The organism is Amycolatopsis sp. NPDC001319 (assembly GCF_042896185.1).
GTDB lineage: Bacteria > Actinomycetota > Actinomycetes > Mycobacteriales > Pseudonocardiaceae > Amycolatopsis.
The window spans coordinates 1-54531 of record NZ_JBIAWY010000001.1; the positions used below are offsets into that span (position 1 = coordinate 1).

Annotated in this window: 55 protein-coding genes, 3 tRNA genes and 1 pseudogene (1 of these 59 only partly in view); 29 read left to right on the forward strand and 30 right to left on the reverse strand. The window is 70.0% G+C overall.

From position 1 onward, the window contains the following. Nucleotides 1–175 precede the first annotated feature (175 nt). Together ACFY1H_RS00005 and ACFY1H_RS00010 are read left to right on the forward strand one after the other, a co-directional pair. Nucleotides 176–466, forward strand: a complete 291-nt coding sequence (locus ACFY1H_RS00005; protein WP_366577345.1) for a hypothetical protein — start codon at nucleotides 176–178, stop codon at nucleotides 464–466. A gap of 449 nt (nucleotides 467–915) precedes the next feature. After that, nucleotides 916–1536: a GPR1/FUN34/YaaH family transporter gene (locus ACFY1H_RS00010; protein WP_366577343.1), complete on the forward strand. Its 621-nt coding sequence runs from the start codon at nucleotides 916–918 to the stop codon at nucleotides 1534–1536. Nucleotides 1537–1723: 187 nt separating this feature from the next. Here the strand turns inward: ACFY1H_RS00010 and ACFY1H_RS00015 are convergent. From ACFY1H_RS00015 to ACFY1H_RS00035, 5 genes are all read right to left on the reverse strand, one after another. Further along, nucleotides 1724–1797: transfer RNA gene (locus ACFY1H_RS00015), tRNA-Arg, on the reverse strand. Between the two features lie 42 nt (nucleotides 1798–1839). Next, a tRNA-Ser gene (locus ACFY1H_RS00020) sits at nucleotides 1840–1929 on the reverse strand. Between the two features lie 76 nt (nucleotides 1930–2005). Further along, complete coding sequence (locus tag ACFY1H_RS00025) at nucleotides 2006–3715, reverse strand: phosphatidylglycerol lysyltransferase domain-containing protein (protein ID WP_386943516.1); 1710 nt, start codon at nucleotides 3713–3715, stop codon at nucleotides 2006–2008. A 42-nt stretch (nucleotides 3716–3757) separates the two neighbouring features. Then, complete coding sequence (locus tag ACFY1H_RS00030; protein WP_386943518.1) at nucleotides 3758–5749, reverse strand: acetoacetate--CoA ligase; 1992 nt, start codon at nucleotides 5747–5749, stop codon at nucleotides 3758–3760. Nucleotides 5750–5798: 49 nt separating this feature from the next. Continuing rightward, nucleotides 5799–6431: a dienelactone hydrolase family protein gene (locus ACFY1H_RS00035; RefSeq protein WP_386943520.1), complete on the reverse strand. Its 633-nt coding sequence runs from the start codon at nucleotides 6429–6431 to the stop codon at nucleotides 5799–5801. Nucleotides 6432–6535: 104 nt separating this feature from the next. Between ACFY1H_RS00035 and hisC the strand changes: the two genes are divergently transcribed. From hisC to ACFY1H_RS00050, 3 genes are all read left to right on the forward strand, one after another. Beyond that, a complete protein-coding gene (gene hisC / locus ACFY1H_RS00040; RefSeq protein WP_366577338.1) occupies nucleotides 6536–7591 on the forward strand; it encodes a histidinol-phosphate transaminase in 1056 nt (351 codons plus the stop codon). Nucleotides 7592–7696: 105 nt separating this feature from the next. Beyond that, nucleotides 7697–8581, forward strand: coding sequence for a helix-turn-helix domain-containing protein (locus ACFY1H_RS00045; protein WP_386943522.1), 885 nt, complete (start codon nucleotides 7697–7699; stop codon nucleotides 8579–8581). Next, nucleotides 8568–8747 carry a DUF397 domain-containing protein gene (locus ACFY1H_RS00050; protein WP_386943524.1) on the forward strand — a complete coding sequence of 60 codons (180 nt, stop codon included), beginning with the start codon at nucleotides 8568–8570 and terminating at the stop codon, nucleotides 8745–8747. The genes ACFY1H_RS00045 and ACFY1H_RS00050 overlap by 14 nt, the downstream gene beginning before the upstream one ends. On the opposite strand, the gene ACFY1H_RS00055 is transcribed toward ACFY1H_RS00050, so the two are convergent. Beyond that, on the reverse strand, nucleotides 8733–9494 hold the full coding sequence (locus ACFY1H_RS00055) for a sulfite exporter TauE/SafE family protein (RefSeq protein ID WP_366577333.1): 762 nt from the start codon (nucleotides 9492–9494) through the stop codon (nucleotides 8733–8735). The genes ACFY1H_RS00050 and ACFY1H_RS00055 overlap by 15 nt on opposite strands. Before the next feature lie 160 nt (nucleotides 9495–9654). Here ACFY1H_RS00055 and ACFY1H_RS00060 point away from each other — a divergent pair, with 160 nt between their 5' ends. From ACFY1H_RS00060 to ACFY1H_RS00080, 5 genes are all read left to right on the forward strand, one after another. Next, nucleotides 9655–10269, forward strand: a complete 615-nt coding sequence (locus tag ACFY1H_RS00060) for a DUF3558 domain-containing protein (protein WP_386943526.1) — start codon at nucleotides 9655–9657, stop codon at nucleotides 10267–10269. Between the two features lie 149 nt (nucleotides 10270–10418). Continuing rightward, complete coding sequence (locus tag ACFY1H_RS00065) at nucleotides 10419–10889, forward strand: hypothetical protein (RefSeq protein WP_386943528.1); 471 nt, start codon at nucleotides 10419–10421, stop codon at nucleotides 10887–10889. After that, nucleotides 10886–11509 (forward strand): DUF3558 domain-containing protein, encoded by a 624-nt coding sequence (locus ACFY1H_RS00070; RefSeq protein WP_366577327.1) that lies wholly within the window; start codon nucleotides 10886–10888, stop codon nucleotides 11507–11509. Before ACFY1H_RS00065 ends, ACFY1H_RS00070 begins: the two co-directional genes overlap by 4 nt. Next, nucleotides 11509–12885, forward strand: a complete 1377-nt coding sequence (locus ACFY1H_RS00075) for a hypothetical protein (RefSeq protein WP_386943530.1) — start codon at nucleotides 11509–11511, stop codon at nucleotides 12883–12885. Before ACFY1H_RS00070 ends, ACFY1H_RS00075 begins: the two co-directional genes overlap by 1 nt. A gap of 8 nt (nucleotides 12886–12893) precedes the next feature. Continuing rightward, nucleotides 12894–13658, forward strand: coding sequence for an ESX secretion-associated protein EspG (locus ACFY1H_RS00080; RefSeq protein WP_366577323.1), 765 nt, complete (start codon nucleotides 12894–12896; stop codon nucleotides 13656–13658). 223 nt (nucleotides 13659–13881) lie between these two features. Here the strand turns inward: ACFY1H_RS00080 and ACFY1H_RS00085 are convergent, their stop codons facing one another. After that, complete coding sequence (locus tag ACFY1H_RS00085) at nucleotides 13882–14526, reverse strand: TetR family transcriptional regulator (protein WP_386943532.1); 645 nt, start codon at nucleotides 14524–14526, stop codon at nucleotides 13882–13884. 99 nt (nucleotides 14527–14625) lie between these two features. Between ACFY1H_RS00085 and ACFY1H_RS00090 the strand changes: the two genes are divergently transcribed. After that, nucleotides 14626–15504 (forward strand): SDR family NAD(P)-dependent oxidoreductase, encoded by an 879-nt coding sequence (locus ACFY1H_RS00090; protein ID WP_386943534.1) that lies wholly within the window; start codon nucleotides 14626–14628, stop codon nucleotides 15502–15504. Between the two features lie 212 nt (nucleotides 15505–15716). Here ACFY1H_RS00090 and ACFY1H_RS00095 read toward each other — a convergent pair whose 3' ends face one another. After that, nucleotides 15717–16058: a VOC family protein gene (locus ACFY1H_RS00095; RefSeq protein WP_366577317.1), complete on the reverse strand. Its 342-nt coding sequence runs from the start codon at nucleotides 16056–16058 to the stop codon at nucleotides 15717–15719. Between the two features lie 65 nt (nucleotides 16059–16123). On the opposite strand from ACFY1H_RS00095, the gene ACFY1H_RS00100 reads away from it, so the two are divergent. Then, entirely contained in the window at nucleotides 16124–16822 is a 699-nt protein-coding gene (locus ACFY1H_RS00100) for an FCD domain-containing protein (protein ID WP_366577315.1), read from the forward strand. 592 nt (nucleotides 16823–17414) lie between these two features. Here ACFY1H_RS00100 and ACFY1H_RS00105 read toward each other — a convergent pair. Both ACFY1H_RS00105 and ACFY1H_RS00110 read right to left on the reverse strand, forming a co-directional pair. Continuing rightward, nucleotides 17415–17855 carry an ATP-binding protein gene (locus ACFY1H_RS00105; RefSeq protein WP_386943537.1) on the reverse strand — a complete coding sequence of 147 codons (441 nt, stop codon included), beginning with the start codon at nucleotides 17853–17855 and terminating at the stop codon, nucleotides 17415–17417. A gap of 5 nt (nucleotides 17856–17860) precedes the next feature. Next, nucleotides 17861–18349, reverse strand: a complete 489-nt coding sequence (locus ACFY1H_RS00110) for an FBP domain-containing protein (RefSeq protein ID WP_386943539.1) — start codon at nucleotides 18347–18349, stop codon at nucleotides 17861–17863. An 83-nt stretch (nucleotides 18350–18432) separates the two neighbouring features. Here ACFY1H_RS00110 and ACFY1H_RS00115 point away from each other — a divergent pair, with 83 nt between their 5' ends. Beyond that, complete coding sequence (locus tag ACFY1H_RS00115) at nucleotides 18433–19911, forward strand: adenylate/guanylate cyclase domain-containing protein (RefSeq protein ID WP_386943541.1); 1479 nt, start codon at nucleotides 18433–18435, stop codon at nucleotides 19909–19911. Here ACFY1H_RS00115 and ACFY1H_RS00120 read toward each other — a convergent pair. Continuing rightward, nucleotides 19908–20867: a beta-ketoacyl-ACP synthase III gene (locus tag ACFY1H_RS00120; protein WP_386944805.1), complete on the reverse strand. Its 960-nt coding sequence runs from the start codon at nucleotides 20865–20867 to the stop codon at nucleotides 19908–19910. The two genes, ACFY1H_RS00115 and ACFY1H_RS00120, sit on opposite strands and share 4 nt — an antisense overlap. Before the next feature lie 254 nt (nucleotides 20868–21121). Between ACFY1H_RS00120 and ACFY1H_RS00125 the strand changes: the two genes are divergently transcribed. Next, a complete protein-coding gene (locus ACFY1H_RS00125; protein ID WP_360598817.1) occupies nucleotides 21122–21592 on the forward strand; it encodes an Lrp/AsnC family transcriptional regulator in 471 nt (156 codons plus the stop codon). A gap of 266 nt (nucleotides 21593–21858) precedes the next feature. Next, nucleotides 21859–22263, forward strand: coding sequence for an SsgA family sporulation/cell division regulator (locus ACFY1H_RS00130; RefSeq protein WP_386943543.1), 405 nt, complete (start codon nucleotides 21859–21861; stop codon nucleotides 22261–22263). Nucleotides 22264–22358: 95 nt separating this feature from the next. Here the strand turns inward: ACFY1H_RS00130 and ACFY1H_RS00135 are convergent, their stop codons facing one another. Then, on the reverse strand, nucleotides 22359–23462 hold the full coding sequence (locus ACFY1H_RS00135) for a S1 family peptidase (RefSeq protein WP_386943545.1): 1104 nt from the start codon (nucleotides 23460–23462) through the stop codon (nucleotides 22359–22361). Nucleotides 23463–23908: 446 nt separating this feature from the next. Here ACFY1H_RS00135 and ACFY1H_RS00140 point away from each other — a divergent pair, with 446 nt between their 5' ends. The 4 genes from ACFY1H_RS00140 (at nucleotide 23909) to ACFY1H_RS00155 (ending at nucleotide 28497) form a co-directional block, all read left to right on the forward strand. After that, the gene (locus ACFY1H_RS00140; RefSeq protein WP_386943547.1) at nucleotides 23909–26788 is read left to right on the forward strand and encodes an AAA family ATPase; all 2880 of its coding nucleotides are present in this window, start codon (nucleotides 23909–23911) and stop codon (nucleotides 26786–26788) included. 12 nt (nucleotides 26789–26800) lie between these two features. Further along, nucleotides 26801–27307 (forward strand): O-acetyl-ADP-ribose deacetylase, encoded by a 507-nt coding sequence (locus tag ACFY1H_RS00145; protein ID WP_386943549.1) that lies wholly within the window; start codon nucleotides 26801–26803, stop codon nucleotides 27305–27307. A gap of 181 nt (nucleotides 27308–27488) precedes the next feature. Next, nucleotides 27489–28148: a hypothetical protein gene (locus tag ACFY1H_RS00150; protein WP_386944807.1), complete on the forward strand. Its 660-nt coding sequence runs from the start codon at nucleotides 27489–27491 to the stop codon at nucleotides 28146–28148. 40 nt (nucleotides 28149–28188) lie between these two features. After that, the gene (locus ACFY1H_RS00155; RefSeq protein ID WP_386943551.1) at nucleotides 28189–28497 is read left to right on the forward strand and encodes an antibiotic biosynthesis monooxygenase family protein; all 309 of its coding nucleotides are present in this window, start codon (nucleotides 28189–28191) and stop codon (nucleotides 28495–28497) included. 40 nt (nucleotides 28498–28537) lie between these two features. Here the strand turns inward: ACFY1H_RS00155 and ACFY1H_RS00160 are convergent, their stop codons facing one another. From ACFY1H_RS00160 to ACFY1H_RS00175, 4 genes are all read right to left on the reverse strand, one after another. Further along, nucleotides 28538–29260, reverse strand: a complete 723-nt coding sequence (locus ACFY1H_RS00160) for a G1 family glutamic endopeptidase (protein ID WP_366577300.1) — start codon at nucleotides 29258–29260, stop codon at nucleotides 28538–28540. Between the two features lie 246 nt (nucleotides 29261–29506). After that, nucleotides 29507–30559 (reverse strand): ABC transporter substrate-binding protein, encoded by a 1053-nt coding sequence (locus tag ACFY1H_RS00165; protein WP_386943553.1) that lies wholly within the window; start codon nucleotides 30557–30559, stop codon nucleotides 29507–29509. Continuing rightward, entirely contained in the window at nucleotides 30559–31380 is an 822-nt protein-coding gene (locus tag ACFY1H_RS00170) for an ABC transporter permease (protein ID WP_386944809.1), read from the reverse strand. The genes ACFY1H_RS00165 and ACFY1H_RS00170 overlap by 1 nt, the downstream gene beginning before the upstream one ends. A gap of 52 nt (nucleotides 31381–31432) precedes the next feature. Continuing rightward, complete coding sequence (locus tag ACFY1H_RS00175; RefSeq protein WP_366577294.1) at nucleotides 31433–32239, reverse strand: ABC transporter ATP-binding protein; 807 nt, start codon at nucleotides 32237–32239, stop codon at nucleotides 31433–31435. Nucleotides 32240–32393: 154 nt separating this feature from the next. On the opposite strand from ACFY1H_RS00175, the gene ACFY1H_RS00180 reads away from it, so the two are divergent. Both ACFY1H_RS00180 and ACFY1H_RS00185 read left to right on the forward strand, forming a co-directional pair. Next, nucleotides 32394–34004, forward strand: coding sequence for an ATP-binding protein (locus tag ACFY1H_RS00180; RefSeq protein ID WP_386943555.1), 1611 nt, complete (start codon nucleotides 32394–32396; stop codon nucleotides 34002–34004). Next, entirely contained in the window at nucleotides 34001–34657 is a 657-nt protein-coding gene (locus ACFY1H_RS00185) for a response regulator (protein ID WP_366577292.1), read from the forward strand. The genes ACFY1H_RS00180 and ACFY1H_RS00185 overlap by 4 nt, the downstream gene beginning before the upstream one ends. Before the next feature lie 632 nt (nucleotides 34658–35289). On the opposite strand, the gene ACFY1H_RS00190 is transcribed toward ACFY1H_RS00185, so the two are convergent. Together ACFY1H_RS00190 and ACFY1H_RS00195 are read right to left on the reverse strand one after the other, a co-directional pair. After that, entirely contained in the window at nucleotides 35290–35976 is a 687-nt protein-coding gene (locus ACFY1H_RS00190) for a hypothetical protein (protein WP_386943557.1), read from the reverse strand. Between the two features lie 138 nt (nucleotides 35977–36114). Continuing rightward, nucleotides 36115–36948 (reverse strand): SDR family NAD(P)-dependent oxidoreductase, encoded by an 834-nt coding sequence (locus ACFY1H_RS00195; RefSeq protein WP_366577895.1) that lies wholly within the window; start codon nucleotides 36946–36948, stop codon nucleotides 36115–36117. Nucleotides 36949–37016: 68 nt separating this feature from the next. On the opposite strand from ACFY1H_RS00195, the gene ACFY1H_RS00200 reads away from it, so the two are divergent. Next, nucleotides 37017–37769, forward strand: coding sequence for a serine protease (locus ACFY1H_RS00200; RefSeq protein ID WP_386943559.1), 753 nt, complete (start codon nucleotides 37017–37019; stop codon nucleotides 37767–37769). Nucleotides 37770–37794: 25 nt separating this feature from the next. Further along, nucleotides 37795–38022 carry an RNA-binding S4 domain-containing protein gene (locus ACFY1H_RS00205; protein WP_285971084.1) on the forward strand — a complete coding sequence of 76 codons (228 nt, stop codon included), beginning with the start codon at nucleotides 37795–37797 and terminating at the stop codon, nucleotides 38020–38022. On the opposite strand, the gene ACFY1H_RS00210 is transcribed toward ACFY1H_RS00205, so the two are convergent. Further along, nucleotides 38019–38960 carry an Ldh family oxidoreductase gene (locus ACFY1H_RS00210; protein WP_366577287.1) on the reverse strand — a complete coding sequence of 314 codons (942 nt, stop codon included), beginning with the start codon at nucleotides 38958–38960 and terminating at the stop codon, nucleotides 38019–38021. The genes ACFY1H_RS00205 and ACFY1H_RS00210 overlap by 4 nt on opposite strands. Before the next feature lie 92 nt (nucleotides 38961–39052). On the opposite strand from ACFY1H_RS00210, the gene ACFY1H_RS00215 reads away from it, so the two are divergent. Then, nucleotides 39053–39334 (forward strand): DUF2277 domain-containing protein, encoded by a 282-nt coding sequence (locus ACFY1H_RS00215; protein ID WP_366577285.1) that lies wholly within the window; start codon nucleotides 39053–39055, stop codon nucleotides 39332–39334. Between the two features lie 291 nt (nucleotides 39335–39625). On the opposite strand, the gene ACFY1H_RS00220 is transcribed toward ACFY1H_RS00215, so the two are convergent. Beyond that, nucleotides 39626–39710: transfer RNA gene (locus tag ACFY1H_RS00220), tRNA-Ser, on the reverse strand. Next, complete coding sequence (locus tag ACFY1H_RS00225; RefSeq protein WP_366577283.1) at nucleotides 39674–40204, reverse strand: MarR family transcriptional regulator; 531 nt, start codon at nucleotides 40202–40204, stop codon at nucleotides 39674–39676. The genes ACFY1H_RS00220 and ACFY1H_RS00225 overlap by 37 nt, the downstream gene beginning before the upstream one ends. 575 nt (nucleotides 40205–40779) lie before the next feature. Between ACFY1H_RS00225 and ACFY1H_RS00230 the strand changes: the two genes are divergently transcribed. After that, nucleotides 40780–41712 carry a neutral zinc metallopeptidase gene (locus tag ACFY1H_RS00230; RefSeq protein ID WP_366577281.1) on the forward strand — a complete coding sequence of 311 codons (933 nt, stop codon included), beginning with the start codon at nucleotides 40780–40782 and terminating at the stop codon, nucleotides 41710–41712. A gap of 94 nt (nucleotides 41713–41806) precedes the next feature. Here ACFY1H_RS00230 and ACFY1H_RS00235 read toward each other — a convergent pair whose 3' ends face one another. Next, complete coding sequence (locus ACFY1H_RS00235) at nucleotides 41807–43303, reverse strand: M28 family metallopeptidase (protein ID WP_386943564.1); 1497 nt, start codon at nucleotides 43301–43303, stop codon at nucleotides 41807–41809. 83 nt (nucleotides 43304–43386) lie between these two features. On the opposite strand from ACFY1H_RS00235, the gene ACFY1H_RS00240 reads away from it, so the two are divergent. Then, nucleotides 43387–44364 carry an NAD(P)H-quinone oxidoreductase gene (locus tag ACFY1H_RS00240; protein ID WP_386943566.1) on the forward strand — a complete coding sequence of 326 codons (978 nt, stop codon included), beginning with the start codon at nucleotides 43387–43389 and terminating at the stop codon, nucleotides 44362–44364. Here ACFY1H_RS00240 and ACFY1H_RS00245 read toward each other — a convergent pair. Next, nucleotides 44361–45560, reverse strand: a complete 1200-nt coding sequence (locus ACFY1H_RS00245) for a cysteine desulfurase-like protein (protein ID WP_366577276.1) — start codon at nucleotides 45558–45560, stop codon at nucleotides 44361–44363. The two genes, ACFY1H_RS00240 and ACFY1H_RS00245, sit on opposite strands and share 4 nt — an antisense overlap. Nucleotides 45561–45672: 112 nt before the next feature. On the opposite strand from ACFY1H_RS00245, the gene ACFY1H_RS00250 reads away from it, so the two are divergent. Next, nucleotides 45673–46242 (forward strand): bacterial proteasome activator family protein, encoded by a 570-nt coding sequence (locus tag ACFY1H_RS00250; RefSeq protein WP_366577274.1) that lies wholly within the window; start codon nucleotides 45673–45675, stop codon nucleotides 46240–46242. A 1015-nt stretch (nucleotides 46243–47257) separates the two neighbouring features. Here ACFY1H_RS00250 and ACFY1H_RS00255 read toward each other — a convergent pair. The 3 genes from ACFY1H_RS00255 to ACFY1H_RS00265 form a co-directional block, all read right to left on the reverse strand. Then, the gene (locus ACFY1H_RS00255; protein ID WP_386943568.1) at nucleotides 47258–48400 is read right to left on the reverse strand and encodes an epoxide hydrolase family protein; all 1143 of its coding nucleotides are present in this window, start codon (nucleotides 48398–48400) and stop codon (nucleotides 47258–47260) included. A 138-nt stretch (nucleotides 48401–48538) separates the two neighbouring features. After that, nucleotides 48539–49510, reverse strand: a complete 972-nt coding sequence (locus ACFY1H_RS00260; RefSeq protein WP_386943570.1) for a spore coat protein — start codon at nucleotides 49508–49510, stop codon at nucleotides 48539–48541. Continuing rightward, nucleotides 49507–50253, reverse strand: a complete 747-nt coding sequence (locus ACFY1H_RS00265; protein ID WP_386943571.1) for a cytidylyltransferase domain-containing protein — start codon at nucleotides 50251–50253, stop codon at nucleotides 49507–49509. The genes ACFY1H_RS00260 and ACFY1H_RS00265 overlap by 4 nt, the downstream gene beginning before the upstream one ends. 53 nt (nucleotides 50254–50306) lie before the next feature. On the opposite strand from ACFY1H_RS00265, the gene pseB reads away from it, so the two are divergent. Both pseB and ACFY1H_RS00275 read left to right on the forward strand, forming a co-directional pair. Next, nucleotides 50307–51290 carry a UDP-N-acetylglucosamine 4,6-dehydratase (inverting) gene (gene pseB / locus ACFY1H_RS00270; RefSeq protein WP_364044034.1) on the forward strand — a complete coding sequence of 328 codons (984 nt, stop codon included), beginning with the start codon at nucleotides 50307–50309 and terminating at the stop codon, nucleotides 51288–51290. Next, a complete protein-coding gene (locus tag ACFY1H_RS00275; RefSeq protein ID WP_386943573.1) occupies nucleotides 51283–52419 on the forward strand; it encodes a DegT/DnrJ/EryC1/StrS family aminotransferase in 1137 nt (378 codons plus the stop codon). The genes pseB and ACFY1H_RS00275 overlap by 8 nt, the downstream gene beginning before the upstream one ends. On the opposite strand, the gene ACFY1H_RS00280 is transcribed toward ACFY1H_RS00275, so the two are convergent. The 4 genes and pseudogenes from ACFY1H_RS00280 to ACFY1H_RS00295 form a co-directional block, all read right to left on the reverse strand. Continuing rightward, nucleotides 52323–52814 carry a DUF4345 domain-containing protein gene (locus ACFY1H_RS00280; protein WP_386943575.1) on the reverse strand — a complete coding sequence of 164 codons (492 nt, stop codon included), beginning with the start codon at nucleotides 52812–52814 and terminating at the stop codon, nucleotides 52323–52325. The two genes, ACFY1H_RS00275 and ACFY1H_RS00280, sit on opposite strands and share 97 nt — an antisense overlap. Before the next feature lie 10 nt (nucleotides 52815–52824). Continuing rightward, nucleotides 52825–53874, reverse strand: coding sequence for a pseudaminic acid synthase (gene pseI, locus ACFY1H_RS00285; RefSeq protein WP_366577264.1), 1050 nt, complete (start codon nucleotides 53872–53874; stop codon nucleotides 52825–52827). 102 nt (nucleotides 53875–53976) lie between these two features. Continuing rightward, nucleotides 53977–54369: pseudogene (locus ACFY1H_RS00290) on the reverse strand (GNAT family N-acetyltransferase); the annotation flags it as partial. Continuing rightward, nucleotides 54366–54531, reverse strand: partial view of a hypothetical protein gene (locus tag ACFY1H_RS00295; RefSeq protein ID WP_366577260.1) — the 3' portion only. It continues 281 nt past the right edge of the window; only the last 166 of its 447 coding nucleotides appear in the window; its start codon lies off the right edge, out of view; the stop codon is at nucleotides 54366–54368. The gene ACFY1H_RS00295 and the pseudogene ACFY1H_RS00290, both read right to left, overlap by 4 nt.

The window sequence follows — 54531 nt, forward strand, 5'->3', positions numbered from 1 at the left end:
GGCGGCATCAAGATCGACACCATCGGCGCCGTCCGCGACGCCGGAGCCACCGTCGCGGTGGCCGGGGGTGCGATCTACAACGCCGCCGACCCGGGTGCCGCGGCCAAGGAACTCAAAAAGCGCGCCACCGCCTGACCGAACGCGCCGGGAGACTTGACGAGAGAGAGGAGTCGGCGTGAAGGGCAAAGAGTCCGGTGCTCGATCCGGAGCACCAGCCGCGCGGAACACCTACTGCGCCTTGCTGATGCAGGCCTCGGAGGTGCTGCGCCTGCGCTACGTGCAGTGCACTCAGGACACCACCCTGTCCCCCACCGCGGCGAGCGAACTCGCCGCCGTCTTCGAGGGCCTCGCCAAGGGCCATCCCGACTTCGACCAGATCGACCCCAAAGAAGCGATCGCCCTGGCCCACCGCCTCATCGACGACGACCACCCCGAGCTGTCGGCTCTGTGGCCCAGAACCGTCTGAAGCGGCTTTCCCCTTCCGGGGAGACCACCCGCCACAGACGGCCCCGCCACTGCACCCCACCGCCGACAACCCAGCTCGGCACCGGGGCCGTGGGCGACGCCACCGCGTCTCGCGGGATCGGCCGATCACCGACCGGTGGACCACCCAACCCAACGCCGGCAACCAGCTCGGCACCGGAAACCGGGTGACACCACCGCATCTGGGCACGTCCGGCTGATCACGGACCGCCGCGCCACCTCGACCCGACGCCGGCAACCCAGCTCGGCGGCGGACATGGGTGGCGCCACGCGTCTCCCAGGACCGGCCGACGCACCAGTTCGACCCGGCGCCGACAACCCGGCTCGGCACGGAAAGCGTTGGTGCCACCACGTCACGACCGGCCGATCACAGGACCGCCGCCCGACCCGACCGCACTCGAGGATCATTCGCAGCTCAACGAGGAGTACACGATGTCCACTGCCGTTGCCACCGAAGTCGAAGCCCCGCCGCGGCCCGCGGTGGTGGGTGACCCCGCCATGATCGGCGTGCCCACCTTCATCGTCGGCGCGATCGCGCTCGGCCTGGTGCTGACCGGGTACGTCCCGGCGAGTGCCGTCGGCGCCTCGATCGCGGTCATCCTGCCCGCGACCGGCCTCGGCCAGCTCGTCGCCGCCGTGTGGGCGCTGTCGCTGGGCCAGAACGCCGTCGCCTCCGTGTTCGGCATCTTCGCCGGGTTCTGGATCAGCTACTCGGCACTGGTGCTCGGCCTGGCCCACAACTGGTTCGGCATCACGCCGGACGCCGCGGTCGCCACCCAGGGCGTGTTCCTCATCGCCTGGCTCATCACGATCGTCCTGCTGACCCTGGGCACCCTCCGGCTGCCCGCCGCGTTCACGGTGCTGTTCGTACTGATCGACCTCGCGCTCGCCCTCGTGCTGTACGGCACCGTGGGCAACGCTCCGGGCGCCGCCACCGCGGGCGGCTACGTCACGTTCGCCTTCACCGCCGTCGGCGTCTACCTCTACCTCGGCGCGATGTCCGCCGCCACGGGGGGCAAGGGCCTGCCGCTGGGCCGCCCGGTACTGACCTGACCCGACCCCGGGCGGGCGTGACTCTCACCGCCCACCCGGCGGTGGTCGACGGACCACCGCGAGCAGACCCCGCCCCGACACGGCCCCGGGCGGGGTCTGCTGCGTCCACGCGGTTGGACAACACCCGGACAGCAAGAAACCCCCTGCAATGCAGAGGGTTTCTTGGTACTGCTGTCTCAACCAGACGTGCGCCCGAAGGGATTCGAACCCCTGACCTTCTGATCCGTAGTCAGATGCTCTATCCAGCTGAGCTACGGGCGCTTGTTCAGTTGTTAATCTAGCACCTGCCGAAACAGGCACCAGCGGAGGCTCCGGGATTTGAACCCGGGAGGGGGGGTTACCCCCAACCGCATTAGCAGTGCGGCGCCATAGACCAGACTAGGCGAAGCCTCCTGGGCCTTAACGACCACTGCCCAGATAGCTTACACACCCCCCAAAACCCCGCGAAGGCACCCCCCGAAAGTGAAGATCAGCGTTGCAGCAACCGCCGCAACCAGGGGGAACGGCCGCCGAGGCCCTCGGCTTCGAAGGTGGCCACGCCGACGCGCGGGAGTTCGCGCACGCCGGGGTACACGAGGTACCGCGGGACCCACCGCGGCTGGAACTTGGCGTTGAAGCGGTACAGGCTCTCGATCTGGATCCACCGCGAGAAGAAGTGCAGGACCTTCGCCGAGATACGCGCCACCGGACCCGCGCCGATGCGCTGGCCCTGTTCCATCAGCGACCGGAACGCGGCGAAGTTCAGCGAGACGTGGTCGATGTCGTGCTCGCGCGAATAGACCAGCAGCTCGGAGATCATCAGCTCGTTCACGCCGTTGTCGGCCGACCGGTCCCGCCGCATCACGTCCAGCGACAGCCCCCGCTCGCCCCACGGCACGAACTGCAGCACTCCGCGTACGCGGCCGCCCTGTTCCGCCGTCACGATCACCGAACCGGGGTCGCCCATGCGCCCCAGTGCCATCGAGAAGCCGCGTTCGGTCTCGGTGCCGCGCCACGCCGCGGCCAGCAGCACCAGCTCGTCCAGCTCCCCCGGCCGCAGGTCCTCCGCCCGCCGCACCAGCACCTTGTACCCCGCCCGGCGCGTCCGCGAAGCCGCCTGGCGGACGCCACGCATCATGCGGCCGTCCAGCGTGAAGCCGGCCGTGTCGACGATGGCCTCGTCACCGATCTCCAGCACCTCCAGCCCGAAGCGCGCCCACACCGTCGCCCCGAGCTCCGACGCGCCCATCGCCGCCGGCACCCACGCGTTGCGCTTGCAGATCTCCAGGTACTCCTCGATCGCGCCCGGCCAGGCCTCGTGGTCGCCCAGCGGGTCGGCCGACGTGAGCGCGACGCCGGCGATCACGCGGTACGTCACCGCCGCCTTGCCCGTCTTCGAGAACACCGCGAACTTGTCGCGCCGCAGCGCGAAGTAGCCCAGCGAGTCGCGGTCACCGTGCTCGGTCAGCAGGACCTGCAGGCGCGCCAGCTCCTCGTCCGACAGCCCGGGCGCGGGCTCCGCCGAGCGCAGCAGGAAGTACGCCGACACGAGCACCGCCGCGATGCTGAACAGCAGCCCGATCGCCGCCGACAGGTCCTCCAGCCACGCCCCGTGGAACACGGCGGGACCGCTCACGCCCACCAGCGCCAACCCGGACTGGGAAAGCCGGCCGGGGAAGCTCAGCGGCTCGAGCATCCGCCCGGACGCCACCGACAGCAGCACCACGTTGATCACGAACCCGGCCAGCACCAGCTGCAGGAACACCCGCACCGCGCGCCAGCGGCCCGTCGTCGGATCCGGCTCCGCGACGAAGTAGCGCCGGTTCACGATCAGCCCGATCAGCAGCACCACCGACACGACGCCCGCGCCGAACACGTGCCGCAGCCCCAAGTGTGACAAGGTCAACAACACTGCGAAGCCGACCGCGAGCTGCCACGCCCGCCGCTTCCGCCGCCGCAGCCCCGCCGCGAGCATGATCAGCAACACGCCCGTGACGACGGCCACGGTCGCCGCCGCCACCGTCGCTTCCTGAGGCAGCTCCAGCCACTCGGCCAGGTGACCGCGCAGGTTACGACCGGACGGCACCACCACGGAAAGTAACGTCAACAGCCCGGCGAGCCTGGTCACCCAGGTGATCGCCTTGACGGACGTCACTCCCGCCACCTGCCAGGTGTGCTGCGCGCGTGTCCCCGTCACCACGCGTGCAACACGTACGGCCCAGCCATGCTTCCCCCTGCTTCGTCACCGCCCGGCAAGCTCCCCCGCGAGCTCCGTGAACGGGGCCAACGCGGCCGGGTTGGCCAGCGCATCCCTGCTCACAGCCCTCTCCGGCGCGACTCCGGAGAGTATCTTCTTCACCGGTACCTCACACTTCTTACCGTTCAAGGTACGGGGGATTTCGCCGACCACCACAAACCGGTCGGGAACGTGTCGTGGTGACAGAGCGCTACGAAGCTCCTTCCGCAGCTTCGGCTCGACATCGGCAAGATCCACACCCGGCGCCAGCACGAGGAAACACAGCAGCTGTCCGTCGTCGTTGCCGGCCGCGGAGGTGTCCACGACCAGGGAATCGGCGACTTCGTCGAAGCCCTCCACCACGCGGTAGAACTCGGCCGTGCCCATGCGCACGCCGCCTCGGTTGAGCGTGGAATCGCTGCGGCCGTAGATCACGGCCGAGCCGCGCGGGGTCACGCGGATCCAGTCGCCGTGGCGCCAGACGCCGGGGTACATGTCGAAGTACGCCTCGTGCAGCCGCTTACCGTCGGGGTCGTTCCAGAAGAACACCGGCATCGACGGCATGGGCTCCGTGATCACCAGCTCACCGACCTGGTCGACCAGCGGGTTGCCGGCCTCGTCGTACGACGCGACGGCCGCGCCCAGCGCCCGGCACGACAGCTCGCCCAGCCACACCGGCACGTCGGGCGACGCCGCGACGAACGCCGCGCACAGGTCCGTCCCGCCCGAAACCGAGCAGATCTGCACCGACTTCCCGATCTTGTCGACGATCCACCGGAAGCCCTCGACCGACAGCGGCGCACCCGTGGAACCCAAGGCGCGCAACGCACTCAGGTCGTAGCGCGCCGACGGTTCGAGGCCGGCCTTGAGGCAGCTCTGGATGAACGGCGCCGACGTGCCGAAGTACGTGATGCGGTGCTGCTCGGCCAGGTGCCACAGCACGTTGAGGTCCGGGTGGCCGGGGCTGCCGTCGTAGAGCACGATCGTCGACCCCACGAGCAGGCCCGAGATGAGGAAGTTCCACATCATCCAGCCGGTGGTGGTGAACCAGAAGAACCGTTCGCCCGGCCCGAGATCCGCTTGCAGTGAAAGGGCTTTGAGGTGCTCGACGACGATCCCGCCGTGGCCCTGCACGATCCCCTTCGGCAGGCCCGTGGTGCCCGACGAGTACAGCACCCACAGCGGGTGCCCGAACTCCACCGGCTCGTAGGCCAGCTGCGTGCCGGCGTGCTCGGCGAGCAGCGCGTTCCAGTCCAGGGCGCCGTCAACGGTCCCGCCGCCGACGTATTTCACGAGAACGGTCGCGCTCAGCGACGGGATGTCGGCGCGCAACCGCTCGACCGTGGGGGTGACGTCGAACTCGCGGCCGTTGTAGGCGTAACCGTTCACGGCGATGAGCACCTTCGGCTCGATCTGCGTGAAGCGGTCGGAAATCGCGCGCACGCCGAAGTCGGGTGAGCACGACGACCAGATCGCGCCCAGCGAGGCCGCCGCCAGGAACGCGACGAGCGTCTGCGGGCAGTTCGGCGCCAGCGCCACCACACGGTCGCCCTTCGCGACGCCGAGCGCCTTCAACGCTCCCCGCGCCGCGGCGACTTGCGCGCGAAGGTCGCCGTACGTGAGCTGCTCGGCGAAGCCGTCTTCGCGGTGGAAGATCACGGCGAGCTCGTCGTCGCCCTTCGCCGCGCCCGCGACGCCCGGGCTGAGCGCGTGCTCCGCGTAGTTCAGCGTGCCGCCGTCGAACCACTTGGCGTTCGGCATCGTGCCGGAGAGGACCTCTCGCGGCTCGTCGTGCCAGCGCACGCCGGAGAACTCGGCGACGGCCGCCCAGAAGTCGGGCACGTGTTCCACGGAGTAGCGCCAGAGCGAGTCGTAGTCGCCGACCTCCACCCCGCGTTCTTCCCGCAGCCAGCGGCGGAACGCTTCGATGCGGGTGTCGGACACGCGGCTCGGGTCGGGTCGCCAGAGCACTTCGGGAACATCGGCAGTCTGGGTCACCCGCCGATGTTAACTGCGGCTAACGGTGTTGTCTCGGCTTGTCACCGGCTCAGCGCAGGTGTGCGTCGAACCAGTCCAGCGTGCGCTGCCAGGCTTCCTCGGCCGCGCCCGGGTCGGCGTCGAAGCGGTGGTTGGCGCCCGGGTAGCGCACGACGTTCGTGGCCACCTTCGCCGACGCCGCCGCTTCGCGCAGCTGCTCCACTTCGGCGCCCCCGGCTTCGTCACCGGCGTCGCCGTACATGCCGAGCCACGGGCTCGTCACGTGACCCGCGATGTCGAGCAGCCGCGGCAGCTCCGTCACGCGCTGGCCGCCGACGCTCACCGCCGCCCCGAGCCGGCGGTGCGACGCGACCACGAGCGCCGCCGTGCCACCCAGGTCGAACCCGACGACGCCGCGCAGATCGGCCTCCACCCCGTGCTCGACCAGCCATTCGAGTGTGATGTCTGTCGCGTCGAGCAGGTCCTGCTGAGTGAGCTTTTCGCCGCCGTCGATGTGGGGCGTGACGGTGAGCCAGCCTTCGTTCGCCAGGCTCGCGACGAGCAGTACCACGCCGTCGGTGACCCCGTCGCCTTCGTGCAGGACAACGAGGCCGCCGCGGATGGCACCGTCGGGCTCGGCGAAGGTGAGGCGCAGTGTGCGACCGTCGGTACGCTGGTAATCCACGGTGCTCGTCGACGTCATCACCTCATGCAATCACCTCCGGGTGAACATTGGGAACCTTTGTGGATCCGCCGTCGCGAGATACGGTGGCCAGGCCGTCCCGTTTGACCCGAGGAGTTCCGACGATGCCGTCCCTCGCACCCCGCCCCGACCTCGATTCGTTGCCGAAGTACGTCCCCGGCCGGACGATCCAAGGCGCGATCAAGCTCGCGAGCAACGAGGTGCCGGGCGGCCCGCTGCCCAGCGTGCGCGCCGCCATCACCGACGCGATGGCCGACGTCAACCGCTACCCCGACAGCGGCTCCCACGCCCTGCGCGAACGCCTCGCCCGTGACCTGGACGTGCCCATCGAGAACCTCGCCGTCGGCTGCGGCTCGGTTTCCCTGTGCCAGCAGCTCATCCAGGCCGTCTGCGGCCCCGGCGACGAGGCCATGTTCGCGTGGCGTTCCTTCGAGGCGTACCCGATCGTCACGCAGGTCGCGCACGCCCAGCCGGTCAAGGTGCCGCTCACGTCTTCGCACGGCCTGGACCTCGACGCCATGCTCGCGGCCATCACGGACCGGACGAAACTCATCTTCGTCTGCAACCCCAACAACCCCACCGGCACCGTGCTGACGCACGACGAGCTGGAACGCTTCATCGACGCCGTGCCCTCGCACGTGCTGGTGGTGCTGGACGAGGCCTACAAAGAATTCGTCACGGATTCGGATGTGCCCGACGGCGTCGAATTCGCACGCACGCGGGAAAACGTCGCGGTGCTGCGCACTTTCTCCAAGGCGTACGGGTTGGCCGGGCTTCGCGTGGGTTACGCCGTGGCGTGCGCTCCGATCGCGGAGGCGCTTCGCCAGGTGTACGTGGCCTTCTCGGTGAACGCCATCGCCCAGGTCGCCGCCATGGCCTCGCTGGACGCCGCCGGCGAACTCATGGAACGCTGCGCCGAAATCAGTTCCGAGCGCGACCGCGTTCGCGACGCGTTGCTGGACATGGGCTACGAGATTCCGGTTACCCAGGCCAATTTCGTGTGGTTCCCCCTGGGCGACCGCACCGTGGCCTTCGCCGAGCACATGCTGGACCGCAAGCTCATCGTCCGCCCCTTCCCCGGCGACGGCGCGCGGGTCACCATCGGGACTCCGGAAGAGAACGACCTGTTCCTGGCGGCCGCGCGCGAGTTCCTGGCTTGATCTTTGGTGTGACAGGGTGGCATGGATCAGCGGGACGGCATCCGTTCCGCTGATCTTGCCGCGTCGCACTCACTGCGTGAGCGGTCTCGGGCTTAGTTTTGCCCGATGGCGGGGACAACCGAACGAGACACCACCGCGCGTGAGCGCGAAATCGGCGACGAGCTGAAACGACTTCGCGTGCGCGCGGACCTGACTGCGGCCGACCTTTCGAAGCGCGTGGGCTTCTCGGCGAGCAAGATCTCCCGCATGGAGAGCGGCGCCCGCGGGGTGACCGAGATCGACGCGACTCTCTTCGCGGCGAACTGCGGCGCTTCTCGCAAGGAGGTGCTGCACCTGGTCGGGCTCGTGCGCGAAGCAGATGATGGCTATCGTCTTCGGCCGCACGAAGCGCGCTTGGTTGATCAGCTCCCTTCACTCATCGTCACCGAAACCGCCGCGACAGAGATCATCGAGTTCGAACCCCAGGTGGTTCCGGGCCTTCTCCAGATCGAGCCCTATGCGCGAAACCTGTTCCGCTGGGGTGGCCACCTCGATTCACAAGAAGTCGAGCGCGCGGTGGACGCCCGCATGGCGCGGCAGAAACTTTTGAGCCGCCCAGATTCGCCCTTCGCAACCTTCTACATCCACGAGCAAGTTCTTCGCGCGCGAGTCGCCGAGCCGGGGATTATGCATGAGCAAGTCCTCCACCTCCTGCTGGCTTCATCGTTGGAGCGCTGCGCCGTTCGAGTGATCCTCACCGAAAATTGCCCAGGCGGCGTTCTCGGCCCGAGCTTCAGGGTCCTCCGCTACAACCATGAACGTCCCACTGTCTATGCGGAAAACCAAACCCTGAGCCTGTTCCTCGAGAAGCCCGACGACGTCGCGACCTACCGCAAAGTGTTGGCCCGGGCGGCAAGTTTCGCGTTGGATGTAGGACACTCGCGTGAGTGGCTTGCCTCGTTGGCGAGCGAGTACGACCAAGTGAAGGACGGTCCTGATGCCGGCTCGTGACCAACTCTGGCGCAAAAGCAGCTACAGCAACAGCAGCGGTGGCAACTGCGTCGAGGTCGCGCTGAGCACTCAGACCGTCAGCGTGCGAGACACCAAGGCTCGTTCGGCGGGCGAACTGCACGTACCCGCCGAAGCGTGGCAGGCGTTCGTCTCACTTCAGAACTAACTCCACCACCGCCGCAACCCCGATCACCACGATCACAGCCCTCAACACCGTCGGCGACAACTTCCGCCCGATCTTCGCCCCGATCTGCCCGCCGATCGTCGACCCGACGGCCAGCAACCCGATCACCGGCCAGCTCACCGGAGCGACGACGGCGTAGATGAGGCCGGCGATGACGTTCACGACGGCGGCGAGGACGTTCTTGACTCCGTTGAGCCGTTGCAGCGGCTCCGACAGCAGCATCCCCAGAACCGCCATCATCATCACGCCCTGCGCGGCCGTGAAGTACCCGCCGTAAATCCCGATGACGAACAACAACCCGAGAAGCAGCGGCCCGGGTTTGTGCTCGGTGCCGTTGGCGTCACGCCGCTTCTGCACCCACTTCGACACCTTCGGCTGCACGATCACCAGCACCACCGCCAGCCCCACGAGCACCGGCACGATCGTCTCGAACGCGTCCTTGGGCAACGTGAGCAGCAGGATCGTCCCCCCGATCGCCCCGAAAAACGACGCGATCGAGAACCGCCACACCTGCGGCCAGTACCCCTCCAGCTCGGCCCGGTACCCGTACGCCCCACTGATCGTCCCGGGCGCCAGCCCCACGGCGTTCGACGTCGTCGCCGTGATGGGCGGATACCCCAACGCCACGAGCACCGGAAACGTCACCAACGTCCCCGACCCGACCACCGCGTTGATCGTCCCCGCCCACACCCCGGCGACAAAGATGATCACCGCATGCCACCACGTCATAACTCACCCACCCCGGCACCCTAAGCACCCCACCCCACCCCCGCGACGCGATGTGTCAGGAGGAACAGTCCCGCCTTGCCCCCTAGCAGGTGACGCTCTGTCCCGTTTGCCCCGGTAACCTGGAGTAACCGACCGACCCCGGTCGGCTCATCCGAGGGGGATGCCATTGCGTATCTCTTGGCGACTTGTCGCTTTGTCCGGGATTGCAGCCGCTGTTGCCAGCTGCTCGAGCCATCCTGTGGCTACTCCGGCCAGCACCCCTCCGCCCTCCGCGACACTGCCCCACAGCGGCGCCCCGAAGGTCTCGCACCCACTCCCAGCGTCGGTACTCTCAGGCGACCCCTGCCAGGACGCACTCACCTCGGACCAGTTGAAATTGATCTTCGGGATGGTGCCATCGGGCAAGCGTGACGACATCGGGTCTCTCGGCCCAGGGTGCAACTGGAACAACGTCGACACCGGCGCGATGACGGCCGTCGGCTACACGACACAACAGGCTGGTGGACTCAGCGCCGTCTACGCCGGGACCAAACCTCAAGCCACGATCTGGCGCGAACTTCCTCCGATCCAAGGACTCCCGGCCGTCGCCCACTCCACCTTCCCCAACAGGCGGAACGACTTCTGCCAGGTCAGCGTCGGTATCAGCGACGAACACTCGTTCGACGCTTCTCTCGCGTTGAGCTTTGCGAAGGTCGGCAAAGTCGACGCCTGCGACGTGGCTGCCCGAGTCGCCGACATGGTCGTCACCAACCTCCGCCACAAAGCCGGCGCGTGACGGACAACCTCCACCCGATCGGCGACAGCGTGCTAGCGCCTTTCGACCGACTTCGGCAAAATGCCCATCCGAGGGTGATCAGTCCATTACCGTTACCGCCGGGGAGGGCCCGCGGTCGGGCCGACGCGTTTTCACGAGGGGGGAAGGCAGTGGCTGAGACTGCCTCGGAGCCAAGCTGGCTCACCGGGCTCGACTTCGTCATCACCGACGCGCCCGCCGGCGGCGGCGCGGCACCCGGTGGCGGCGCCGTGCCCAACGGCGGCCCACCCCCGGGCGGCCGGTTCAGCCTCAGCCGTGAGGAAGCGCAGAGCATGCTCACGGTCGCCCAACGCGTGCGCGACAGTCTCCAAATGATGAACCGGACGGCACAAGGGTTGCTCCAGGTCCGTCCTCCGACAGACGACCCAGGCAGTGCCGGCTACAACCAGCTGCTCGTCGGCAACGGCGGTGGCGGCGCGTTCAACAAGGGCGCCGAGCAGGTCAACCGCGAACTCACCTACTCGATTCAGCTGGTCAAGAAGCTCCAGGACGCGCTGGGGATCACCGTGGCCGCAGACGCGGCGTCGGCGAATGCGGTCAAGAACGCAGCAAGTGGAAACCAGAGCGAGGGACTCGCGTGACGACCAAGCGACTGCTTTTGACTTTCACGAGCGCTGCGGCGACCTTCGCGGTCGTCGCAGGATGCTCGGGTGGAGCCGTCGCTCCTCCGGCGACCAACTCACCGTCGTCGGCCGAGGCATTGCCGCACAGCGGTGCCCCCAAGGTCGAGCAACCGTTGCCCGCGGCGGTGTTGTCCGGCGACCCGTGTCAGGAAGCGTTGACCTCGGACCAGCTCAAGGAAATCTTCGGCACAGTGGTCCAAGGCAAGCGCGACGACACTTCCGGCCTCGGCCCTGATTGCCACTGGAACAACACCGACACTGGCGCCGCTGTCGACGTCAACTACGTCACTCAGACGCACCAGGGACTCAGCGGCGTCTACCAGAACACAAAACCGCAGGTCAAAACGTGGCAAGAACGTTCTCCCATCCAAGGTTTCCCTGCCGCGGCACATTCGTCCGAGAGCCCTGACTCAGTGCACGTCTTCTGCCAGGTCAGCACCGGAATCCGCGACGATCTGTCATTCGACACATCGCTGACTCTGAGCACCGCCAAAGTCGGCAAGGCCAATCCTTGTGATGTTGCCGCGCAAGTGGCCGGCATGGTCGTCACCAACCTGCGCCAGAAAGCAGGTGCGTAGTGGGCTTCTTCGACATGATCGGCGACAGCGCGAAGTGGGTGGGTGACCGCTTCAGCGACGCTGGGCATTGGGCGAGCGACGTCTGGCACGGGAACGTCGGCACACAGTCCGTCCCCGCCCCTGAGCTGGTACAGAAGATCCTCGCCAGCGGCGGCGCCTCGAGCTGGCACGATGGGGGCGGAAAGGCCACCCAGCTGGCGACCGATCACCACAATCTCAGCTCGGACATTCAACGGCTCAGCACCGGCCTCGAATCCGTGTGGACCGGAAACGGGGCCGACGCCGCGCAGGCCCGGATCAAGATGTTCTCCGACGCCACCACGTCGGCGGCGCAGACGTACACCACGAACAGCCAGAACCTGACCGGACTGGCGCACGGGTTCGACGAGATGAAGAAGGCCCTGCAGCCGATGCCGGGAACCCCGCCACACAAGGATTTCATCGATGTGGCGACGCCGTGGGACACCGACACCGAAGACAAGATCAACCAGTACAACCAGCTCGCCCAGCAGAACCTCCAGCGCTACAACGGGTATGCGCAGCAGGCACAGACCAGCGGGCAAGGCCTCAAGGCGGACTACGGTCAGCTGAACCCCTTCGACGACAACGTCGCGGTCACCCAGCCGACGAAGGTCGTCCGCAAGAAGATCACGCAGACGACCAAGACCAAAACCGGCGGCGACGACAAGACGTCCACCTCACAGTCCGAGGTCGACACCCGCCACGTGACGCCGCCGAATGTGCCGCCGCCCACCACGCCGCCGCCGGTGACGCCCCCGCCGAACATTCCGCCGCCGATCGCGCCGCCGCCGACGGGGCGGCCGATCACGCCGCCGGAGCAGAAGCCGCCGCGGGACATCGACCCGCCGGGCAGGACGAAGGATGACGACGACACGCACACGTCCAGCGATCTGGACGATCAGCGGGTCACGCCACCGGGGCAGCGGTTCCCGGTCGGCAGTGGGAATCCGTCGTGGTCGGCGACCGGTGGCGGGGACGGTTTCGGGCCTGGAGGCTTCGGCGTAGGCGCCGGTGCCGGCATCGGCGGAGCAGGCGGGTCCGGGGCCTTCGGCGGACGTGGCAGCGCAGGCGCCGGAACCGGGTCGCGGCTCGGTGCCGGATCCGGGGCGTTCGGGGAAGAAGGCGCGCTGGCCGGCCGCGGAGCAGCAGCCGGCGCGGCCGGCGCCAAGGGTTCGCCCGGAATGGGCGGCATGGGCGCCGCCGGCAGCAAGGGCAAAGGCGAGGAAGACGCCGAGCACCAGCGCAAGTACGGCATCGACGACGACTCGGCCTTCTCGCTCCTCGACGACGAAGACGGCCGGCTCCTCGACCCCCACACCGGCCTCCCGCCGACGCCCCCGACCATCGGAGCCTGAGCAGACCGATGACGATCATCGACAGACCGGTGCGGTTGCCCCGGCCGGTGTTCCTGGTTGCCTGGACCGTCGCCGAGCTCGGCGAGCCGCCGATCGTGGTCGGGCCGGACCAGACGTACCGCACCGACGAGGCCGCGGCGACGTTGCGGCGACGCGCTCTGGATGCGTTGTACGACCTGGGGCTGGCCACGTCCGCCGGCGAGCTCACCGCGCAGTGGCGCGCGACGCTGGACGTCCTCGCCAACCCCGCGCGCGAGATGTACTCCTGGAGCAACTTCCGCGACGGCGAAGACGACGGCGCGATCCTCGTCGCCGAGTCGGGCCGCGACGCCGTCCGCCTGATCACCGACCACCGCGTGGTGCAGCTCGACCCGATCCCGGCGCGCGAGGTCGCGGAGCACCTGGTGGACGCGCTGCCCACCCGCCCGCCGGCGCGGCTGGCGCCCATGAGCGTCCCGAAGGCCCACTTCGAGGACGCCGGCCGCGACTACGAGTCCGACAATCCCCTGACCGAAATGTCCCACGAAGCCGACGAACTCCGCCGCCTCATGCGCGCCGGCCGCGACGCCGCGCACCAGCTCTACGTCGCCACCCGCGACGGCACCGGTCGGCGCACCCGCAGCACCCCGATGTCCGTCCTCGACCTCACCGACCGCGGCCGTGTGCTGACGTTCATCGGCAACACCAACGGCGAGGCCCGCATCAACGTCCACCCCGGACACCGCGCCCACCTGATCGAGGCCCTGCACCTGGCGTCGAACGCGCTCGTCTAACGCAGGCGGTAGCGCGCGACACAATGCCGAGCGCGGTCACGGCGAACGCTGTCACCTGCAACGAGGCGGCTCCGCACGTGGCTTTGGAGGTGCTCTCCTGTCACTCGGCGAAGCTCCCCGCGGCGGCGCGAGGCCACAGTGGACCCAGGTCGAGCGGCCGTCCCGACGACGGGCAACTGCGCCGCGTTTGCCAAGTCCTGCACCTGGCGTCGAACGCGCTCGTCTAGCGCTCCGCCAGGCCCTCCGCGGTCGCTTTCAGCAGCCGCGTGAGGCGGGGCTCGAAGTCGAGCGCCGTGTGGGACCAGCGGGGTTCCTGGCGGTAGAGCTCGGCCAGGCTGGCGGTGGGGTGGGAGAGCTGCCAGAAGTACGACGTGGTGCCGAGCAGGGCGGCAATGACGTCGTGGACCTGTTGCACGGTAAGGGTTCCGGCGCCGACGAGGGTCTCGACGATCACGTCGTACGCCTTGAACGACCGCGTTTTGTATTGCCGCGCGCGCTCGACGGAGACGTCACCTTCGAGGCTGAGCGACACGTGCGTGAGCAGGTCGCAAAAGAGCGGGAGCGTGACGATCGTCGTGCTGAGCGCCTCGGCGAGCTCGCCCGGCGAGAGGCCGCGGGCGCCGGCGAGACGCGTGGTGAGGACGTCGCGCCACTCCTCCCAGCCGCGTTCGGCGAGCTCGAGGAACAGCTCCTCGCGGCTGGCGAAGTACCGCCGCACGGCCGACGCGTGCAGCCCCGCCGCCTCCGTGACGGCCGCGAGCGTCACGTGCCGCACGCCGCCCAGCTCGACGGCCAGCCTGCGCGCCGCGGCGAGGAGGTCCTCGGCGCGCTGCAGCTTGGCTTCCTCGGAACGCGCTCGGCGATGCACACCACACTTTAACGCAAGTCGGATGCGTTACCTCGCCTCGGGGTGCTACGGTCGCCTTAACGCAATCAACTTGCGTTACATCGGACCACGGAGGTTGTTGTGGTTTTCTTCGTCACCGGCGCTTCGCGCGGCCTGGGCCGCCAGATCGTGGAGCGCGCGCTGGCCGCCGGCCACCAGGTCGTGGCGACCGCCCGTGACCCGCGTTCGCTCGATGACCTGCGGGAACGCTTCGGGTCGCAGGTCCACGTCGAAGCCTTGGACGTGACCGATCCGGCCGCCGCGGAAGCCGCCGTCGCAGGTGGCGTGCGCGCTTTCGGCCGCCTCGACGTCGTCGTGAACAACGCCGGCCAGGGCGACCGCGCAGCCCTCGAAGACACGTCGCTGGACGTCTTCCGCCGCCAGGTGGAGACGAACTTCCTGGGCACGGTCTACGTCACGAAGGCGGCGATCGCGGTGCTTCGCCGGCAGGGCGGCGGGCGGATCATCCAGATTTCCTCACTGGGCGGCCGCATCGGCAGCCCGGGGATGACGGCGTACCAGTCGGCGAAGTGGGCCGTCGGCGGCTTCAGCGAAGCTCTTGCGGCCGAGGTCGCGCCCCTGGGCATCAAGGTCACCGTGCTCGAACCCGGCGGCATGCGCACCGACTGGGCCGGCTCGTCGATGACGACACCGCCGATCAGCGCCCCCTACGAGCCGACCGTCGGCGCTTCAGCCCGGGCCATGGCGGGCTTTGAAAAGACCGCGACCAGCGATCCAGCACTCGTCGCCGACCTGGTACTTCGCGTCGCCGAACTCCCGGACCCACCGCTGCGTCTCCTGGCGGGCAGCGACGCCTACGAATACGGCCGCGAAATCTGGCGCAACCGCCTTGCCGCGGACGAGAAATGGGCAGAACTCAGCCGCTCAACGGATCACCCGGACGCCGACAAGAATTGGCACCAGCAACGCGGAAACAGCCTTCCAACAGTCAGCAACTGACCCCCTCCACCCGCAACTGACCCACCCAACACCCAGCGCACCCAGACCCGTCCCTGCACCTCGATCCCCGCCTTCCACGCGGTCTGGATTGTTTGTCAAGGCACGCTTTCCCGCCTTGACAAACAATCCAGACCGTAGTGACAATCAAAGATCGAGGTGCCCACTACTCGCCCCCGGGCGCAATGATCCGCGCAGCGGGTCGAGCCCTCAATTCACTGCGGATCGAACACACAGAACTCATTCCCCTCCGGATCCGCCATCACCCACCAATCAATATCCCCACCCTTATTCCTCACCAGTACCGCCCCCAACGACACCAACTCCCCCACATCCCCGAACACGTCGAGGTGCATCCGGTTCTTCACCGTCTTCGCCTCAGGCACCGGATTCACCCAGATCAACGGCCCCACCCCGGCGACATCCACGATCGGCACCGGGTCGTCGGCTGACCGATCTCCCGCACGTCGCGTGTAGCCCAACGCGACACACCACCAGTCAGCCAGCTTCTGGTGGTCCCGGGCGTCGAGGGCCAAGTCCTTGAACTTCGCAGTCACGCCCTCAGCGTGGCACGCACCACCGACATTTTCCGCCACCCGCCGCGACCTGCCAGGATGGGCGAGTGGCCCACGAATCCGAACAGGTCTGGAGCGCCACCGTCGACCGCCTGCGCGCGATGATAGACGGTGGCGAGCTCCCGCCGGGCTCGAGGCTGCCCGCGGAACGCGCCCTGTGCGAACAGCTCGGCATCAGCCGCGGCTCGCTGCGGCAGGCGCTGCGGGTGCTGGACTCGATCGGCTACGTCCAGATCCGCGCGGGCTCCGGCACCTACGTCCGCGAGCAGACCGAAGCACCCCTGAGCAGCTGGTTCTCCGAGCACGAACAGCTGGTGGAGAAGCTGTTCGACCTGCGCGCCACGGTCGAGCCCACCCTCGCCGAGCGCCTCGCCGGCAACCACTCGCCGCGGACGATCCAGAAGCTCGAGGACAACGTCGCCGAAATGGAAGCCGCGGCCGCCGAGGGCGACATGCTCCGCGTCATCGCGACGGACGCCGAGTTCCACCGCGTCATGGCGAGCAACGCCGGCAACGACGACGTCGCCGACCTCCTGCGCTCCGTCCTGGCCCTGGTGGGCGAAGAACGCCGCGCGGCGCTGCGGCTGCCGGGGCAGATCCGCAAGGCGGTGGATGAGCACCGGGCGATCCTGTCGGCTTTGAAGTCCTCCAACGGTCCTGCCGCGCGGGAGATCACGCTGAAGCACTTGCTGGACGCGAAATCCTACGCCCACGATTATGCGGCGGGCAACGACTCGGCGATGTAGCCGAGAGTCTGCTGGGTACATCGGGGAACTTCGACCATGCGGCGCCTTGGCTGCTGCGTGCACTCCCGCGCATCGCCTGGACTCGCCCGAGGCGCGTTTGCGCTCCTTCACCGCCGCCTCAGATCTGCACGAGCGTATTCACCGTCGCCTCGGATCTGCACGAGCGGCTCCCCGTGTCAACCACGAACCCGGGCTTGTCCACAGCTCCCCCACTCGATACCGCACTTGTCCACAGATTCCGCCGCGGCCGTTTTTTGAGGCCTGGCAACGGTAAACTGGGATGGGGACGCCCCCCTTGGGAGGGCGGGGGCTGTCTGGCGCGCGCGAAGGTGAGTGCTGGAAACACATCGCTCAAGTCGCGGTGGCGTGGAGCCCGGTCGAGGGTCATGCTGGGTCGATCGTTCAGTTCGATCTCAACGGAGTTGGTACTTGGCAGTGTGGGCCGACAAGTCGGTGCCTGTCGGGCTGTTGGTGCGCCCGGTCCGCAACCAAGCTATCCCACGGCGAGGCAACCGGCGGCAGCGTCGGTGCGGGACCTCAAGCGCAGTGAGGACCGCCGAGACTCACTGAGAGCACTACCAGACACCCGACCTCACAACGCATGCGCCAAAACGAGATCCGCGACTTCCCCCGCCGGAACCGTCGTCACCACCTCAAGCGTCGCCGACGCGCGTAGCAACGGCTCAACAGTTTCCAGATACCCCAACGTCTCCGCGAGTTCCGCCGGGTCCGTCCCATAAGGGTTCGACGTGCGCGAAGCGAGCCGTTCAACAAGGACTGACGCAGGGGCGCTCAACAGCACCACATGCGAGAACAACCGCCGAAACCGCGCCGGGTTCCGCACCGTGCCCGAGACGAACTGCGAAGACGACGAGCCCAACACCTCAGCCATGACGTCCGAGCGCCACAGCCGTTCACCGTCGAGGTGTACGGGCCGCAGTATCAACCGTCGCGAAACCGTCACGAAGCCGCGCGAAGCCAGCTCGGCCAGCAGCGCACTCCTGCCCACCCCCGACATGCCCGTGACGAGCACCCGTACTAGTGCGGTTCCAAGATCCGGTCCACGAACCGCCGCACCTTGTCCTCCAGGCGGGCCACGCGCTCGGCCAAGGACAGGGTTTCCACGGGTTGCGGGACGTCCGGCTTGAGTTCCCCGCGGACGTACGCGCTGCAGGACAGGTTGGCGCAGGCGTAGGTGCCCAGGGTGTTGCCCTCGCGGCCGGGTTTGCCGGCGCGGCGGCCGGTGAACAGCGTGATGTCGGAGGTGGCGTGGGTGGTGGAGCAAAAGGCGCACATGTTGCTGCGCAGCCGCGACGAAGCGGGCGGGGCGGCGCGCAACGACAGGCCGACGACGACGCCGTCGCGGGGCACCACCAGGTACGCCCGGCCGGGGGCCTTCGGGTCGCGCCAGCCGAGGAAGTCGCGGGTGGCCCACGGGACGTCGGCGGGGAGGGTGACGGACTTGGCCTCGCCGCGGGAGCAGTTCACGAAGGAGGCGCGGATCGCGTCGGCGTCGAGGGGTTGCATGAGTCAGCACGGTAGCGACGCGGCCGCGAGAGCTGCCACGCCTTTTCTCGCAGACAGATCCGCCAGCCCATACGATCGGCGGCGTGCGCAAGCGAACGGCGGGGCGGTTCCGGCTGGTACTGCGCACCAGTCTGGGCTTCGCCGCGCTCGGCATCGGGTCGAGTGTCGCCGGGTCGGCGGTCGTCGCGTTGCTGCTGTTCCTGCAGGGGCTGCCCGGCGACGTCGGCGACCGTGGGTGGATCCTCGGCCTGACGGCGGGCGGGATCGTGGCCGTGAGCCTCCTCGTGGGCACGCTCTGGACCGCCTACCTGCAGCGACGCACCGTGGTGTGGTTCACGATCGGCCGCCCGCCGACGGAGGACGAGGCCAAGCGCGCGCTGCGGCTGCCCGTGGACATGGCGGTGGTCAGCGGCACGCTGTGGCTCATCGGCACCGTCACGCTGGGCACGCTGGCCGGCGTGCTGGGCTCGTTCGACGACGCGTCCGGCATGGCGCTGACGATCGGCCTCGGCGGGCTGACCACCGTCGGCCTGATGTACCTCGCCGCGGAGTGGGTCGCGCGGCCCGTGATGACGATCGCGCTCGACGTGACGCCGCCCCACGGCTCGCTGCCCGTCACCGTGCTGACCAGGCTGATCGTCACGTGGGCCCTGGCCAGCGGCGTGCCGCTCGTGGGCGTGCTGCTGGTCGCGACGCCGCCCGACGTCAGCCGCGCCAACCCGACGGCCAGCCTGATCACGCTGTCCGTGATCGGCCTCACCACGGGCGCCATCGGCACGGCGCTGCTCGCCCGCGCCGTCGCCGCGCCGCTGCACCGCCTGCGCGTGGCGCTCGACCGGATCGCCCGCGGGACCACCGACGTGTCCGTGAGCGTCGACGATTCCAGCGAGATCGGCATGCTCCAGACGTCCGTGAACGAACTCGCCGCCGGCCTGCGCGAACAGGAGCGGATGCGGGACCTGTTCGGCCGGCACGTCGGCACCGAAGTCGCGCGCCACGCCCTCGAGTACGGCGCCTCGCTGTCCGGCGACGTGCGCGAGGTCACGGCCCTGTTCGTCGACGTCGTCGACTCCACCGCGCTCGCCTCGCGCACGCCGCCCGAGGAGCTCGTGGCCAAGCTGAACCGCTTCTTCGCCAGCGTGGTCTCCGCCGTCGACGCGCGCGGTGGCCTGGTCAACAAGTTCCAGGGCGACGCGGCCCTGTGCATCTTCGGCGCCCCCACGCGCCTGTCCGACGCCCCGACGATGGCGCTGGCCGCCGCCCGCGCGATCCGTGATGCCGTGGTGGCCGACGGCGAGCTCGACCTGGGCATCGGCGTCGCGTGCGGGCAGGTGTTCGCGGGTCAGCTGGGCACGTCGAGCCGGCTGGAGTACACCGTGATCGGCGACGCCGTGAACGAGGCCGCGCGGCTCACGGAGCACGCGAAGTCGGTGCCGTCACGCATCCTGGCCAGCGAGGGCGCCGTGAAAGCCGCGCTCGGCGGTGAGCGCGAGTTCTGGCAGCCGCACGGCTCGCTCCTGCTGCGCGGCCGTCAGCAAGCCACCGAGGCCTGGACGAACTAACCCAGCTCAGGCCACGTCAGCAACGTCGAACCCCAGGTCAGCCCCGCCCCGAACGCCGTCAGCAGCACCCGGTGACCAGGCACCAACGTCCCGTCCTCCACCGCGTCCGCCAGCGCCAGCGGAATCGACGCGGCGCTCGTGTTCCCCACCCGGTCGATGTTGGCCACCACCGCGTCCGCAGGCAGCCCCAGGTGTTTCGCCGTCGCCTGGAGGATGCGGATGTTCGCCTGGTGACCCACGAACCGGTCGACGTCCCCGACCATCCAGCCCGCCTGCTCCAGGACAGCTCGCGACGACTCGGCCATCCGCGCGCACGCGTGGCGGAACACCGCCGTGCCCTGCATGACGAGGTGGTGGTCGCGCTGGTCCTCGGAGAAGCGGTGCTTCGAGCCGCCCGCCTCGACCCACAGCAGGTCGGCCAGCTCGCCCTCGCTGTGCAGGTCGAACGGACCGATCGCGCCCGGCTCGTCCGAGTCGCCGGCGCGCAGGACGACCGCGCCCGCACCGTCGCCGAAGATGGGCACGGTGGTGCGGTCCGTCGGGTCCACCAGCGACGTGAAGACGTCGGCGCCGATCACCAGCACGCGCTTGGCGATGCCGCCGGCGATGAAGCCCTGCGCGGTGGCCAAGGCGTACACGAAGCCGCTGCACACGGCGTTCACGTCGAACGCGGCGGCCGTGCCGAGCCCGAGCCGCGCCGCCACCTGGGGCGCGCTGGCGGGGCAGAGCTGGTCGGCCGTGGACGTGGCGAGCACCACGGCGTCGACGGAGCTGTCGCCGAGCGCTTCGCGGCCCGCGGCGACGGCGAGATCCACTGTGGACTCGCCGGGCGCGGCCATGCGGCGCTCGCGGATGCCGGTGCGGGTGCGGATCCACTCGTCGGAGGTGTCGAGGGTCTGCGCGATCTCGTCGTTGGTCACGACCCGTTCGGGCAGCGCGCGGCCGAGCGCGGTCACGACGGCGGTACGACCAGGTGGGAACCCGACAGGACTCACAGTTATTACCTCCCCGGCCGGTGGGTGGCGGTTCCACCGGCTCGCTCCACTTCTATGGGCTACCCCTGGGTAGACCGGTCAGTTGTGGTGCACGTCACTCATCCTCCTCTTTCACGTTCGCTCGATAGGAGGTATTGGGCGAACCTCTTCTTGATCAGTGGGTGAGCCTCGGTAAAGACGAGGCGTCGAGTCGGTGCACCCGGTTAGCCTGAAGCGTGCTCACTCCCGACCTCGACCGGCTGGACCTCGCCATCCTCGCCTGCCTGCAGGCCGACTCGCGCACGATCGCCGAGGTCATCGGCGCGAAGGTGGGCCTCTCGGCCGCCGCCGTGCAGCGCCGCATCAAGCGCCTGCGCGAGACGGGCGTGATCGAGAAGGAGGTCGCCGTGCTGTCCCCCGGCGCCCTCGGGCTGTCGATGACGTTCGTCGTCATGGTGGAGATGGAGCGGGAGAACCTGACCGTGCTGGACGCGTTCCGCCGGCAGGTGCTGGGCGACGACTGCGTGCAGCAGTGTTACTACGTCACGGGCACGGCGGATTTCGTGTTGATCGTGACCTGCCCCGACATGGCGGGGTTCGAGGCGTTCACGCGGCGGATGTTCTTCGACAACCCCAACGTCCGGCACTTCACCACGAGCGTGGCCATGGATCGGGTGAAGGTCGGGCTCACGCTGCCGCTGGCCTGAGCGCGACGGTCTACATCGGACCGTCCGTGACAATCCCGTGACCAATGCGCGAAAGTCCCCTGCCTCCTGCCCGCTCGGGCGAAATCGGGTGACGGGCGGTCAACGGTCGAACGCAAGGGGTATGTGGTCCGTGTTACGCCACAGAGGACGGATGCAGCCGATCGCGTGAATGGCGCCGAACCGGCGTCACGAGTGCCGAAGCTGATCATCTCCTTGCCGACCAGTTCGCAGGGCGCGAACCACCGGAGGAAACACCAGGAGCAGCCGTGCACACCGACGCCGTACACCAGACCCAGTTCGTGTTGCTGAACGAGAGCACCACGCCGGTGCTGTCCCGCCTGTCCTACCACTGCTCGGAGCCGTTCGCCGTCACCGTGGCGTTCCGGACCGAGCGCGGCCGGTGGATCGAGTGGACGTTCGCACGTGACCTGCTCGTGACCGGGCTCGAGGAGCCGTCCGGGCTGGGCGACGTGCGCATCCGCCCCGACCTGTCCGAGGACCCGGCGATGCTGACGCTGGAGATCGAGTCACCCGACGGGTACGCGTCGTTCGAGCTGGAGCGCGAGGACATCGAGAACTTCCTGGAGTCCTCCTACGAACTGGTTCCGCTCGGCACCGAGAGCGAGAACTTCGACATCGACGGGCTGATCGAGGAAATCAGCAACGTCTGACCCCGAAGACTGCCGATCCCGCGGCGGTACAGGGAGAAGGGCGGCTCGAGTGCTCTGGAGGCACTCGATCCGCCCTTCTTCTGTTCACCGGGAAATCAGCCGCGCACGAGCGTGGTGCCGGTCGCGGAGAGGGCGTTGGTGACGGGGTAGTAGTACGTGTTCACCGTGTCACCGCCGGAAAGCAGGCCCTGCGCCTGGTTGCCGGAGATGAACGAGCCGCCCGAGTCGCCGCTGTCGGAGCGGGCGTTGGTGAGCACCATGCCCGTGACCGTGCCCTCGGGGTAGCGCACGGTCTGGTTCTTCGCGCGGATCGTGCCGCAGGTCCAGCCCGTGGTGGAGCCCGACTTGCAGACGGACGCGCCCACGGCGGCGGCCGTGGAGCCCGACACGCGGGTGCCGTTGTTGATCTGGCCGACCGGGGTCCAGTTGCTGTTGACCCGCGCGAACGCGTAGTCGCTGCCCGGGAAGCGGTAGCTGGAGAACGAGCCCATCGACACGCGGTTGTAGCCGGTCAGCGGGCCGGCACCGGTGAGCGCGGCGCAGTGGCCGGCGGTCAGGAAGCCGCCGTTCACGGAGAAGCCGACGGAGCAGCGCGCCGAGCCGCCGATGTAGTACGCGTCACCACCGAGCACGTTGTAATGCAGCTGCGGCGTGGCGGCGGTCTCCGTGACTTCCAGCGAGGAAGTGTCCACACCGGACTGGCGGGCGAACTTCTCCGCGGCCGCCCGCTGTCCCTTGAGGACGGTGATCGTCACGCGGTTCGACGCCGGGTCCACGCCCCACGCCGTGACCGACTGCGGCGCGGTCTTCTCGCCCGCGTTGAGCTTGGCCACGCTGGAGTCGAGCTGGCGTTCGGAGAAGCGCACGACCTGCGCCTCCGCGCCCGCCGCGCGCACCTTCTCCACGAGCGAAGCGTCGGTCACGCCGACGCGCGCCTTGCCCGTGGCCGCGTCGTAGCTCGCGCCGCCGAAGCTGTCGCCGAGCGCGGTTTCCAGCGCCTGGCCCACCTTCGTGGCGGAGTCCTCGGTGGCGAGCCGGGCGATGGCCTGGTCGTGGGTGAGACCGAGGTCGCGCTGCATCGCCGGCACCATGTCGGGGTTCAACAAGGCGGCACCCGCGACCGGGCTCGTGACCGCGGCCATCGTGCCCGCCGTCGCGGCGGCGACGGCGGCGATACCGAGGAATCTGATGATCTTCATGCTTCTCCCTCGTGATTACGCGCGGCACCGGTGCGGCCGCGCGGCGCATCCCTTCCCCCGGGGTGAGAGCGTGCAGGGTGGTCCAGTCCACTGCAATAAGGGCTCGGCGCGGATAGGTATACGCATTCCCCTTGGCCCAACGCCCTGCTCCAGACGCCGTATCGGCCTCATTTTCTCCCGCGGCACCGTCCATAAGTAGGGATTCCGGCAACTACTTTGCGTAGCTCTTTCAACGGCCGGAACGCGTCATGCGCCCTTGGAACGAGGGGATGCCCGAAGTTTCGTACGCATGGTGATCCTGGGCCGAAGATCCGTCTGCCAACCGGTGACGCTGTGTACGCAGACGTGTGAGCCGGGTGCCGAGGTGCAGGTCGTCGGCTGGTTTACGGCTGACCGAACGCTGCTTAGGCTCCCGACGAAACGGACAAGCGCGCAGGGAGGTCGACATGTGGCAGGCCGTCTCCCTTCCGACGTCGGTCACCGTGCGCACCGGGCCGACGGCTTTCGCGGGCCGGGACCGGGAACTCGCGGCGGTGGCCGAGGTATTAACCCACCGACCGGCCGCCGTGCTCGTGGAGGGCGAACCGGGGATGGGCCGCTCGCGCCTGCTGGCGGAGCTGGCGCAACGGCCCGAGTTCGCCGACGGCCGCGTGCTGCGCGGCACTTGCCAGCCCCTGCGCGAACCCTTCCCCTACGGGCCGGTGCTGGAGGCGTTGCACGCGGCGGGCGAGCGTCCGCTGGGACCGCTGAGCCCCGTCGCCGGTGTGCTGCGGCCGCTGCTGCCGGAGCTGGCCGACCGGCTGCCGCCGACGCCCGAGCCGCTGGACGACCCGGGCGCGCAGCGGCACCGCGTGTTCCGCGCCGTGCGGGAGCTGTTCGTCGCTTGTGGACCGACGATCCTGCTGGTCGACGACCTGCAGTGGGCCGACGAGGGCACCTGCGACCTGATGCGGTTCCTCGCCGCCGACCTGCCGCCGGAGCTGGCCGTGGTGGCCGCGTATCGCACGGGCGCGCAGCCGTGGCCGGGGCCGCTGGGCGCGCCGGTGCGAGCGGCGCCGAGTGTCCACACCGCACGCGTCGCACTCGGTCCGCTGGACGTCGCGGCGGTGCGGGTGATGGCCGTGCACGTGCTGGAGCTGCCGCGCGTGAGTGACGAGTTCGCGACGAAGCTGCACGAATGCACGGGCGGGATCCCGTTCGTGGTCGAGGAAACTTTGCGGGCGTTGCGGAACGTGCCGCTGCCGGCCGGTGAGGGGCTGTCGGATCGGCTGCTGGAGAACCTGGAGGTGCCGGCGCCGTTGCGGGAGTCCGTGACGGAGCGGCTGGCCGCGCTGCCGGAGGAGGCGGCGCAACTGACGCGGGCCGCGGCGGTGCTGGCGGTACCTGCGGAGCCGACGACGTTGGCCGAGGTGGCGGGGCTCGGCGAGGAGTCGCTGCGGGCGGCGTTGCTGGCCGCGTTGGCCGGGGGTTTGGTGGCCGAGCTGGGTGAAAACCGGTACGGCTTCCGGCATCCGCTGGCGCGCAAGGCCGTGTACGACACGGTGAGCGGCCCGGAGCGGACGTTGCTGCACACCGAATCGATGCGGGTGCTGGGCGCGTTGCCGTCGCCGTCGTCCTTGCTGCTGGCGCAGCACGCTCTCGCGGCCGGGCGTACGGAGAAATGGCTTCGTTACGCGGAAGCGGCGGCCGACGAGGCCATCGTCCACGGCGAGACCTCACGCGCGATCGACCTGTTGCAGGCCGTGCTGCCGGCTTCGGACGACGTGGGCCGGCTCGCCACGAAGCTGAGCCAGGTCGCGTTGCGCGGTTTTCGCCCGGACGTGATCGAGACGCTGGAGCGAGTGCTGGAAGACCGGCCGTTGCCGCCGGCCGTGCGCGGGACGATCCGGCTGTCGCTCGGCCTGCTGCTGGTGCGCACGATCGGACGGCTGGAACGCGGGCGCGAGGAGGTGGAGCGCGCCGTCGCCGAGCTCGTGGACCGCCCGGAGCTGGCGGCACGCGGCATCAACCTGCTGGCGCAACCCATCGACGGGCTCACTCCCCTGTCCTGGCACGAAGGCTGGATGCGGCGGGCGCGGGAAGTCCATTCCGGACTGACGGATCCGGAGCTGCGGCTGGCGTTGACCGTCGACCGGATCACCAACGCCTCGCACATCGGCGACGGCTCGGCGTGGACGGAGTTCGAGGCGCTGCCGGACGTCGGCGACAGCGTGGCCGAGCGCGTGCAGCTGGCGCGGCTGTGGTGCAACCTGGCCGACGCGCAGTCGTGGGCCGGGCACCTCGACCGGGCCACGCGGCTCGTCGAGGAGGGCGCGCGGCGCGCTTCGGACGCGGGTGCGCTGTACGCGATCGGCCTGATCCAGGGCACGCAGGCGCGGCTGGCGTGGTTCCGCGGCGAGTGGGACGAGCTCGCGGAGACGGCGGAGGACGTGCGCTCGCGGTACCCGGAGCTGGGGCCGATCGTGATGGAGACTTCGCTGGTGCTCGGCGGTTTGGCGGCCGTGCGCGGTGAATTCGCCACGGCTGCTGAGCATTTGGCGCGCGCCTCGGTGCCCGCCGACGGGCCGATCCCCGTGGTGCTTTCGGCCGCGTCGGTGCAGATCGGGGTGCTTTTGGCGGGCGACGACGTGGCCGGCGCTTGTGCTGTCGCCGACGTCGCCGTGGACGCCGCGCGCCGCAAGGGCGTCTGGGTGTGGGCGGCATCCCTCGTGCCGGCGGCGGCCGAAGCGTTCACGCGGGCGGGTCGCTGGTCGGACGCCGACGCGTTCGTGGAGGAGTTCGCGCGCGGCATCACCGGCCGCGACGCACCCGTGGCCGGCGCAGCGTTGTCCGCGGGCCGCGCGGTCCTGACGGGCGCCCGCGGCAAACACCTCGCCGCGGCCGCGGGCTTCGACGCCGCGGCCGTCGCGTACGCCCGCCTGCCGATGCCGTACCTGGCGACGTCGATGGTCGAGCGCGCCGCCTGCCTGCGCCTGCTGGCGGGCCAACGCCCGGCCGTCGACGCCCTCGCGGCTGCGGCCCGCGCCTACGAACGCCTCGGCGCCACGCGCGATGCCGGCCGCTGCCACCACCTGCTCCGCGAGCACGGCGCCTGGGCCCCTTCCCAACGCGGCCGCCGCGGCTACGGGCGCGAGCTGTCTCCGCGCGAACGCGAGGTCGCCCGCATGCTCGCCGAGGGCCGCACGAACCGCGAAATCGCCGACGGCTTGTTCCTGTCACCACGCACGGTCGAGCAACACGTCGCGAAGGTCCTGCGCAAGCTGGGCGCCCGGGGCCGCGCCGACGTCGGCCGCCACCTCCCGTCGGGAGATGCGACGGTTTCGTGACAGGCTGTTCGGATGGCCCCTCTCGAACTGACGCTCGGCGACCTCACCGAACAACACGTCGACGCCATCGTCAACGCCGCCAACTCCTCCCTCCTCGGCGGCGGCGTCGACGGCGCCATCCACCGCAAGGGCGGCCCGGAAATCCTCGCCGAATGCCGGGCCCTGCGCGCCGGCCACTACGGCAAGGGACTCCGCACGGGCCAGGCCGTGGCCACCACCGCGGGCCGCCTCCCGGCCCGCTGGGTCGTGCACACGGTGGGCCCGGTGTGGTCTTCTTCGGAAGACCGCTCCTCTTTGCTGGCCGATTGCCACCGCAACTCCCTCGCCGTGGCCGCTTCCCTCGGCGCCCGGACCATCGCCTTCCCGGCCATCTCGACGGGTGTGTACCGCTGGCCACTTGACGACGCGGCGCGCATCGCCGTGTCGACGGTCCGGGAGGCGGACACTTCGGCGTTCGAGTTTGTGCGGTTTGTGTTGTTCGATCAGCGAGCGTATGACGCTTTCGCGGCGGTGGTGTAGTTCGCATCGGGCTTGCCCCGCGGCCGGAGAGCTCGTTGGGGCAGGTTCCAGCCACACCGACACAACCCAACCCAACGAGCAAATCGCAACCCACCCAAACACCCCACCCACCCACCACGTGCTGCACCACCACGCCCTCCGCCTTACCGTGACCCCCGTGGACTCAGATGCAGGCGGCGCCCTGCCGGCGTGGCGGAGGGCGACCGCCGGGGAGACGCGGTGGCCGGCGGCCGGGGTGGTGGTGGGGACGCTCGCGTTGCAGCTGGCGTTGCCGGACCGGGTGGTGTTGAGGCCGTGGTGGCTGTTGCCCGCGGTGTCGGTGCTGTTGCTCGTCGCGTTGTTGTTGATCCAGCCCGGGCGGATGGGTGAGTTCAGCAGGGTCGAGCGGATCGTGTCGTTGGTGCTGCTGGCGGTGGTGAGCGCGACCACGGCGGCGTCGGCGGTGCGGCTGGTGCTGGGGATCGTGCAGGGGTCGTTCAGCGGGGACGCGCCGCAGGTGCTGGTGAGTGGCGCGATCGTGTACTGGACGAACATCGTCGTCTTCTCGCTCTGGTACTGGGAGTTCGACCGCGGCGGGCCGGCGCGGCGGGCGAAGGGGCGGGCGGAGTACCCCGACCTGCAGTTCCCGCAGATGGACAGCCCCGAGCTCACGAGCGAGGACTGGGAGCCGCGCTACGCCGACTACCTGTACCTGTCCTTCACCAACTCCACGGCCTTCAGCCCCACCGACGTCATGCCGCTGCGGATCTGGGCGAAGCTGACGATGATGGTGCAGGCGGGGGTGTCGCTGCTGCTCGCCGTGATGGTGTTCGCGTGGGCGGTCGGCGCGTTACGGGGATAAACACTCGCGGCGCACCCCGGGCACCAGGTATACCCGGTGCATGCCCGAGCCCCCGTACTACGCGGTCATCTTCACCTCCCGCCGCACCGAAGGCGACAACGGTTACGCCGAGCGCACCGCCGAGATGTCGAAACTCGCGGCGGAGCAGGACGGCTACCTGGGCGAGGAGTCGGCCCGGGACGAAAATCTCGGCATCACCGTGTCGTACTGGCGCGACGAGGAAGCCATCGCCGGCTGGCGCAGGAACGTCGAGCACACCGAGAGCCGCCGGCGGGGCCGCGCCGACTGGTACGAGGAGTTCGAAGTCCGGGTGGCGCGCGTCGAGCGGTCGTACGGCTTCAAACGCTGACCCGGCCCGCGGAGAGAACCCCCGCGGACCGGACCTGACGTCAGTGGCGCGTCATCGTGAAGCTCTGGCCGTCGGAGCCGATGGCGCCCGGGCTGAACGTGCCGGTGCCTCGGTCGTCGGCGTCGAGGCCTTCGGGGCTGGTCGACGCGAGGCTCTGCCCGTTGAACTTCACGCCGGTGAACGAGATCCCGCCCGAGATCGACGGGTACGAGTCCGTCGGCGACTCGATGATCGCCTCGGCCGAGGAGTGCTTGGAGGTCAGCGACTTGCTGATCGTCTTCGACCAGCCCTTCGTGGTGTCGCTGATGTCCAGCTTGTAGGTGTTCGTCCCGGTGCGCGTGACAGTCGCGGAGATGTGGTCGCCGGCGCTGACCGGGGCCGACGAGGACGAGTAGTACACCGGCGCGGCCGGGTACATCTCGTACCAGGCCTGGTAGACGGGACGGCCGCTGGAGCAGTCCGTCGCCACGCCCGTCTGCTCCACAGTGGACGATCCGTCACCGTCGATGCCGACCCACGGGGCGAACAGGTCGTTGCTCGACCGGCAGGTCACCGACGGTTCCGTCCAGCTCGCGGTCGCGGTCGTGAAGCTGCCGAAGCTCACGTAGCCGCCCCAGTTGCCGCCCGAGAAGCTCTGGCCGTGGAACGAGCCAAACGACGGCGTGCTGACCGTGGCGACGCCGGCCGCGGCCGCGATGCTCGCCGCGGCGGCCGCCGTGACGGCCAGCACCCGCGCGGTCCGTGAGGAGAGGAGGGAGTTCATGCGGATCCAATCTGATCACCGATGGGGACTCGGGGTGTTACAGGCGGTGCGCACCGGTAACAAGTGTTGGATCCGCGTGAGCAGGTGGGTAGCTACTTTCGAAGGGTATTCACATCTCGGGAAAACTTCACCAATATGTCCCGAATTTCCCTTCTGTACACCGAAGTCCGTGACGGCCGCCCCGGGAAGGCGAGGCGGCCGCCACGGTGTGCCCGTCCTCCGCGCGGAAGGACGGACACGGGTGGACTACCGCGCCGAGCGCGTGAGCGCGGCGTCCACGAACTGGGTGGTGTAGGTCTTCGAGAGGTCGATCCGGTCCTTCTTCGGTTTCACGTTGCTCGACGAGGCGCCGAGCACGTTGAGCACGTTCTGCGCCCCGGCCGGATCCATGCGTCCGTCCGAAGTGAACATCGGCAGACTGTCCTTGAGGGACTTCACGTACAACGCCTTGTCCCCGCCCGCGAACGACGGCGGCATCACATCCGCGACCTGCTCAGCCGTGTGGTTCTTGAGCCACCGCAACGAATCCACGTACGCGTTGGCCAGCTTCTGCACGATGTCCGGGTAGCGCTTCACGATCTCGCAGCTCATGTAGAGCGAGCTGGCGGGATACAGCCCGCCGAGGGCGGCGCGCGTGCCCTCCACCGTCCGCATGTCGTAGAGGATCTTGGCCTGGCCGGTGTTGGTGAGCTGCGCGATCGTCGGGTCGGTGGTCATGCCGGCGTCGATGGAACCCTGCTGCAGCGCGGAGATGAACGTCTGCCCGGCGCCGACCTTCACCGGCGTGTAATCCTTGCCGTCCACCCCGCCGCGGCTCGCGAGCGCCTTCGTGAGGAAGTCCGTGGACGAACCCAGCGACGTCACACCGAGATTCTTGCCGCGGAAGTCCTTTCCGGACTGAATCTGCGGCGCCTCGGCCGACGCGACCATCTCCGCCTCACCCGGCACGTTCGAGAACTGCACCACGCTCGTGAGGCACTGCTCCTTGGCCTGCAGGTCGATGGTGTGGTCGTAGAACCCGACCACGGCCTGCACCTCGCCGGCCAGCAACGACGTCTCCGCGTTGGCGCCCGACGGCTGGTCGAACAGCTCGACGTCGAGGCCCTGCTTCTCGTACTCACCGAGCTGCTGCGCGAGCTGGCCCGGCAGGTAGATGACCTTGGAGATGCCGCCGATCATGATCTTCAGGTGCGGTTTGCCGCCGTTGCCGAGGTCGATCTGACGCGAATCGCGGCACGCCGTGACACCGGCGAGGGTGAGCACCGCGGTGGCGACCGCGAGTGTCCTTTTCAGACGCATCAGATCACCGCACCGGCCTGGGCACCGACCTGCGGCCGCCAGCGCAGCAGCCGCGACTCGGCCGTGCCGATGCCCCATTCGGCCAGCAGCGCGACCACGGTGATGATCAGCATGCCGGCGTAGACACCGGCGGTGTCGAACGTGCCCTGCGCGTTGGAGATCAGGAACCCCATGCCCGCCTTGGCACCCGTGTACTCGCCGACGACCGCGCCGATCAGCGCGAACCCGAACGCGACGTGCAGCGACGAGAGGATCCACGACGTCGCGCTCGGCAGCACGATCGAGCGCAGCACCGACCAGCGTGAGGCACCGAGGATGCGCGCGTTGTCGATCAGGTTGCGGTCGACCTCGCGGGCGCCGGTGAAGGCGTTGAAGAACACCGCGAAGAACACGAGCACCACGACCGTCGCGACCTTCGACGACATGCCGAGGCCGAACCAGATCACGAACAACGCGGCGAGCACGATGCGCGGCAGAGCGTTGGCGGCCTTGATGAACGGCGCCAGCACGTCGGCCAGGTACTGGCTGCGACCGAGCACGACCCCGAACACCACACCCAGGATCGCGCCGAGCACGAACCCGAGCACGGCTTCCTCCACCGTCACCAGGATCTGGTACCAGATGGAGCCGAAGTCGGTGCCGGTCGTGAACCACTCCACGAGCCGTTCCCAGATCTTCGACGGCATCGAGTAGAAGAACGGGTCGATCCAGTAGCGGCCGGCGAGCTCCCAGCTGCCGAGCCACACCACGACGATCGCCAGGCGCAGCAACCAGATGTTGCGCCGGCGCGCGCTGGACTTGAGCTTCTGCCGCGCGATGATGCTCGCTTCGTCTTCGATCCGCGGGTTCGGGTTGGACGGCGGGACGATCAGATCAAGCGACACTGGTCGCCCCCTTCTGGCGGGCCTTGTCGACCTCGCCGCGCAGCGATTCCCAGATGTCGGAGTAGATCGAGCGGAACTCCTCGGTGAGGCGCAGGTCCTCGACCTTGCGCGGGCGCTCCAGCGGGATCTCGAAGACGGCCTTCACGGTGGCCGGGCTTGTGGTCAGGACCACGACCTTGTCGGCGAGCGCGATGGCCTCGTCGAGGTCGTGCGTCACGAAGATCACCGCCGCGCCGGAACCGGACCACAGCCGCAGCAGCTCGTCCTGCATGAGGGCGCGGGTCTGCACGTCGAGCGCGGAGAACGGCTCGTCCATCAGCAGGATCTTGGGGTCGGTGACCAGCGTCTGCGCCAGGGCGACGCGCTTGCGCATGCCGCCGGAAAGCTGGTGCGGGTAGTACTTCTCGAAACCCTCGAGCCCCACCCGGCTGATCCAGTCGCGGGCCTTCTCCCGAGCGTCCGCTTTGGACACTCCGCGGAAGCGCGGGCCGGAGGCGACGTTGTCGAGCACCGAGCGCCACGGCATCACGGCGTCGGTCTGGAACATGTAGCCGACACCGTCCGGAATGGACGTCACCTCGGCACCGTTCACGCGGACGCTGCCGGCCGACGCGGGCTGCAGGCCGCTGACCAGGGACAACGTCGTCGACTTGCCGCAGCCGGTCGGACCGACAACGGCGACGAACTCGCCCGGCTGCACGGTCATGGTCAGGTCGCGGACCGCGGTGTGCACGGATCCGGAGCCGCTGGGGAACCTTTTCGTCGCGTGCTCGAGTTCGATGAGGGGTGGCGCCATCGTGGTGACTCCTTCGTCACGGTGGGGACTGCGACGGAGGTTAAGAGCGCATCAAGAGCCCGGGAAGCTTGTCGACGTTCTGCGTGCGCTCTGCTCGTTCTCCACGTTTTGCTCATTTCGCGCACGGCCCTGAGCTGGGGGTATGTTGCCTGCCATGCCGAAGTGGGCGTTGTTCGAACGCATGCGGTTCACCCGCCAGGTCCTGCTGTTGCAGATCGGGGTGGTGGTGCTGGTGGTGGGGCTCGGTGTCGCTCTCGTGAGCTGGCAGCTGCGGTCGACGTTGACGGAGCAGTACGGCGAGCGGGCGCTGGCGGTCGCGAAGTCGGTGGCGACGGACCCCGTGGTGGTGGCGGGTGCGGCGGCGCGGCGGCAGGGTGGGGCGCTGGAGGCCCGCGCGGGCGCGGTGTCGAGGGTCAACGGCGCGCTGTTCGTGGTGATCACCGACGATCACGGCATTCGCCTCGCGCACCCGACGCCGGCCGAGATCGGCGACAAGGTCAGCACCTCGGCAGAGGAAGCGCTGGCGGGCAACGATGTCATCAGCGAATTCGACGGCGGCACGCTCGGACTTTCGGTGCGAAGCAAGACACCGATCTGGCAAGGGTCGCGGGTGGTCGGCGAGGTCAGCGTCGGGTACCAAGTCGGCAAGCTGACCGAGGACTTCAACCGGCTGCTGCTGATCACCCTGGCCTTCGCCGCAGGCGCGCTGCTGCTCGGCGGCGGTGCGTCCGCGCTGCTCAACCGCCGGTTGCGCCGCGTCACCCACGGCCTCGAACCGCACGAGTTGACCGAGCTCCTCTACGAACGGGAAGCCGTGCTGCACGGCATCGGCGAGGGGATGCTGGCGGTGGACAGTTCGCGGCGGGTGTCCGTGCGCAACGACGAAGCCGAGCGGCTGCTGGGGATCGACCTGCCGGTGGGGGCCACTTTGGACGAACTGGAGCTGTCGCCGCGGGTGCGCAAGGCTGTGGTGGAGGGGCAGCCTGTGGACAATCTCCTTGCGGTGGCGGGAAACCGCGTGCTGGTGATGAACTCGCGCGCGGTGCAGGGCGAGGATCGGGCGCTGGGGACCGTACTGACCTTCCGCGACCGCACCGACCTCGACACGCTCAGCCGTGAGCTCGACGGCATCCGGTCGCTGTCCGACGGCCTGCGCGCGCAACGGCACGAGTTCGCGAACCGGCTGCACACGTTGTCGGGGCTGTTGCAGCTCGGGCACCACGCCGAGGCCGAAGAGTACCTGCAGACGTTGACCGAGACGACGTCGGCGCGCTTGGCTCCGCTGGGCGGTGACGCGGTGCGCGACCCGTACCTGCAGGCGTTGCTGGTGGCGAAATCCGAGCAGGGGCTGGAAAAGGGCGTGGAGCTGAAGCTGGCGGACGACTCGTTCGTGCGCGGCTCGGTGACCGATCCCGTCGCGACGGCCACCGTGATCGGCAACCTGGTCGACAACGCGCTGCACGCCGCCCGCATGGGCCCGCGGCGGCCGGCGACGGTGGAGGTCGGGCTGTTCGCGGAGGGCGCGGCGCTGCACGTGTCCGTTGTGGACAGTGGGCTGGGCGTGCCGGAGCCGTTGCGTGACACACTGTTCGACGAGGGCGTCTCGACGAAACTCACGCCCGGCCACGGTCTGGGCCTCGCCCTCGCGCGCCAGGCGGCCCGCGCCCGCGGCGGGGACGTTTGGCTCGCCGACGCCGGAGGCGACGCGGCGGGCGCGTTGTTCGTCGCGAAACTGCCCGATCTGCTCGTGGAGGCTTCTTCATGATCCGCACTTTGATCGTCGACGACGACTTCCGCGTCGCCGGCGTCCACGCGGGGTTCGTCGCGGAGGTGCCGGGCTTCACCGTCGCGGGCATCGCGCACACCGCCGCGGAGGCGCGCGCCCGCGTGCGCGAGCTGACGCCGGATCTCGTGCTGCTCGACGTCTACCTGCCCGACGAACCCGGCCTGTCCGTACTGCCGGACCTCGCCACGGACACCATCGTCCTCTCCGCCGCGACCGACGCGGCGTCCATCACCGCCGCCATCCGCGCCGGCGCGCTGAACTACCTGATCAAGCCCTTCACGACGCGCCAGCTTTCCGAACGGCTCACCGCGTACGCCCGCTTCCGCACCCACGTGACCACCGACCGCCCCCTCACCCAGGACGACGTCGACCGCGCCTACCGCGCCCTCCACGACCAGGACCGCGCCGCCACCCCGAAGGGCCAATCCAGCGCAACGGCCCGGCTCGTCTCGGAACAGCTACGCACCTCGGCCGCGCCCCTGTCGGCCGCGGAGATCGCCGCCGAACTCGGCATGGCCCGGGCCACCGCCCAGCGCTACCTCACCGCCCTCGCCGACTCGGGCGCGGTGGAAATGCGCCTCCGCTACGGAGCCACGGGCCGCCCCGAACACGAGTACGCCTGGATCGGCTGACCCCGGCTGGGGCTACGGGTCACGCGCCAATCCGGGGTCGGCTGTGGGGCAGTGGCCCGAGCGCGAGTGCTCCGGCGCAACACGTCTCAACCGGCTCTCGGGCCCGACAACCGGCGAGGCACACGGCCTCGCCGCGCGCGCCTTCCCACGAACCCGGGCCGAGCGCCGTCAGCCGCTGCGCCACGGGCGGTCACGTGCTTCTTGGCCAGCTGAGCCACTGGTCAGCGACCCAGCGGCAATCGCTCCAGCGCAGGTTCCGAATGGGCCGGCGGCAACCGGTCGCCGACACCTGGCGTCGGCCTAGCCGCTCGCGCACACGCCGCCTCTCGCGACCCCCTGGCCGTGCCAGTCAGCCACTGCGCGCCGCGTGGTTACGTGCTTCCCAGCCGTCCAAGCAGCGGCCCCAGCGGCAACCGCTCCAGCGCAAATTCGGAACGAGGCCTGCGGCAACCGGCCGCCGACAACTAGCGCGGGCCTCATACCTCGCGCGCACGCCGCGTTGTGGACCTCGTCTGGCTGCCAGATGACTGCCAGCCTCCCGGCTGACCGGGGTCGCGCGGCTCGCGGGCACACCGTCCGGCGCGGCCCGAGCCCGGCGGCCGCGAGCCGTCCCGGCCGAACGAAACTGCTGGTCAGCGACGCGACATCCGGTCCGCCAGGTCGATCCACGGCTGCCACTGCGACATGTACTGGTCGAACTCCTTGGCAGCCGGCGACTTGGCCGGGTCGGACTTCGTGTCGGAGCGGAGGTCTTCGTCGTCCGGGGTGGAGGTGGGGCGGTGGTCGGAGCCGCCGGCGGAGGTGCGGGGGGTGGTGGGGCGGCTGGCGACGTGCTGTTTCGCCGGCGCGGCGGGTTGGTGGTCGGGGACCGGGACGTACACGGTCACCGGGGCGGCCGGGGGTGCGGCGGGTGCGGCGGGCGTCGAGGCAGGAACGGGCGGGGCGGCCGGGGCCGCCGGGGCGACGAGCTCGTGCTGGTCGGTGGGCACGGCGACGTCGTCGGTGGTGTGGCCGGTGAAGGAGCCCGAGAACAGACCGCCGGCGAACCAGCCGAGGGCGAGCAGCGCCAGGGCGGCGGTGCCGGCGACCCAGCCGCGCGTGCGGCGGCGGGCGACGGCGCGCGGGCGCAGCGGCGCCGTGGCGAGAGGCGCGAGGGCGACCCCGTCGCCGGCGATGGGCAGGAGGGCGGGCACCACGGGGATCGGCTGGGTGTCCTCCGGGCTGCGGCGCCCGCGCGGCACGCTCGCCGCGAGGATGCCCGTGCGGTCGAGCAGCTCATCGGCGGGCGAGGTCGCGCGTCGCTCGGCGGTGCGCAGCATGGGAGGTACCTCCGGGGTACGGGCACTCGGATGGACGTCAGCATTCTGGTGCATTTCCGACGGGTTTGTCAGAAAGGCAACTCCATTGGGTGACGGCAACTATAAGGCCCGGCCGAACTCCCGCACGTCGGGCGCGATTCAGTTCTTCCCCATCCGTTTGAAGCCGAGGCGCGCCATAGTCGCGAGCGGGCGCTGATACGCCGACCCGAGCACGCGCGGGATGGCGTCGATGACGTACGCGTCGGGTCCGATGAGGATCCTGGCGGACCGCCGTTCCACCCCGCGGATGATCGTTTCGGCGGCCTTCTTCGGTGTGGTCAGGGCAATTTTCTCGAAGCCCGCCGCCGCGGCTTCCTGATCGCCGTCGCTGCCGCCGCGCGCGTGGCGGGCGATGTTGGTCTTGATGCCACCCGGGTGCACGCAGCTCACGGCTACCGGATGACGCGCGGCGAGCATTTCTTCCCGCAACGCCTCGGTGAATCCGCGAACGGCGAACTTCGCCGCGTTGTATGCACTCTGAGTGGGCACTCCGACGAATCCGAACACACTCGAAATGTTCACCAGGTGTCCGTCGCCGGAGCCGATGAGGTGCGGCAGGAACGCCTTCGTCCCGTTGACGACGCCGCCGAGGTTGATCCCCATCAGCCAGTCGTAGTCCTCGAACGTCATGTCCTCCACGGTGGCGCCCAGCGCGACGCCGGCGTTGTTGACCACGACGTTGACCCGGCCGAACGCACTGGCCACCTCGTCCGCGTGCGCCAGCACGGCGGCGCGGTCGGAGACGTCGAGCGAGTAGCCCCGCACGTCCGCACCCTGCGCTTTTGCCGCCTCGACCGTGCCCTCCAGGCCTTCGGCGTCCACATCGGACAGTGCCAGGCGCGCGCCGCGCAGGCCCAGCCCGAGCGCGAGCGCGCGGCCGATGCCCGAGCCCGCTCCGGTGATGACCGCGACCTTGTCGGTGAACTCCTTCATCGCCGCTCCCCTCGTCCGGTGCTCCAGGTTTTGGATACTAGTGGCGGAAGCGATCTTCGGGAGGACGGATGCGGCGGGCACGGGTGCTGCTCGCGCTGGGCGCGGTCGTGGTGCTCGGCGCGACGGGGACCGTCGTGGCCGTCGCCGGACACCGCGCGTCACCAGCGCAAACGCCCGCCCGACCCGACAACGCGGCCGTCGGCGCGCTGTTCCTCGACGGCTCCCACTACTGCACCGCGAGCGTCGTCCACAGCGACCGCGGCGACGAGCTGCTCACCGCCGCCCACTGCCTTCACGACGGTGCAGGCGGCACGTACTTCACCGGCGTCACCTTCGCGCCCGGCTTCCACGACGGCGTCGCCCCGTTCGGCTTCTGGGCCGTCGGCGACGAGCTCGTGGCGCAGGGCTGGGCCGAGGACTCCGACCCGGACCTCGACGTCGGCTTCGCCACCGCCCACCAGGCCGGTGCGAAGGGACCGCTCGAGACCGTGACCGGCGCGAACCGGCTCGGCGCGAACGGTCCGTTCGCACGCGCCGTGACGGTCACCGGCTACCCCGACGGCTCCGACGCCCCCACGGTCTGCAGCACGACCACGTCGAAGCAGGACACCTTCCAGCTGCGCGTGGACTGCGCCGGGTTCGCCACCGGCACCAGCGGCGGCCCGCTCGTGGCCGACGCCGACCCGCGCACGAAGCTCGGCACCGTCGTCGGGGTGGTCGGCGGCTTCGAGACCGGCGGCGACACCGACGACGTGTCGTACTCCAGCTACTTCGACGACGACGTCACCACGCTGTACCGGCAAGCCACCTCGCGCCCGTGAGCGCCGATGGCGGATGATGCGGCGTATGAGCGAGCCCGTGCGTGACGTGCCCATCACCGGCGAACCGATCCGGCTCGGCCAGTTCCTGAAGCTGGCCGGCCTCGCCGAGGACGGCGCCCACGCCAAGGACCTCATCGAGAACGAAGAGGTCACCGTGAACGACGAGGTCGAGACCCGCCGCGGCCGCCAGCTCTCCGACGGCGACGTGGTGGCCGTCGGTGGCGACCGCGGACGGGTGACGCTCGCGCGTTAACCGACGCTGGTCAGCGGCGGCAGCCCCAGCCCGAGCGCCAGCGAGTCGAGCTGGCGCCGCACCGGCGCGCTGAGCGGGACGCCCAGCGCGCGGCACTGTTCGAGGTACTGCGCTTCGCGCCAGCCCGGGTAGCGGATCGGCGTGCCGCCCTCCCAGCCGAGCATGCTGCCGAACAACGCGCTGGCCGCGCGGTAGAAGCCGTCGGCGCTGCGCAGCGTGGTGGGCGCGATGGCGAGCACGAGCAGGCCCGTGTCGTTCTCGTGGTCGGCGACGCCCGAGAGCACGCCCGCCAGCACGTCGACGAGCAGCGCGAAGCCCGCGAACTGCGGGTTGCGCGAGGCGTCGCCGAGGTCGACGTCGAGCACGAACTCCGGGTACGCGCCGGCGGGCGCGGCCATGCCGAGCGGGTGGCCCGAGCCGACCTCGCCGGCCGCCATCACCAGGCCGATCATGCCGTGGGGCAACGCGCGCGCGGCGTGGTGCCCGACGCGGCCGAACGGCCCGACGCCCCGCATCGAAATCAGCCCGACGCCGAAGCGCCCGGCCCGCGTGACGGCCCGGTCCATCGCGTCGCCGACGGCCCACAGGCCCGTCGCGCGGCGGTAGTCGATCAGCGCGGCGGCACCGCGGTCAGCGATCATCAACGGCTCGGCGCGCGCGGCGACCTCACCGTTTTCCAAGGCGGGCAGGTGAATTCGCAGCAGCTCCACGACGCCGGTGTCGGGCGAGCCCGTGAGATCACCGTGGCACAAGGCTTCCGCGGCCATGCGTGCGCGATCGTCGGGAAAATCGTGTGCCACCAGGATCAAGGAAACGAGCGTGACCAGTTCATCGGCGGGCACGCGCTGCCAGACCTGTTCGGGAATCGGTGTGTCTTCAGGGACTTCTTGAGCGGCGGCGGGGCGGGCGGGACGCAGCGAACGTGGTCTGAGGGGCACTTCATCGAGACTGCCCAAGCGCGTCTGGCGGCGTCAACGAGGATGGCCCGACAGTGTGATGAGGGCTCCCGAAGGGACGTACCCTGTCACGCATGTGCCGAAACATCACGACGCTGCGCGGCCTCCAACCGTCCGCGACAACCGAAGAGATCGAAGCGGCAGCACGCCAGTACGTCCGGAAGGTGACCGGCGTGCAGTCGCTTTCGGACGCCACGCGCGCCCCGTTCGAGGCGGCCGTGGCCGAAATCGCGACGATCACCGCGCGGCTCCTGGACGAACTCCCGGACCGCCGCCAGCCCCCGGCCACCGTGCCGCCACTGCGCCGGCCCGAAGTGCGGGCGCGGATGGCGTTGAAGGAACTGAAGAAGCCCTGACTCCGCCTGGAAACGCTTGAGGCGTTCGCGGCGCGACCTGGGGGCCCGCCGGGGTGACAGGGCCGGGGACGTTCCCGACCCGCGCCGGCCGCCCCTGCCCGCACCGGCGCGGCGCGAGCTGATGATCACGCTCACCGCCGTTCCTGCTGATGAGCGCGGGTGACCACGGAAGCGCGACCGCTCCGTCCTGGGCTTCGCTCGTCGACCTCCACGCGGGTCGGTGACAGGGACCCGGAGATCATGCTGAGCAAAGAAAAAGCCGCCCTCAGCGGCTTTCTCGACATGTACTTGCGGAAGCGGAGGGATTTGAACCCCCGGTAGGTTTCCCTACGGACGCTTTCAAGGCGTCTGCATTCGGCCGCTCTGCCACGCTTCCCTGTCGGTCAGGGTATCGCGCCGGTTGTCCAGGTCGTCCAGGTGTTCGAGGACGCGGCCGAAGACCGCGCCGACCGTGGACTGTTCCTCGGGGGTGAGCAGGTCGATGAGGTGCTCGCGGGCGCCGCGCACGTGGGTGGGCGCGGCCGCGTCGAGCAGGGCCTGGCCGGCGCCGGTGAGCTCGGTGATGACGCCGCGCTTGTCGTCCGGGTCGGGGCAGCGCCGGACGAGACCGCCGACCTCCAGCTTGCTGATCTGGTGTGAAAGGCGGCTCTTGGTGGAGCCCAGCTGGTAGGCGAGCTCGGACATGCGGACGCGCCGGTCCGGGTAGATGGCGAGGCAGACGAGCACCTCGTAGTCGGCGAGCGAAACGCCGTGGGCCTCGGTGAGCTCGCGGTGCAGCCGCTGCCGCAGCCGGAGCGAGGCGACGATGTACATCTGCCACGCGTGCTGCTCGACGCCGGTCAGCCAGCGCACCGCCTGCTCGTCGGTCATCGCAAAAGGGTAGAAGGCGGGCCGACGCCCTGCGCGTCCCGCCACCAGGTCGAGACCCAACCGAGGGGTCAGGTGAAAAACTCGGGAACCTTCCCCCGAAGGTGGGTTACGAAAAGGTTGAGACTTGGGCCGAAGAAGCGCATTCTGCTTGTCAGCGGATGGGCTGATCGGGTATCAGGCGGGCCGCCAGGGCACCGTCGGACCGACCTCCCACCGGGAAGGCCAGGTGGTTGCATGGCAGGTGATTCCCGCGGTTGACCGCCCGCTGTGTCCCCGCGGCCGGCACGGCCTGAATACGGACCGGTCGCGACTGTGAACAGCACGAGTGGGCATCTACGGTGCGCTCGGCATTCTTCTCGCGCATCCGGCGTCGATCTGGCGTTGTTCTCTCCTCGCGGCCTCGGCACCGCGACGGCACCGCCGGACGCCGGCCCGGCCGGTGGCCAACCGCCGTCAACAGAAGAACCTCGGTAGTTCCTGGGTGCGGTCCGCAGCGCATGGACCGCACCCAGGCTTGTGTCCGGGGGACGGCCCGCAGGCAGGCTTGCGTCCGGCTCGCCCGTTACGCTGCCGCTGTGCAATTCGACGACGACGCGGGTCTGGACACCTCGGAGGTCCAGGACCTCCGCGGCAGCGGTGGTGGCGGCGGTGGCATCGGCGGACGCGTGGCGATCGGCGGTGGCGGGATCGGCGTGGTGGGCCTGATCATCTACTTCCTGATCTCGCAGTTCGGCGGCGCGAGCCTCGGAACCAACAGCGCGTCGAGCGGGCTGGGGCTCGACAACGTGGGCTCCGGCCAGCAGCTGGAGAGCACCACGCTCTCGCAGAAGTGCCACACCGGCGCGGACGCGAACCGCGACCACGACTGCGCGATCGTCGCGATCATCAACTCCGTGCAGGACTACTGGTCGCAGGAGTTCGCGCGCAGCGGCCAGACCTACCGCAAGGCGCCGACGCGCTTCTTCACCGGCGGCGTGCGCACGGGCTGCGGCAGCGCGACGTCCGACACGGGCCCGTTCTACTGCCCGGCCGACTCCGACGTGTACATCGACCTCTCGTTCTTCGACGAGCTCAAGACCCGCTTCGGCGCCCAGGGCGGGCTGTTCACCGAGGCGTACGTGCTGGCCCACGAATACGGCCACCACGTGCAGAACCTCACCGGCACGTCCAAGCGCGGCACCGGCACCGGGCCGACGTCGGGCTCCGTCCGGCTGGAGCTGCAGGCCGACTGCTACGCCGGCGTCTGGGCCAACCACGCCTCCACGACGCCGACGGAATCCGGCAAACCGCTGGTCCAGAACATCACGCAGGACGACATCGCCAGCGCCCTCGACACGGCGTCCCGAATCGGCGACGACTACATCCAGACGAAGCTCGGCAGCGGCCACGCGGACCCGTCGAGCTTCACGCACGGCACGTCGGCGCAGCGGGAGAAGTGGTTCACCACCGGCTTCACCTCGGGCCAGCCGGCGCGGTGCAACACCTTCAGCACCAACAACCTGGGCTGACCGCACCCCAATGTGGCGTTCGGTGCGCTGAACGCACCGAACGCCGCATTGGGTGCGTTGAACGCAACCAACGCCACATTGGGGTGCTTCGGGACTACGCGGCCGCAGCGTCGCCGGTGGTGGCTAGCTTGTGCGCGGAGTGCTTCTTCGCCGCCTTGCCCGGCTTCCCCGGCGCGACGCCGTTCACCGACTCCGTGCTGGTCGCGTACATCCCGAGAGCCCACGCGAGCCCGTCGGCGTTGCGGTCCAGGGCGACGCGGTCGATGTTGCCCAGGTTGTCACACGCCTGGTGGTAACACGGGTCGAACGCGATCCCCGCCGTGCCGCCCCACTTCGCGGCCTGGGCGGGGGTCTTGAGCACCTCGGCGCCCGTGTCGAGGCCGCCCGCCGGGATGCCGACGGCGATGAACTCGCCGTAGTCCGAGCGGCCCGTGAAGTCGGTGCCCTCGACGGCGACGCCGCGGCCGGTCAGGTAGTCGACGAACGTCTTCTCGATCTGCGCCGAGCCGTACGGGCCGGGGCCGGCGCCGACGTGGTCGGAATCGTCGCCGTCGTAGGCGAAGTAGCCGGCGTTGGGCGAGCCGATCATGTCGAAGTTCAGGTACAGCGCGAGGTCGAGCTGCTGCTCGAAGCTCAGCGAATCGACGTAGTACGTGGACCCGACGAGCCCGAACTCCTCCGCGCTCCAGAAGCCGAAGCGCACGGCGTTGTTCACCTTCGGCTTCGCGCCCAGCTGCAGGGCGGTTTCGAGCAGGGCCGCGGAGCCCGTGCCGTTGTCGTTGATGCCGGGGCCGGCGGGGACGCTGTCGAGGTGCGAGCCGAGCATCACGACGTTGTCCTTGCGGCCGGTCTTCGTCTCGGCGATCACGTTGTAGCTGGTACGCGCTTCCTGGAAGGTGCGCAGCTCCAGCTGCACGGTGGCGCCGTTCTTCGCCGCGAGCGCCTGGCCGTCGGCCTGCGAGAGGCCGCCGGTGGGGATGCGCGCGTCGGCCGGGGTGCCGAGTGTCCCGTTGAGCGGGCCGGGTTCGTTGTTGGAGATGAGCGCGCCGATCGCCCCCGCGTCGGCTGCGGCCTGCTGCTTCTGCGCGAACGGGCACGCGCCGCGCGGCACGAGCACGATCTTGCCGGTCACGCCGGTGTAGTCGCTCGCTTCGCAGCCCGGGGTGGCGTCGGCGGGGACCACGGCGAGCTGTGCGCTGATGCCACCGACCGGCGTCGACGGCGTGTACTCCATCGCGATCACGGGCACGCCGGCACCGTCGACGGTGAGCGTCTCGGCCAGGGTTTCGTTGTAGGTGAAGGGAAACTCCTGCCGCGTGACGCTGAAGCCCGCGGCTTCGAGCTTGCCCGCGATGTACTCGGCGGACTTCTTGTGCCCGTCGGTGCTCGCCGCGCGCGTGCCGCCGTTCGCGTCGGCGATGCGCTGCAGCGCGATCAGGTGGCGGTTCACGCCGTCGAGGGTCACCTTCTTTGTCAGCTGCTTCGCGAGGTCGTCGCTCTTCGCGGCCACGGCCGGGGTGGTGCCCAGCGCCAGGGTCGCGCAGGCCGCCAGGATCACCGGCGGGATGAGTCTTTTACGGGTTAATGACATGGTTGCTCACCTTTGTGCCCGGTGTCCGGAACGTCAATGCGGCATTCGGCGGAGACCGCGAGGTGGGGGATACAGTCGGGCGCATGTACGCGATCACGACCCGCGAACCCGGCGGTCCCGAAGTTCTCGAGTGGACCGAAGTCCCCGACCCCGGCCCCGGCCCCGGTGAAGTGCTGCTCGACGTGGCCGCCAGCGCCGTCAACCGAGCGGACCTGCTGCAGCGCCAGGGCAACTACCCGCCGCCGCCCGGGTCGAGCGAGACGATCGGCCTCGAGTGCTCAGGCACGATCGCCGAGCTGGGCGAGGGCGTCGAAGGCTGGCAGGTCGGCGACGAGGTGTGCGCGCTGCTCGCGGGCGGTGGCTACGCCGAGCGCGTGGTCGTGCCCGCCGGCCAGCTGCTGCCCGTGCCCGGCGAGGTCGAGCTGCTCGCGGCGGCCGGGCTGCCGGAGGTCGCGTGCACGGTGTGGGCCAACGTCGTGATGCACGCGAAGCTCGCCGAAGGCCAGACGCTGCTGGTCCACGGCGGCGCGGGCGGCATCGGCACCCACGCGATCCAGGTCGGCAAGGCGCTCGGCGCGACCGTGGCCGTCACCGCGGGTTCGGCGGAGCGGCTCGAACGCTGCCGCCAGCTCGGCGCCGACATCACGATCAACTACAAGGAGCAGGACTTCGTCGAGGTCATGCACGCCGAGGCCAAGGGCGCCGACGTCATCCTCGACAACATGGGCGCGAAGTACCTGCAGCGCAACGTCGACGCGCTGCGCGCCGACGGCCGGCTCGTGATCATCGGCATGCAGGGCGGGATCAAGGGCGAGCTGAACATCGGCAGCCTGCTCGGCAAGCGCGCGAGCGTCTTCGCGGCCGGGCTGCGGTGGCGTCCGCTGGAGCAGAAGGCCGAGGTCGTCGCGTCGGTGCGCGAAGGGCTGTGGCCGCTGGTGGAGAACGGCTCCGTGAAGCCGATCATCGGCCAGGTCGTGCCGATGGCCGAGGCGGCTTCGGCGCACCGGATGCTCGAAGAGGGTTCGGTGTTCGGGAAGATCCTGCTGGCCGCGAAGTCCTAGCGGAGCTCTTCGAGCACCCGCACCAGCTGGTTGATCTCGAAGACGTTGGAGTAGTGCGCGAGCCCGATGCGCACTGCTCCACCGACTTCGCCCACGCCGAGCGACGCGAAAACGCCGGCCGAGCCGTCGTCGGCGAAGGCGCAGAGGCCTTGCGACGCCAGGTACTCCGCGACTTCCGGCGATTTCTTGCCCTGCACGGCGAACGCGAGCGCGGGGATGCGGCGCATGGCGTCGCCGATCACCATCACGTGCCGCAGCGAGCGCAGCTCCGTGGACAGCTGCGCGAGCAGGCCCGCGTGGTACGACTTGGCGGAGCCGAGGGACGTCACGAGTCTTTCGCGGCGCGAGCCGGCGGCGGCGTCGTCGAGGCCGGCGAGGTAGTCGATCGACGCGACGAGCCCCGCGAGCAGCGGGTACGCGTGGGGACCGAGCTCGAGGCGCGCGGCGCCGCGGGCGGCCGGGTCGAGCGAGGCGGACGGGATGCGTTCGAGCATCTCGGGGTCGCGGAACACGAGCGCGCCCACCGACGGCCCGCCCCAGGCCTGTGCGGAGACGACCATGACGTCGGCGCCGAGCTCTTGCAGGTCCAGGGGAACGAACGGCGCCGCGTACGTCGCGTCCACCACCACGAGCGCGCCGACGCGCTTGGCGAACTCGATGACCGTGGGGACGTCGGGGCGCGTGCCGACCGAGCCCGAGGCGAGCGTGACCGTGACGGCCTTGGTGCGCGCGGACACGAGGTTCTCGTACTGCCACGCGGGCAGCTCGCACGTCTCGATGTCGATCTCGCCCCAGCGCACGACCGCGCCCACGCGCTTCGCGGCGCGCTGCCACGGCGCGAGGTTCGCCTCCTCGTCGAGCCGGGACACGACGACCTCGTCGCCGATCGTCCAGCGCTCGGCGAGCGCGTCGACGAGGCGGCGCAGCATCACCGGCGCGCTCGGTCCGAGCACGACGGCGGCCGGGTCCGCCCCGACCAGATCTGCCACTGCCCGCCGGGCCGCGGTGACAATGCTCTCCGCGCGCTGAGAGGCCGGAAACGCTCCGCCCGGCCCGGAAACCGGGGCACGCATGGCCGTCGAAACGGCCGAAGCGACCTGTTCCGGGACCAGCATTCCGGCGGCGCCGTCGAAGTGAATCCAGCCGTCACCCAGCGCGGGGAACAACCCACGGATACGAGCGACGTCGAACGCCATGGTGACACCGTACGGACGTGCGGTTTAGCGGTTACCGCGGGGTTGGGTCCGGGCCGCCGGATGACGCTAGGCTCGGACGCGACCGCCAGCGATTTCTGATTGGGATGAGCCCATGAGCGAGCCGAACTACCGGCAGACTTCCGACGCCGAGTCGACCCCCCACGTGGTGGTCGTCGGCCCCGACGGGGTCCCGGTCGGCGCTGTTCCCACGGCCACGCCCGAGGGCGACGAAGCCGCCGGTGAGCTGGTCGAAGAGCCGGCCAAGGTGATGCGCATCGGGACCATGATCAAGCAGCTCCTGGAGGAAGTCCGCGCGGCACCGCTCGACGACGCCAGCCGGAACCGGGTGCGCGAGATCCACCAGAACTCCGTGCGCGAACTGCAGGAGGCCCTGGCGCCCGAGCTGCGCGAGGAGCTGCAGCGCCTGGTGCACCCGTTCACCGACGACTCGACCCCGTCGGACGCCGAACTGCGGATCGCGCAGGCTCAGCTGGTGGGCTGGCTGGAGGGCCTCTTCCACGGCATCCAGACCGCCCTGTTCGCCCAGCAGATGGCAGCGCGGGTCCAGCTGGAGCAGATGCGCCGCGGCCTGCCCGCGGGCTCGTCGGGCGCGGTGATGCCGGGCGGGCCCGGCGCTGAGGGCCAGCGGCCTGGGATCAGTGGGACTGGGCAGTATCTGTGAGGTCTTGCTCTCCGCGGCTTTGAGCCGTGGGTGATGAGGGGATCGTTCGTGCGCTGAGTGGCGTGGGGGCGGTCCCTTCTTTGCTGTTTGGGGGTTTGGGGGCTTTCGGGCGGTTGGTTGGTGGTCGCGAACGGTCGTTTCGTGCCCTCGCTTGCCGCGCGACCGGTCCCCTCGCGCCGCGCGGGTCGGCCGCGAAGCGCCCGCTCGAACCGGCACTCCAGCGCGAACGGTCCCAGCGCGCCACCAGCTGAACGCGACAGGTCACAGCGCGCCGCCGGCTGAACGCGAACCGTCCCGCCGCGCCGGCAATCGAGCGCGAACCGCACCCTCGCGCCGCTGAATGAGTGCGGCCGGTCTGTCCGCCACCGATCGAACGCGAGGGGATCGGTCACGCCGGCCAGCACGAACCGTCCCGCCGTGCCACGGTGTGGTCGCGAAGGGTGCCCTCGCGCCGCCGCCGGAGCACGACCGGCCCCCTCACACCGCGCGGGCGACCGCGAACGGCCCGCTCGATCCGGCGCCGCCGCGCGAACGGTCCCACCGCACCGGAACCCGAGCGCGAACCGTCCCTTCGCGCCATCAAGTAGGTGCGAACAGTCCCCTCGCGCCGCCGAATAGGTACGAACAGTCCCCTCGTGCCGCTTTCCCAACACGAGCGGCCCTTCCGTACCCGGCCGCTGGCGCGAAAGGTCCCCTCACCGCCACAACCCTGGTGTGAACCGTCCCTTCGCGCCGCCAGATGTGCGAGTGGTCCCGCCGCGCCACCGCGCGATCACGAAACGTCCCTTCGCGCCGCCGGATGAAGGCGAACGGTCCTCTCGTGCGGGCCAGCCGAGTGTGAGGGGACCAGTTGTGCCGGTGGGCGTGAGCGGTCCCGCCGTGCCATCGCGTGGTCGCGAAAGGTCCCCTCGCGCTGCGGGTCCGGCGCGAAACGTCCCCTCGCGCCGCCGAATGGGCGTGAAAGGTCCCCTCGCGGCGGCGGGTCGAGCGCGAAGGGACCGTCCGCACCCCCAGCTCAGAGGCTCCCGAAGAACTTCCGGATGTCGCCGATCAGGGCGTCCGGTTGTTCGAGGGCTGGGAAGTGGCCGCCGGCCGGAAACGCTGACCAGTGGACGATGTGGTCGGTGCGTTCGGCGAGGGGGCGTAGAGGCAGGCCGATGTCGTCGGGGAACACGGCGACGCCGGTGGGGACGGTGGAGGTGGGGAGGGGCGCGCCCCAGGGGCCTTCGAGGGCGGCGTAGATGCGGGCGGACGAGTTGGCCGTGCCGGTGAACCAGTAGATCGCGACGTCGGTGAGGAGGTCGTCGCGGTCGATGAGGTCGTGGGGGGTGTTGGAGAAGGAGCGGAACTTTTCCGCGATCCACGCGAGTTGGCCGGCGGGCGAGTCGGTGAGGCCGTACGCAAGCGTTTGCGGCTTGGTGGACTGGATGATCGCGTAGCCGGTTCCGGTGTGCTGGAAAGCGCGGGACTTCGCCAACGACCGTTCGCCCAGCGAAAGGTCGGCGCCGGTCAAGCCCGCCAGGTCCGACTCCGAGCGGGCGACGGCGGTGGGCAGCATCGTGACGTGCACGCCGAGGACGCGCGAAGGGAACTGCACGCCGAGCTCGCGGGAGATCAGGGCGCCCCAGTCGCCGCCGTGGGTGCCGAAGCGGTCGTAGCCGAGGGTGGTCATCAGCGAAGCCCACGCCCGCGCGCCGCGGGCCGGGCCCCAGGCGCGGTCGCGCGTCGGGCCGGAGAAGCCGAAGCCGGGGATCGACGGGACGACCACGTGGAACGCTTCGCGCGGGTCCCCGCCGTACGCGCGCGGGTCGGCGAGCGGTCCGATCACGTCCAGGAACTCCACGATCGACCCGGGCCAGCCGTGCGTCAACAGCAGCGGCGTGGCCCCCTCCTCGGGCGACCGGACGTGGAGGAAGTGCACGTTCTCGCCATCGATGGTGGTGGTGAACTGCGGAAACGCGTTGATCCGCTCCTCGGCCGCCCGCCAGTCGAACCGCAGGCGCCAGTGCTCCGCCAGGTCCTTCACCTCGTCCACCGGAATCCCCAGCTCCCACCCGACGCCCTCGGGCTGGTCCGGCCAGCGCGTCCGGGCGAGCCGTTCGCGCAGGTCGTCGAGGTCGGCTTGCGGGACATGAACTCGGAAGGGGGTGAGGTTCATGCCGAAAACGCTAGAACCCCTCGAGGACAGATCCCGCCCTCAATCACCGAATCGCGGACCCGGGAGGACCTCAGCCGACAAGGTCGTCGAGCGCCTCCGCCACCAACCGCCGTTCCTCGGGATCGACGTTCATTCCGATCACAGCGAGGCGATGACGTCGAGGACCCGGTCCGCGCCGAGTCCGTCCACAGTAGACCCCGCAGCGGAGGACAAAGAGGACCGCAAACCGGCGTCCGTCAACAGGGAACCCAGCGCGGAAACCACTTCGGGCAGCCGATCCTCCAACCAGCCCGCCTCGCCCAACCCCACGGCCAGGCCCAGATCCACAGCAGCCCGGTAGCCCGGGGCCTGGTTGTCCACCAGCTGCACCGCCGCCGTCGGGATGCCGAGGCAGCAGAGTTCCAGGAAGGTGACGCCGGTGGCGCTGACGGCGACGTCGGTGGTGGCCAGGAGGTCGAGCAGGCCCGGGTGCGGCGCGGTGACCCGGAGGGACTGGCCGTCCGACAAAACCGGCAACACCGGCTCGCCGCGGACGAGGGCGTCGGCGGCGAAGGGCTCACCGGTGGCGGCGAGGGCGCGGAGCAGCACGCTGACCGTGCCTGACCATTCGGCGCCGCCGCCCAATACGACCGTGACGTGCAAAGGCGCGGAAGAAACAGCGGAGCGTCGTGCCCGAGCCGCCAAGACCCCCGAGCGCAGCGCCGTGTATTCGACGCCCCGAAGCAGCATGCCGGAACCATCCGCCGGGCGAGGCGCGGGCGAAAACCCGGCGTCCACCACGACATCCGCGGGCCGGCGGCCGAAAGTGTCGTCCTCAAGGGACACGAGCAGAGCGCCCGCGTCGTTGACCTCGCCGCGCACGTCGCCCAGCGAGTAGTGGTCCACGAGGACCGCGTCGAAGCCGGCGGCCAGGGAAGCCCAGTCGGAAACCGGCAAAAACGGCACCGAAAGCGCGGCGAAGCGGGAGGCCAGCCATTCGGCGTTGTCCGTGGCGCCCGCGAACGAGACGTCCCAGCCGCGGGCGACGGCGCGCTCGGCGTAGGCCACGACGCGCGCGATGTGGCCCGCGCCGATCACCGGGGACGCGTCGGCGCGGAGCAGGAGCTTCACTGGCCGAGCTTCTTCTGCTCGACGTGCGCGTTCAACGCCACCAGGTCCGGCCGGGAACGCAGCAGCGAAACCACCGAACGCCAGGACGCCGGCTCATCACCCAGAACCGAAACCACGGCCTCGAGCAGGTCCCAGTCCTCCGGGGTGTCGAGGGTGACACGCAGGTCGTCGGCGGCCGGGCTCACCACGACGCCCGTGCAGGAGTACCGCGAGGGCTGCCGGTAGATCGCCGACGTCACGTGCTCGCGGTCGGGGCCCTCGGCAGTCTCCACCTGCTCCGCGAGCACCGCAGCCCGCACCAACTCCGCGTCGAAGCCGCGCGGCAGCGTCCGCACGAGGGTGGTGCTGACGTAGTCCAGAGACGGCTCCGCGCGCCACACCGCCGCCAGCCGGCCGATCAACGCGGGGTCGAGCAGCGGGCAGTCGGCGGTGAGCCGGATCACGGCGTCGGCCGGGTAGGCGGCCAGGGCCACGCCGAAGCGCGCCACGACGTCGTCGAGCGGGCCGCGCGCGACCAGGGCGCCACACCGTGCGGCCTCTTCGGCGACGGCGTCGTCGTCGGGCGCGTCCGAGGTGGCGACCACCACCTGGTCCACACCGGGAGCGGCGGCCGCCGCACGGACGACCCAGCCGAGGACACTGCGCCCGGCCAGGGGACGGAGCACCTTGCCCGGCAGGCGCGTCGAGGAGGACCGGGCCTGGATCACGGCGTTGACGCCGAGGCCTTCACGCATGGGTGACATGATGGCCTGCGGCAACGCGCCAGAACCAAGAACCCCAACCGCGGAGGTCGTCGATGTCCGAGCTGGATGGTTCCAGCATCCTGCTCACCGGCGGGACCGGCTCGTTCGGCAAGGCGTTCATCACCCACGCCCTCGCCGAGCTGAACCCCAGCCGGCTGGTCGTGCTCTCCCGCGATGAGCTCAAGCAGTACGAAGCCCGGCAGCTGTTCAACGACGACCCGCGGCTGCGCTGGTTCATCGGTGACGTCCGCGACCGCCGCCGGCTCGAGCGCGCCATGCACGGCGTCGACTACGTCGTGCACGCCGCGGCGCTCAAGCAGGTGGACACCGGTGAGTACAACCCGTTCGAGTTCGTCCAGACCAATGTGATGGGCTCGCAGAACGTCATCGAGGCCGCGATCGACACCGGCGTGAAGAAGGTCGTGGCGCTCTCGACCGACAAGGCGTCGAGCCCGATCAACCTCTACGGCGCCACGAAGCTGTGCGCCGACCGGATGTTCATCAGCGGCAACCACTACGCGGCCGCGCACGTCACGCGGTTCTCCGTGGTGCGCTACGGCAACGTGATGGGCTCGCGCGGCAGCGTGATCCCGTTCTTCCGCAAGCTCGCCGAGCAGGGCGAGTCGCTGCCGATCACGCACAAGGACATGACGCGGTTCTGGATCACGCTGCCGCAGGCCGTGCAGTTCGTGGTGGACTCGTTCGACCAGATGCACGGCGGTGAACTGTACGTGCCGCGGATCCCGAGCATGCGGCTCGTCGACCTCGCGCAGGCCATCGCGCCGGGTTCGCCGATGCACGAGGTGGGCGTGCGGCCGGGCGAGAAGCTGCACGAGGAGATGATCGCCCCCGACGACGCGCGCCGGACCGTGCAGCTGCCCGATCGGTACGTCGTGCAGCCGCACCTGGCGGGCTGGGGCTACGAGGCGCCCGCCGACGGCAAGCCGATGCCCGAAGGGTTCGCGTACCGCTCGGACACCAACGACCTGTGGCTCGAAGCGGACGAACTTCGCAAGCTGGTCGAGCAGTATGCCTGACTTTCTTCCCTACGGCCGCCAGTCCGTCACCGACGACGACATCGCCGCCGTCACCGAGGTCCTGCGCGGAGACTGGCTCACGACCGGTCCCGCCGTCGCGCGGTTCGAGGCCGACCTGGCCCTGCACACGGGCGGCGTCCCGGCCGTCGCGGTGACCTCGGGGACGGCCGCGCTGCACGTCGCGTACGCGGCGGCTGCCGTCGGGCCGGGTGACGAGGTCGTGGCGTCGCCGATGACGTTCGTGGCCACCGCCGCCACCGCCGCACTGCACGGCGCGAAGGTGGTATTCGCCGACGTCGAGCCCGACACCGGAAACCTTTCCGTCGCCGCGGCCGCCGCTGCGGTGACCAGCCGCACGAAGGTCGTGGCAGCCGTCGACTACGCCGGCCACCCCGCCGAGCTCGACGCGCTGGCCGAGGTCGCGCACAACGCAGGCGCACTCCTGCTGGAAGACGCGGCGCACTCCGTGGGCGGCAGCTGGCAGGGCCGCCCGGTCGGCTCGCTCGCCGACCTGACCACGTTCTCGTTCTTCCCCACCAAGAACCTCACCACGGCCGAGGGCGGCGCCGTCGTCACCGCTTCGCCGGAGCTGCTGGGCCGCGCCCAAGCCTTCCGCAACCACGGCCTGGTGCGCGACAAGACGAAGCAGCGCTACCCGGACGAAGGCGGCTGGCACCAGGAGGTGCACGAGTTCGGCCTGAACTACCGCCTGCCCGACGTGCTGTGCGCCCTGGGCAGCAGCCAGCTCACGCGCTTGGCCGAGTTCAAGAAGCGCCGCGCCGAAATCCACGCGCGCTACAACGCGGCCCTGGCCGACGTCGACGGCGTCCTCACCCCGCCCGCACGCCCCGGCGCCGACCCCGTCTGGCACCTCTACCCGCTGCGCGTCCTCGACGGCCACCGGCGTGCGCTGTTCGACCACCTGCGCGGCCTGGGCATCGGCGTGCAGGTCAACTACATCCCCGCCTACTGGCACCCGGTCTTCGAGGACCTCGGCTACCGCCGCGGCCTGTGCCCGAACGCCGAGGCGTACTACGAGCAGGAGCTGTCGCTGCCGCTCTTCCCGTCCCTGACGGACGCGGATGTGGACCGGGTTGTGGACGGGGTGCGGAGCTTCTTCGGGGTCTGAGCTGCACCGCGCATCACCACCGCGTGCCACACCATCACCAGCGGCACCACGACCAGCTCCAGCACGATCGCGGCCCGGAACACCGGGTGCGGCGCACCCACGCGCCGGGCCGAGATCAGCCGCGGTACCCCGCCGACGGCGGCGGTGCCGAGGACAACCCGGGTGGTCGCCGCGCGTTTTTCCGGGTGACGCAGCGACCACCAGAGCGCGAGGCCCGCCGCGGTCCAGAACGTGTTGACGAAGCGGTATTCGCTGTCGACGCTCGGCGCGGCAGGTGCACCGCCCGGGGCGCGGGAAGGACCGCCCAGGATGCCGGTCAGGCCGCTGGCGACGGGGATCGCCCCGAGGACGCCGAGGGTGGTCAGCAGTGCTGTGCGGGACTTGGCTCGGGCCATGCGGCCGAGACTAGATCAGGTCCCAGGTCAAAGCGGTGCCTTTTGCCGCGTCCACGCGGAAGGTGCGGCCCAGGACGTTCGTGATCTCCGCCGGTGCCAGGCCGCCGGCGGGGCGGATGGACCGGACGTTCGCCGGCGTCACCTCGTCGCCCGCGCGGACGTCTGCCACGACGTACAGGGAGCGGCGCAGGCGGAGGCCTTCCTTCTCGCTCTCGCGCGGGCCGATCACCGGGCGGCCGAGGGCTTCCCACGCGCGGTGGCTCTCCACGACGAGCGCGGCCAGCTCGGCCGGCTCCAGCGAGAACTCCGAGTCCACGCCACCGTCGGCGCGGGCGAGCGTCACGTGCTTCTCGATCGCCACGGCGCCCAGCGCGACGGCGGCCAGCGGCGCGCCGATGCCCGGCGTGTGGTCGGACAGGCCGACGAGCGTGCCCGTGACGCCGGCGAGCACCGGCAGGCCGCGCAGGTTGCTTTCGGACGGCGAGGCCGGGTAGCTGGCGGTGCAGCCGAGCACGATGAGCTGGTCGTTGCCGGCGGCGCGAGCGGTCTGCACGGCCGCGTCGATCTCCGCGATGCTCGCCATGCCCGTCGAGATGACGAGCGGCTTGCCGGTGCGGGCGCACAGATCGATCAGCGGCAGGTCGACGATCTCCGAAGACGCGATCTTGTACGCCGGCACGTCCAGCGACTCCAGCAGCTCGACCGCCGTCGGGTCGAACGGGCTGGAGAACGCCTCAAGGCCGCGCGAGCGGGCGCGCTCGAAAATCGGTTCGTGCCATTCCCACGGGGTTTGGGCCTTTTCGTACAGCTTGTACAAGTTTTCCCCGCCCCACAAGGAATGTCCGTCGCCGATGCGGAAGGCGGGGCCGTCGACGTCGATCGTGATCGTGTCGGGGCGGTAGGTCTGCAGCTTCACCGCCTGCGCGCCGGTGTCGGCGATGGCGTCGACGATCGCGAGCGCGCGGTCGAGGTCGCCGTTGTGGTTGCCGGACATCTCGGCGATGACGAACGGCGGCCGGTCCGGGCCGAGCGTGTGGGCGCCGATGCGGACTTCGGACATGGGTGGCGTCCTCCCGGTGGTGCGCGTGCGGGTCACCCCCCGAGTCTTGCGCAGCCACCGGAAGCCGTCCTCGGCGGGCGCCGACTCGACGTATCCGGCGCGCTCGAACAACGCCGCCGAAGCCGCGTTGTCCTGGTGCACGGCCGCAAGGATCACGCGCACGTCCTCACGCTCGATGAGCACTCGTTCGCCGAGGGTGAGCACGTCGCGGGAAAGTCCCCGACCACGGCTCGCCGGAGCGAGCGTGATGCTGACTTCCCACTCCCCCGGCCGTTCCCGGTCGAACCGCACCGTGCCCACAGGCCCGTCGGCGTCGGAAACGACCAGCAGCAGCCGGTCCGGCGAAGCCAGCACGCCACGCAGCCACCGCAGGTGGTCGGCGAGCGCGATCACGCCGCTGGACCGCGACGCCTCCCGCGTGCGCGGGTCGTTGCGCCAGGCCAGCAGCAGCTCGGCGTCGGCCTCGGTGGCCTCGCGAGCCGCGAGCGGGCTCACGGGGCCGACGGCGCCAGGCGGTTGTCCTCGAGGCGGCGCAGCCGGTCCTCGTAACGCGCGATGCCGGCGAGCCGGACGCGGATCTGCGCGTGCTGGCGCTGGATCTCCTCGATCAGCGACCGCGACTCGGCGATCTCGGCGCTGTCGGCGCGCGGGGTGAGC

Bases quoted from the DNA above. Each gene is read 5' to 3' on its own strand.
- ACFY1H_RS00135 (WP_386943545.1), bottom strand. From the start codon at position 23,462: ATGAAGATCATCAGATTCCTCGGTATCGCCGCCGTCGCCGCCGCGACG.
- ACFY1H_RS00250 (WP_366577274.1), top strand. From the start codon at position 45,673: ATGAGCGAGCCGAACTACCGGCAGACTTCCGACGCCGAGTCGACCCCC.
- ACFY1H_RS00080 (WP_366577323.1), top strand. From the start codon at position 12,894: ATGACGATCATCGACAGACCGGTGCGGTTGCCCCGGCCGGTGTTCCTG.
- ACFY1H_RS00140 (WP_386943547.1), top strand. From the start codon at position 23,909: ATGTGGCAGGCCGTCTCCCTTCCGACGTCGGTCACCGTGCGCACCGGG.
- ACFY1H_RS00200 (WP_386943559.1), top strand. From the start codon at position 37,017: ATGCGGCGGGCACGGGTGCTGCTCGCGCTGGGCGCGGTCGTGGTGCTC.
- ACFY1H_RS00155 (WP_386943551.1), top strand. From the start codon at position 28,189: ATGCCCGAGCCCCCGTACTACGCGGTCATCTTCACCTCCCGCCGCACC.
- ACFY1H_RS00175 (WP_366577294.1), bottom strand. From the start codon at position 32,239: ATGGCGCCACCCCTCATCGAACTCGAGCACGCGACGAAAAGGTTCCCC.
- ACFY1H_RS00145 (WP_386943549.1), top strand. From the start codon at position 26,801: ATGGCCCCTCTCGAACTGACGCTCGGCGACCTCACCGAACAACACGTC.
- ACFY1H_RS00245 (WP_366577276.1), bottom strand. From the start codon at position 45,560: ATGGCGTTCGACGTCGCTCGTATCCGTGGGTTGTTCCCCGCGCTGGGT.
- ACFY1H_RS00180 (WP_386943555.1), top strand. From the start codon at position 32,394: ATGCCGAAGTGGGCGTTGTTCGAACGCATGCGGTTCACCCGCCAGGTC.
- ACFY1H_RS00060 (WP_386943526.1), top strand. From the start codon at position 9,655: ATGCCATTGCGTATCTCTTGGCGACTTGTCGCTTTGTCCGGGATTGCA.
- ACFY1H_RS00055 (WP_366577333.1), bottom strand. From the start codon at position 9,494: ATGACGTGGTGGCATGCGGTGATCATCTTTGTCGCCGGGGTGTGGGCG.
- ACFY1H_RS00035 (WP_386943520.1), bottom strand. From the start codon at position 6,431: ATGACGTCGACGAGCACCGTGGATTACCAGCGTACCGACGGTCGCACA.
- ACFY1H_RS00190 (WP_386943557.1), bottom strand. From the start codon at position 35,976: ATGCTGCGCACCGCCGAGCGACGCGCGACCTCGCCCGCCGATGAGCTG.
- ACFY1H_RS00235 (WP_386943564.1), bottom strand. From the start codon at position 43,303: ATGTCATTAACCCGTAAAAGACTCATCCCGCCGGTGATCCTGGCGGCC.
- ACFY1H_RS00165 (WP_386943553.1), bottom strand. From the start codon at position 30,559: ATGCGTCTGAAAAGGACACTCGCGGTCGCCACCGCGGTGCTCACCCTC.
- ACFY1H_RS00225 (WP_366577283.1), bottom strand. From the start codon at position 40,204: ATGACCGACGAGCAGGCGGTGCGCTGGCTGACCGGCGTCGAGCAGCAC.
- ACFY1H_RS00215 (WP_366577285.1), top strand. From the start codon at position 39,053: ATGTGCCGAAACATCACGACGCTGCGCGGCCTCCAACCGTCCGCGACA.
- ACFY1H_RS00255 (WP_386943568.1), bottom strand. From the start codon at position 48,400: ATGAACCTCACCCCCTTCCGAGTTCATGTCCCGCAAGCCGACCTCGAC.
- ACFY1H_RS00010 (WP_366577343.1), top strand. From the start codon at position 916: ATGTCCACTGCCGTTGCCACCGAAGTCGAAGCCCCGCCGCGGCCCGCG.
- hisC (WP_366577338.1), top strand. From the start codon at position 6,536: ATGCCGTCCCTCGCACCCCGCCCCGACCTCGATTCGTTGCCGAAGTAC.
- pseI (WP_366577264.1), bottom strand. From the start codon at position 53,874: ATGTCCGAAGTCCGCATCGGCGCCCACACGCTCGGCCCGGACCGGCCG.
- ACFY1H_RS00275 (WP_386943573.1), top strand. From the start codon at position 51,283: ATGCCTGACTTTCTTCCCTACGGCCGCCAGTCCGTCACCGACGACGAC.
- ACFY1H_RS00280 (WP_386943575.1), bottom strand. From the start codon at position 52,814: ATGGCCCGAGCCAAGTCCCGCACAGCACTGCTGACCACCCTCGGCGTC.
- ACFY1H_RS00240 (WP_386943566.1), top strand. From the start codon at position 43,387: ATGTACGCGATCACGACCCGCGAACCCGGCGGTCCCGAAGTTCTCGAG.
- ACFY1H_RS00110 (WP_386943539.1), bottom strand. From the start codon at position 18,349: ATGCAACCCCTCGACGCCGACGCGATCCGCGCCTCCTTCGTGAACTGC.
- pseB (WP_364044034.1), top strand. From the start codon at position 50,307: ATGTCCGAGCTGGATGGTTCCAGCATCCTGCTCACCGGCGGGACCGGC.
- ACFY1H_RS00045 (WP_386943522.1), top strand. From the start codon at position 7,697: ATGGCGGGGACAACCGAACGAGACACCACCGCGCGTGAGCGCGAAATC.
- ACFY1H_RS00160 (WP_366577300.1), bottom strand. From the start codon at position 29,260: ATGAACTCCCTCCTCTCCTCACGGACCGCGCGGGTGCTGGCCGTCACG.
- ACFY1H_RS00195 (WP_366577895.1), bottom strand. From the start codon at position 36,948: ATGAAGGAGTTCACCGACAAGGTCGCGGTCATCACCGGAGCGGGCTCG.
- ACFY1H_RS00185 (WP_366577292.1), top strand. From the start codon at position 34,001: ATGATCCGCACTTTGATCGTCGACGACGACTTCCGCGTCGCCGGCGTC.
- ACFY1H_RS00265 (WP_386943571.1), bottom strand. From the start codon at position 50,253: ATGTCACCCATGCGTGAAGGCCTCGGCGTCAACGCCGTGATCCAGGCC.
- ACFY1H_RS00050 (WP_386943524.1), top strand. From the start codon at position 8,568: ATGCCGGCTCGTGACCAACTCTGGCGCAAAAGCAGCTACAGCAACAGC.
- ACFY1H_RS00205 (WP_285971084.1), top strand. From the start codon at position 37,795: ATGAGCGAGCCCGTGCGTGACGTGCCCATCACCGGCGAACCGATCCGG.